Annotated in this window: 45 protein-coding genes and 5 pseudogenes; 27 read left to right on the top strand and 23 right to left on the bottom strand. The window is 39.7% G+C overall.

The features are described from left to right. Positions 1–556: 556 nt before the first annotated feature. Both CDG56_RS11560 and CDG56_RS11555 read right to left on the bottom strand, forming a co-directional pair. Positions 557–1,111 (bottom strand): peptidylprolyl isomerase, encoded by a 555-nt coding sequence (locus tag CDG56_RS11560; protein WP_087547939.1) that lies wholly within the window; start codon positions 1,109–1,111, stop codon positions 557–559. Positions 1,112–1,246: 135 nt separating this feature from the next. Then, on the bottom strand, positions 1,247–2,317 hold the full coding sequence (locus tag CDG56_RS11555; RefSeq protein WP_205666497.1) for an alpha/beta hydrolase: 1,071 nt from the start codon (positions 2,315–2,317) through the stop codon (positions 1,247–1,249). 257 nt (positions 2,318–2,574) lie between these two features. Between CDG56_RS11555 and CDG56_RS11550 the strand changes: the two are divergent. Beyond that, positions 2,575–2,950 (top strand): annotated as a pseudogene (locus CDG56_RS11550) (transposase); the annotation flags it as partial. On the opposite strand, the pseudogene CDG56_RS11545 reads toward CDG56_RS11550, so the two are convergent. Continuing rightward, positions 2,944–3,141, bottom strand: a pseudogene (locus CDG56_RS11545) (sodium-dependent transporter); the annotation flags it as partial. The pseudogenes CDG56_RS11550 and CDG56_RS11545 overlap by 7 nt on opposite strands. On the opposite strand from CDG56_RS11545, the pseudogene CDG56_RS11540 reads away from it, so the two are divergent. The 3 genes and pseudogenes from CDG56_RS11540 to dnaK form a co-directional block, all read left to right on the top strand. After that, positions 3,135–3,787: pseudogene (locus CDG56_RS11540) on the top strand (substrate binding domain-containing protein); the annotation flags it as partial. The pseudogenes CDG56_RS11545 and CDG56_RS11540 overlap by 7 nt on opposite strands. A 159-nt stretch (positions 3,788–3,946) precedes the next feature. Further along, a complete protein-coding gene (grpE, locus tag CDG56_RS11535; protein WP_005158808.1) occupies positions 3,947–4,492 on the top strand; it encodes a nucleotide exchange factor GrpE in 546 nt (181 codons plus the stop codon). A gap of 144 nt (positions 4,493–4,636) precedes the next feature. Next, positions 4,637–6,580 (top strand): molecular chaperone DnaK, encoded by a 1,944-nt coding sequence (gene dnaK / locus CDG56_RS11530; protein ID WP_087547937.1) that lies wholly within the window; start codon positions 4,637–4,639, stop codon positions 6,578–6,580. 47 nt (positions 6,581–6,627) lie between these two features. Here the strand turns inward: dnaK and CDG56_RS11525 are convergent, their stop codons facing one another. Further along, the gene (locus tag CDG56_RS11525; RefSeq protein ID WP_087547936.1) at positions 6,628–7,512 is read right to left on the bottom strand and encodes an MBL fold metallo-hydrolase; all 885 of its coding nucleotides are present in this window, start codon (positions 7,510–7,512) and stop codon (positions 6,628–6,630) included. Positions 7,513–7,688: 176 nt separating this feature from the next. Here CDG56_RS11525 and CDG56_RS11520 point away from each other — a divergent pair, with 176 nt between their 5' ends. The 3 genes and pseudogenes from CDG56_RS11520 to CDG56_RS11510 all read left to right on the top strand — a co-directional run bounded on the left by CDG56_RS11520 (position 7,689) and on the right by CDG56_RS11510 (position 9,473). After that, on the top strand, positions 7,689–8,597 hold the full coding sequence (locus CDG56_RS11520) for a matrixin family metalloprotease (RefSeq protein WP_087547935.1): 909 nt from the start codon (positions 7,689–7,691) through the stop codon (positions 8,595–8,597). 21 nt (positions 8,598–8,618) lie between these two features. Next, positions 8,619–8,969: pseudogene (locus tag CDG56_RS11515) on the top strand (matrixin family metalloprotease); the annotation flags it as partial. Positions 8,970–9,089: 120 nt separating this feature from the next. Continuing rightward, complete coding sequence (locus CDG56_RS11510) at positions 9,090–9,473, top strand: hypothetical protein (protein ID WP_087545560.1); 384 nt, start codon at positions 9,090–9,092, stop codon at positions 9,471–9,473. A gap of 48 nt (positions 9,474–9,521) precedes the next feature. On the opposite strand, the gene CDG56_RS11505 is transcribed toward CDG56_RS11510, so the two are convergent. The 4 genes from CDG56_RS11505 to CDG56_RS11490 all read right to left on the bottom strand — a co-directional run bounded on the left by CDG56_RS11505 (position 9,522) and on the right by CDG56_RS11490 (position 13,527). Then, entirely contained in the window at positions 9,522–10,814 is a 1,293-nt protein-coding gene (locus tag CDG56_RS11505) for a lytic murein transglycosylase (RefSeq protein ID WP_087547934.1), read from the bottom strand. 633 nt (positions 10,815–11,447) lie between these two features. After that, entirely contained in the window at positions 11,448–12,569 is a 1,122-nt protein-coding gene (locus tag CDG56_RS11500) for a 5-(carboxyamino)imidazole ribonucleotide synthase (protein WP_087547933.1), read from the bottom strand. Between the two features lie 11 nt (positions 12,570–12,580). Then, on the bottom strand, positions 12,581–13,093 hold the full coding sequence (gene purE, locus CDG56_RS11495) for a 5-(carboxyamino)imidazole ribonucleotide mutase (protein WP_004660511.1): 513 nt from the start codon (positions 13,091–13,093) through the stop codon (positions 12,581–12,583). A gap of 134 nt (positions 13,094–13,227) precedes the next feature. After that, the gene (locus tag CDG56_RS11490; protein ID WP_249571318.1) at positions 13,228–13,527 is read right to left on the bottom strand and encodes a DMT family protein; all 300 of its coding nucleotides are present in this window, start codon (positions 13,525–13,527) and stop codon (positions 13,228–13,230) included. A 265-nt stretch (positions 13,528–13,792) separates the two neighbouring features. On the opposite strand from CDG56_RS11490, the gene mpl reads away from it, so the two are divergent. Beyond that, complete coding sequence (gene mpl / locus CDG56_RS11485; RefSeq protein WP_087547932.1) at positions 13,793–15,154, top strand: UDP-N-acetylmuramate:L-alanyl-gamma-D-glutamyl-meso-diaminopimelate ligase; 1,362 nt, start codon at positions 13,793–13,795, stop codon at positions 15,152–15,154. Between the two features lie 259 nt (positions 15,155–15,413). On the opposite strand, the gene CDG56_RS11480 is transcribed toward mpl, so the two are convergent. From CDG56_RS11480 to CDG56_RS11465, 4 genes are read right to left on the bottom strand one after another with little or no spacing between them, the layout of a single operon-like run. Next, positions 15,414–16,157 (bottom strand): SDR family oxidoreductase, encoded by a 744-nt coding sequence (locus CDG56_RS11480; RefSeq protein WP_087547931.1) that lies wholly within the window; start codon positions 16,155–16,157, stop codon positions 15,414–15,416. Positions 16,158–16,176: 19 nt separating this feature from the next. Next, on the bottom strand, positions 16,177–16,875 hold the full coding sequence (locus CDG56_RS11475) for a histidine phosphatase family protein (protein WP_087545547.1): 699 nt from the start codon (positions 16,873–16,875) through the stop codon (positions 16,177–16,179). Continuing rightward, positions 16,872–17,993: a phosphotransferase family protein gene (locus CDG56_RS11470; RefSeq protein WP_087547930.1), complete on the bottom strand. Its 1,122-nt coding sequence runs from the start codon at positions 17,991–17,993 to the stop codon at positions 16,872–16,874. The genes CDG56_RS11475 and CDG56_RS11470 overlap by 4 nt, the downstream gene beginning before the upstream one ends. A gap of 15 nt (positions 17,994–18,008) precedes the next feature. Next, entirely contained in the window at positions 18,009–19,238 is a 1,230-nt protein-coding gene (locus CDG56_RS11465; protein WP_171295152.1) for an acyl-CoA dehydrogenase family protein, read from the bottom strand. A gap of 106 nt (positions 19,239–19,344) precedes the next feature. Between CDG56_RS11465 and CDG56_RS11460 the strand changes: the two genes are divergently transcribed. From CDG56_RS11460 to CDG56_RS11445, 4 genes are all read left to right on the top strand, one after another. Continuing rightward, a complete protein-coding gene (locus tag CDG56_RS11460) occupies positions 19,345–20,277 on the top strand; it encodes a LysR family transcriptional regulator (protein WP_087547928.1) in 933 nt (310 codons plus the stop codon). Between the two features lie 288 nt (positions 20,278–20,565). Next, positions 20,566–21,522 (top strand): TerC family protein, encoded by a 957-nt coding sequence (locus CDG56_RS11455; RefSeq protein ID WP_087547927.1) that lies wholly within the window; start codon positions 20,566–20,568, stop codon positions 21,520–21,522. 192 nt (positions 21,523–21,714) lie between these two features. Further along, the gene (locus CDG56_RS11450) at positions 21,715–22,104 is read left to right on the top strand and encodes a hypothetical protein (protein WP_087547926.1); all 390 of its coding nucleotides are present in this window, start codon (positions 21,715–21,717) and stop codon (positions 22,102–22,104) included. A 20-nt stretch (positions 22,105–22,124) separates the two neighbouring features. Then, positions 22,125–23,285, top strand: coding sequence for a glutathionylspermidine synthase family protein (locus CDG56_RS11445; protein WP_087547925.1), 1,161 nt, complete (start codon positions 22,125–22,127; stop codon positions 23,283–23,285). A 244-nt stretch (positions 23,286–23,529) separates the two neighbouring features. Here CDG56_RS11445 and CDG56_RS11440 read toward each other — a convergent pair whose 3' ends face one another. Next, positions 23,530–24,003: a hypothetical protein gene (locus tag CDG56_RS11440; protein ID WP_005219042.1), complete on the bottom strand. Its 474-nt coding sequence runs from the start codon at positions 24,001–24,003 to the stop codon at positions 23,530–23,532. Positions 24,004–24,190: 187 nt separating this feature from the next. Here CDG56_RS11440 and guaD point away from each other — a divergent pair, with 187 nt between their 5' ends. From guaD to CDG56_RS11425, 3 genes are all read left to right on the top strand, one after another. Next, entirely contained in the window at positions 24,191–25,507 is a 1,317-nt protein-coding gene (guaD, locus tag CDG56_RS11435) for a guanine deaminase (protein ID WP_087547924.1), read from the top strand. A gap of 224 nt (positions 25,508–25,731) precedes the next feature. Then, a complete protein-coding gene (gene hpt / locus CDG56_RS11430) occupies positions 25,732–26,259 on the top strand; it encodes a hypoxanthine phosphoribosyltransferase (RefSeq protein ID WP_087547923.1) in 528 nt (175 codons plus the stop codon). A gap of 172 nt (positions 26,260–26,431) precedes the next feature. Further along, entirely contained in the window at positions 26,432–26,683 is a 252-nt protein-coding gene (locus tag CDG56_RS11425) for a GlsB/YeaQ/YmgE family stress response membrane protein (RefSeq protein ID WP_004660536.1), read from the top strand. A 58-nt stretch (positions 26,684–26,741) separates the two neighbouring features. On the opposite strand, the gene CDG56_RS11420 is transcribed toward CDG56_RS11425, so the two are convergent. Continuing rightward, a complete protein-coding gene (locus CDG56_RS11420; RefSeq protein ID WP_087547922.1) occupies positions 26,742–27,440 on the bottom strand; it encodes a DsbC family protein in 699 nt (232 codons plus the stop codon). Between the two features lie 443 nt (positions 27,441–27,883). Here CDG56_RS11420 and CDG56_RS11415 point away from each other — a divergent pair, with 443 nt between their 5' ends. Further along, complete coding sequence (locus CDG56_RS11415; protein ID WP_087547921.1) at positions 27,884–29,065, top strand: PilT/PilU family type 4a pilus ATPase; 1,182 nt, start codon at positions 27,884–27,886, stop codon at positions 29,063–29,065. Positions 29,066–29,139: 74 nt separating this feature from the next. On the opposite strand, the gene CDG56_RS11410 is transcribed toward CDG56_RS11415, so the two are convergent. The 6 genes from CDG56_RS11410 to rpmH all read right to left on the bottom strand — a co-directional run bounded on the left by CDG56_RS11410 (position 29,140) and on the right by rpmH (position 33,847). After that, positions 29,140–29,475, bottom strand: a complete 336-nt coding sequence (locus CDG56_RS11410) for a hypothetical protein (protein WP_227519063.1) — start codon at positions 29,473–29,475, stop codon at positions 29,140–29,142. 248 nt (positions 29,476–29,723) lie between these two features. Further along, positions 29,724–31,079 (bottom strand): tRNA uridine-5-carboxymethylaminomethyl(34) synthesis GTPase MnmE, encoded by a 1,356-nt coding sequence (gene mnmE, locus CDG56_RS11405; protein WP_087547920.1) that lies wholly within the window; start codon positions 31,077–31,079, stop codon positions 29,724–29,726. A 114-nt stretch (positions 31,080–31,193) separates the two neighbouring features. Beyond that, complete coding sequence (gene yidC, locus CDG56_RS11400; protein ID WP_087547919.1) at positions 31,194–32,954, bottom strand: membrane protein insertase YidC; 1,761 nt, start codon at positions 32,952–32,954, stop codon at positions 31,194–31,196. A gap of 5 nt (positions 32,955–32,959) precedes the next feature. Continuing rightward, positions 32,960–33,280, bottom strand: coding sequence for a membrane protein insertion efficiency factor YidD (yidD, locus tag CDG56_RS11395; RefSeq protein WP_087547918.1), 321 nt, complete (start codon positions 33,278–33,280; stop codon positions 32,960–32,962). A gap of 9 nt (positions 33,281–33,289) precedes the next feature. After that, complete coding sequence (gene rnpA, locus CDG56_RS11390) at positions 33,290–33,685, bottom strand: ribonuclease P protein component (protein WP_004675434.1); 396 nt, start codon at positions 33,683–33,685, stop codon at positions 33,290–33,292. Positions 33,686–33,712: 27 nt separating this feature from the next. Next, positions 33,713–33,847, bottom strand: coding sequence for a 50S ribosomal protein L34 (gene rpmH, locus CDG56_RS11385; protein WP_000831329.1), 135 nt, complete (start codon positions 33,845–33,847; stop codon positions 33,713–33,715). A 665-nt stretch (positions 33,848–34,512) separates the two neighbouring features. On the opposite strand from rpmH, the gene dnaA reads away from it, so the two are divergent. The 4 genes from dnaA (at position 34,513) to gyrB (ending at position 40,782) form a co-directional block, all read left to right on the top strand. Then, positions 34,513–35,916 carry a chromosomal replication initiator protein DnaA gene (gene dnaA, locus CDG56_RS11380; protein WP_087537333.1) on the top strand — a complete coding sequence of 468 codons (1,404 nt, stop codon included), beginning with the start codon at positions 34,513–34,515 and terminating at the stop codon, positions 35,914–35,916. Between the two features lie 90 nt (positions 35,917–36,006). Next, positions 36,007–37,155 carry a DNA polymerase III subunit beta gene (gene dnaN / locus CDG56_RS11375; RefSeq protein ID WP_087547917.1) on the top strand — a complete coding sequence of 383 codons (1,149 nt, stop codon included), beginning with the start codon at positions 36,007–36,009 and terminating at the stop codon, positions 37,153–37,155. Between the two features lie 27 nt (positions 37,156–37,182). Beyond that, entirely contained in the window at positions 37,183–38,265 is a 1,083-nt protein-coding gene (gene recF, locus CDG56_RS11370) for a DNA replication/repair protein RecF (protein ID WP_087547916.1), read from the top strand. Positions 38,266–38,313: 48 nt separating this feature from the next. Then, the gene (gene gyrB, locus CDG56_RS11365) at positions 38,314–40,782 is read left to right on the top strand and encodes a DNA topoisomerase (ATP-hydrolyzing) subunit B (protein ID WP_087547915.1); all 2,469 of its coding nucleotides are present in this window, start codon (positions 38,314–38,316) and stop codon (positions 40,780–40,782) included. A 111-nt stretch (positions 40,783–40,893) separates the two neighbouring features. Here the strand turns inward: gyrB and CDG56_RS11360 are convergent, their stop codons facing one another. Both CDG56_RS11360 and CDG56_RS11355 read right to left on the bottom strand, forming a co-directional pair. Next, positions 40,894–41,451, bottom strand: coding sequence for a VTT domain-containing protein (locus tag CDG56_RS11360; RefSeq protein ID WP_087547914.1), 558 nt, complete (start codon positions 41,449–41,451; stop codon positions 40,894–40,896). 311 nt (positions 41,452–41,762) lie between these two features. Beyond that, positions 41,763–43,691 (bottom strand): ATP-binding cassette domain-containing protein, encoded by a 1,929-nt coding sequence (locus CDG56_RS11355; RefSeq protein ID WP_087547913.1) that lies wholly within the window; start codon positions 43,689–43,691, stop codon positions 41,763–41,765. Between the two features lie 210 nt (positions 43,692–43,901). Between CDG56_RS11355 and CDG56_RS11350 the strand changes: the two are divergent. From CDG56_RS11350 to erpA, 6 genes and pseudogenes are all read left to right on the top strand, one after another. Continuing rightward, positions 43,902–44,908: pseudogene (locus tag CDG56_RS11350) on the top strand (putative solute-binding protein). 44 nt (positions 44,909–44,952) lie between these two features. Beyond that, entirely contained in the window at positions 44,953–45,963 is a 1,011-nt protein-coding gene (locus CDG56_RS11345) for a putative solute-binding protein (protein ID WP_087547912.1), read from the top strand. Between the two features lie 217 nt (positions 45,964–46,180). Further along, positions 46,181–47,182, top strand: coding sequence for a putative solute-binding protein (locus tag CDG56_RS11340; protein WP_005158930.1), 1,002 nt, complete (start codon positions 46,181–46,183; stop codon positions 47,180–47,182). A 215-nt stretch (positions 47,183–47,397) separates the two neighbouring features. Then, positions 47,398–48,405: a putative solute-binding protein gene (locus CDG56_RS11335; protein WP_087547940.1), complete on the top strand. Its 1,008-nt coding sequence runs from the start codon at positions 47,398–47,400 to the stop codon at positions 48,403–48,405. A gap of 282 nt (positions 48,406–48,687) precedes the next feature. After that, positions 48,688–49,692: a putative solute-binding protein gene (locus CDG56_RS11330; protein ID WP_087547911.1), complete on the top strand. Its 1,005-nt coding sequence runs from the start codon at positions 48,688–48,690 to the stop codon at positions 49,690–49,692. A gap of 122 nt (positions 49,693–49,814) precedes the next feature. Next, positions 49,815–50,150, top strand: coding sequence for an iron-sulfur cluster insertion protein ErpA (erpA, locus tag CDG56_RS11325; protein WP_005158950.1), 336 nt, complete (start codon positions 49,815–49,817; stop codon positions 50,148–50,150). 49 nt (positions 50,151–50,199) lie between these two features. Here the strand turns inward: erpA and CDG56_RS11320 are convergent, their stop codons facing one another. Continuing rightward, a complete protein-coding gene (locus CDG56_RS11320) occupies positions 50,200–51,327 on the bottom strand; it encodes an anhydro-N-acetylmuramic acid kinase (protein WP_087547910.1) in 1,128 nt (375 codons plus the stop codon). Between the two features lie 61 nt (positions 51,328–51,388). On the opposite strand from CDG56_RS11320, the gene tyrS reads away from it, so the two are divergent. Beyond that, the gene (tyrS, locus tag CDG56_RS11315) at positions 51,389–52,621 is read left to right on the top strand and encodes a tyrosine--tRNA ligase (protein WP_087547909.1); all 1,233 of its coding nucleotides are present in this window, start codon (positions 51,389–51,391) and stop codon (positions 52,619–52,621) included. Positions 52,622–53,075: the final 454 nt, after the last annotated feature.

Raw genomic sequence — 53,075 nt, 5'->3', positions numbered from 1 at the left:
TTCTGACTAAAAATTCGCTCAAATAAACTTCGAGAAATTCTTACCATTCAATCAATGAAATATTTTCGATCGATCAATCAGTAAAAATCCACACAAGTTGTTCTTCTATTCTCTTAATGATCTTCTCGATGATTCGTCATCACCAAGCTAGGTCGGCTATGTTACTCTAATCTAAATTAAAGTCAACAGGTAATTTCGATATTTTTAAAACTTACCAATCAACCCAAGAACCTAACCAATCTAGCCAAATCCTTGTTTCTCAACAAGTTTTTATCTGCATCACCGCCGATGGATGTGCATTCTACACCATTTCAAAACACACGCAAGCACTTTTAGAAAATTTAATAATTCGGTTGTTTTATTTTTAAACCACAACCAACTCAAATTACTGATTTATATCGTTTAAATTTATTTAATTATCTTGATAGATAGTTTTAATGATGTAAGTTCCTGTAATTTAATGAATTAATATGAAATACGGATACAATTCCACCTAATTTTAGATGGTCACATAAATTAAAGCAGAAATATTTTATTCATATCTCTGCTTTGCTTTTTATTTTTTAGTCTTTATCTGAACACTCATAATTTTAATTGGTTGTTTAGGGACATTTTGATGCATTCCATAGTTACCTGTAGGAACACTAACAATTTTATCAACAATATCCATTCCCTTCGTTACTTTACCAAATACGGCATAACCAGCATCCATTTGTGAACGATTTAGGAAAGTGTTGTCAGCAACGTTAATAAAAAATTGACTCGTAGCAGAGTTAGGATCACTAGTGCGTGCCATTGCTAAAGTACCACGTGTATTTTTCAAACCATTATTTGCTTCATTACTAATAGGTGCTTTAGTTGTTTTCTCAATCATATTTACATCTAAACCACCACCTTGAACCATAAAGCCTGGAATAACACGATGAAAGATCGTACCTGCATAGAAGTTACTTTTTACATAGCTTTCAAAATTCTTTGCAGATATAGGGGCTTTATCATCATAAAGCTCTATCTCAATATTCCCCATACTGGTTTTCATATCAACCATCGTATTTGCAAATAAATGGCTGCTGGCTAATAGTAGGCTTGTTGTAATCAACAACTTTTTCATGATTGCTTTTCTCTAATTTAGATGAGTGGTCAGTTGTAAATCATAATATTAAGTTTACAAATTCATTTTTGCTATTTCTTATTTGTTATCTGAAATGAAAACCTATGTTCCACGTGAAACATAGGTTTAATTAAATTAATGGTGCTTATCCCAAAACTTTCTAAAGTTCTTTGCAATCTCAATGGTATTCCGTTTAGCCTTGCTAGAAACAGGCGTTAAATTAATAAACCCATGTGTTTGATCTGGATAATCCACATACTCAACTTTAACACCACTTTGTCTTAACTTATGGCTATAGATCTTTCCTTCATCATGTAACAGGTCATGACCCGCTGTAACCACGAAAGCTGGCGCTAATCTTTTAAGATTACCAAAGGTTGGAGAAACTAATGGATCATCTAAAGCAACTTGATGATGATTTGAATAGTATTTGGTAACGTAGTCCACATCTTTGCTTGTTAGCACTAAACCTTGACCATAGGCGTAGAAAGAAGGGTGTTTACTTTTAAAATCAACAACTGGATAAAAAAGTAATTGTGCTTGTGGTGCATAGGACTTTCCGACAGCATTTTGTGCAACTACGGTACTAATATTCCCCCCTGCACTATCACCTGCAACAGCAATACGGTTTTTATAAATTTTAAGTTGACGGCGATTTTGATATACCCATGCCAACGCATCTTCACAAGATTTAATCAATAACTGTGGTGATGCTTCAGGTGCAAGCGGATAATCCACACTCAGGACTTGTACTTTTGCGTACTTCGCAATGAGTCGACAGGCTTCATCATGCGTATCTAAACCACCAACGACGAAACCACCACCGTGATAGAACACGATCATCGGTAATTTTTTATTAGGTGCAGGATGATAATGCCTTGCGAAAACAGTGCCACTCTGTAAAGGCAGACGTATATCTTCTACCGATTCTATAGAAGTCGATTTATTTAAAATCGCTAACATTTGTGTATCAAATTGACGGCGAGATTCGATCGGATCATCTCCAATAAAACCAACACGCCCTTGTTTAATTTGAACTGCCATTAAGCATTTTGTAAAAGCATCCAAATCTGGATATTGATATGGGTAGCCTAAAACTTTCGCCAATGATTCTTGTACAATCTTAGGCAGCTTATCTAGCACACGTGCAGCAGGACCTTGTCCTTTATCTAAAATCGTTTGAATTTTTTGAGGTAATGCTGACACGTTCTTCCCCTTTTTCGCCCTGTCCATAGTTCTTGTTCATATCGACTATATGCTGTTATAAAGTCGTAGATCAAGATAAAGAATCCAAAATCATGCTGTAACCTAAATGGCTTATCTTAAAAAGTCATTAACCATTTTGCTAATCACTGCTTGCCTTTCATGCCAATAGCCAAGCTCAAGCACAGGTAAAAGAGGTATTTTCTGTTTTTTTAATATTTCTAATGGCTTTGTTGCACAAACCTATCTGAAAGGCTTTTCATCGCGGAAATATTGCCATTTGGTTTGATCCTGCTACGCAATGGTATGCTTCATCAAAAGGCAAACAAGGGCGAAATCAAACCTACTCCGATGCAGCCATCCAATGCTGCTTAATGATTAAATCCTTATTCCGTCTGTCTTTACGTATGGTCACTGGCTTTGTGCAAAGTCTGATTAAACTTTGCAGCTGAACAGCCCCGACTATCAGTGATATTCGTACTCCACACTGTGTAGAATACAAAAGCATATTGATATTGTAATCAGCGACCATAAAAGTAGCGATGGGCTGCCTTGCGCAATATATTTCTCATCGTAGACTCTACAGGCATGAAGTTTCTAGCTGAGGGCGAATGGAAACGCAAGAAACATGAACCTGTTAAATTGGTTTTCGGCTTTAAGTAAGAGGAGTATGTCACCATGATCCCGAAGCCAACAGATAATGAGAAGAAAGTGTGCCCATAAGCAGCTAACCACACTTTATAGTCCATCATCGCAGACCAGTTCGGCGTGAAGAATGCATTTAAGCCTTCAGCCGCACCAGGTAAACGTAATGATTGAAGGTTTAGCCGCCCCTGAACAGCACAGTGGTACGATTCGTTTCAGCTGTGGTCTGTTTCTGTTCCAACTGGGTGTGAATGAATGCATTAAACAATTTAAGAAACACTATCCATAGATCCATTTCGATGTCTATTTAACTGAAAATACGGTCGACCTCATCGATGCTCAGGTTGATCTTGCACTGCGTATTACCCAGAAAGTTACAGATGGGCTGATTGCCCGACCAGTTTGTCAAATCGAATCCATCTTTTGTGCACATCCGCACTATTTACAAGACCACACTCCCCTTTCACACCCAAGCCAATTGATTCAGCATGAATGTATAGCCCACCATATGTATAATCAGTATTGGACTTTGTTTGATACAGATCAACAACCTCAGAATTATCCATTAAATGTTACGTTTAAAAATGATGATGTGATTGCGCTGTATCAAATGTGTCTCAAAGCAGAAGGCATTGCCATGTTACCAACGCTATTGGTGCATCAGGATATTGCACGACAACGTTTGCAACAGGTATTTACAGATTTTTTGCACCCGACCTAACCTTGTGGTTAGTCTATGCATCAAGGCAACATTTACCGAAAATCACACAAGAATTTATTGCTTTTGTCATCGAAAACTTAAATTTTTACTTAAATCAGCAAAATTAAAAGATTTAAATTGACCTGAACGCTTGAATTTTGTCGCCTTGCCCATACTTCATCCCTATCTATGAATGACCAAGATGTGGCAGTTCGGGTTTAACCCTATGAGCATTCACGCCAAAAGGACTGTACATGTTTAAGAACTTTTTTCAACGGAGATCATCAATGGCTAATGAGCAAAATGAGCAAGCTCAAGACATTCAAAATGAGCAACAAACTGAACAAACTCAAGCTGAAGGTGTAGAGCAAGCAAACGAGCTTAGCGTTGAAGATTTACAAGCGCAAATCACCAAACTCGAAGAAAGCTTGAAACTTGAAAAAGCCCGTACCGCAAATGCCGTGTACGAAGCACAAAAGAGTGTTGAACGTATCCAGCGTGAATCTGAAAAACACAAAGATACCGTTCTTGAGAAATTTGCTAAAGAGTTGTTGGATTCAGTCGACAATCTTGAACGTGCGATTCAAGCCGCTGGTGATGAACAAACACCTTTACTTGAAGGTGTAAAACTGACTTTGAAATCGCTACTGACAACACTTGAAAAATTTGGTGTGGTTGAAGCAGATACCCAAAATGGTTTCAACGCAGATCTTCATCAAGCAGTCGGTATCGATCCAAACGCTCAAGCGAACCAAATCGGCACTGTATTACAAAAAGGTTATACCTTAAATGGTCGCCTACTCCGCCCTGCAATGGTCATGGTCGGACAATAAATCCAGTATTTTGAGAGTTTTTCAGTTTTTTTTCATAAAAATGCTTGAAAAAAAACGATTGACTCTCATATCGAATAACAAGCAAATCCCCTTTACCCAAGAGCATATGAGGGGGATTCACAAAATTTTAGAGGAACACAATCAATGGCAAAAATTATTGGTATTGACTTAGGTACAACTAACTCATGTGTTGCTGTACTTGAAGGCGACAAAGTAAAAGTAATCGAAAACGCTGAAGGTGCACGTACAACTCCATCGATCATTGCATACAAAGATGGCGAAATCTTAGTTGGTCAAAGCGCTAAGCGTCAGGCTGTAACAAACCCGAAAAACACTTTATTCGCAATCAAGCGTTTAATCGGTCGTCGTTACGAAGATCAAGCAGTACAAAAAGACATCGGTCTTGTACCATACAAAATCATCAAAGCTGACAATGGTGATGCTTGGGTTGAAGTAAACGACAAGAAACTTGCACCTCAACAAATCTCTGCTGAAATCTTGAAAAAGATGAAAAAAACTGCAGAAGACTATTTAGGTGAAACCGTAACTGAAGCAGTCATCACTGTTCCTGCTTACTTCAACGATGCACAACGTCAAGCAACTAAAGATGCAGGTAAAATTGCAGGTCTTGATGTTAAACGTATCATCAACGAACCAACTGCTGCTGCACTTGCGTTCGGTATGGACAAAAAAGAAGGTGACCGTAAAGTTGCAGTTTACGACTTAGGTGGTGGTACTTTCGACGTATCAATCATTGAAATCGCAGACCTTGATGGCGACCAACAAATCGAAGTGTTATCAACAAATGGTGATACTTTCCTTGGTGGTGAAGACTTTGATAACGCGTTAATTGAATTCTTGGTTGAAGAATTTAAGAAAGAACAAAGTGTGAACTTGAAAAATGATCCACTTGCGTTACAACGTTTGAAAGAAGCTGCTGAAAAAGCAAAAATCGAGCTTTCTTCATCAAATGCAACTGAAATCAACCTTCCATACATCACCGCTGATGCAACAGGTCCTAAGCACTTAGTGATCAATGTAACGCGTGCAAAACTTGAAGGTTTAGTTGCTGATTTAGTTGCTCGTACAATCGAGCCTTGCAAAATCGCGCTTAAAGATGCTGGTCTTTCGACTTCAGACATCTCTGACGTAATTTTAGTTGGTGGTCAGTCTCGTATGCCACTTGTACAACAAAAAGTACAAGAATTCTTTGGTAAAGAGCCACGTAAAGACGTGAACCCTGATGAAGCTGTTGCAATCGGTGCTGCGATTCAAGGTGCTGTATTGTCTGGTGACAAAACTGACGTTCTTTTATTAGACGTAACACCATTAACTTTAGGTATCGAAACCATGGGTGGTGTATTAACACCAATCATTGAGAAGAACACTACGATTCCTGCGAAGAAATCACAAGTGTTCTCTACAGCTGCTGACAACCAGCCTGCTGTAGATATTTCAGTTTACCAAGGTGAACGTAAAATGGCTCAACAAAACAAATTGTTGGGTAACTTCCAATTAGGCGATATCCCACCTGCTCCACGTGGCGTACCGCAAATTGAAGTATCGTTCGACATCAACGCTGACGGTATCTTAAAAGTATCGGCTAAAGATAAGAGCACTGGTAAAGAGCAATCAATCCAGATTAAAGCAAACTCAGGTTTGTCTGATGCTGAAATCGAAGCAATGATCAAAGATGCTGAAGCGAATGCTGAAGAAGACCGTAAGTTTGAAGAGTTAGCGAAAGCACGTAACGAAGCGGATGCTTTAGTCTCTAGCTCGAATAAAGCAGTCAAAGATCTTGGTGATAAAGTCACTGAAGATGAAAAAACTGCGATTGCTACTGCGGTGTCTGAGCTTGAAGCATCGACTAAAGAAAATGATGTTGAAGACATCAAAGCGAAAACTGAAGCTTTACAAAACATCTTGATGCCAATCACCCAACGTGCTTATGAACAAGCACAAGGTGCTGGCGGCGCAGAAGGTTTTGATCCAAACGCATTCCAAGGTGGTGATGCGGGTCAACAACAGAAAGCGGACGATGGCGTTGTAGATGCTGAGTTCACTGAAGTAAAAGATGACAAAAAATAATTTGTCTCTTTAAAAAAGACCGCGCGAAAGCGCGGTTTTTTTTTATTTTAAGATTCATTATTTTGATCGAAATATAGTTCACCCAAAATCGGCATAAATAATGGTTCGACTCCAGAAGCTTTTATTTCTTCTAAAAATTCAGGGATATTCACACCAGGTAATAATTTTGGTGGTTGATCAATAGGTGTGAGCATCGTATCCCAATGACATGGAATAATGTATTTAGGTTTCAGCAAGCGCACGACATCTTTGACATAGTTCGGGCGATATTTGCGTCCAATCGCACATAGACAAACAATATCTGCTTGCCTCCCTTGTAATTCTTGTTCAATAAAATCAGCTGAATCAATGTGTACAACGCGAAGATGCCCCGTATTAATCCACCAATTAAACACTTGACCATGCCGTAGGTGATGAAATTTCGGTGGATAAGGTGGCGGTGTAGTCATATCCCCTGGTAATGGCACCCGACCAAACAATGCTTTGCCATGAATCGACGGCAGCCCAACAACTTGCCATTGACCACAATCTATGATTTCTCTTCCCTTTGTTTCAAGCATTTGCGATTCAGACAAGCCTGCTGAACGTCCATACATTAAAGTCGCTTTGGATCCAATTAACCGTGCCCCCGTTTGTTTACACACTTCTGGCGCATCTAGAATATGATCGTAATGAGCATGCCCAATCAATACATCATCTACATTTGGTATATGTTGTCTGACTAATTCAGGATCACTCAATAAAGGCTGAGTAAACGTTTGGTTTAAGTTTGGACGACTGATAAAAGGATCAAGCACAACTGTACGATGCTGATCAGAAAGAATGAATCCCGCCGTCCCCAAATATTTGATTTTTAAATTTTTAACGTTTGCATCAGCAGGAGAATCTGCTGTCCATGCAGTATCAGGCGCTTTCAGTAAATATTTCAGCATATTGTGCCTTAATGTTTATTGTATTTATTCCTTCAGAATATGCATTAAAGCAGAATGTGATACATGTTGATATATTTTCCAGATATCTCTTATTCTTGTTATAGTTCAATTTATTTAGATCAAAAGTCTCTCTTAAACTGATTCATTTCATTTTCAGAAGAATAGAAAATACAATCATGCGCTTTTTAATTTTTTCAGGGTTAATTATTTTCTTATTAGGGTTAAGTTATCAAACTCAGAAACATCCTCAACTAAAATTCAATTCATTAGCTGACCGTATCACTCATCCAATAGATACTCGCCTGCGTTATCGAATCGCTGAGGTAGATCCTCGTTTTAAACTCAGTATTGAACAAGTACAAGAAATTAGCCAACAAGCAACTCAAATTTGGAAAGATGGTACAGGTCAAGATTATTTTGTTTATGACCCCAATGCCCAACTTGCGATTCACCTCATTTACGATGAACGCCAACAAGAAAGCGAACAACGCCGAGAACATATAACTCAACTCGAAGCGAATCAACAGGTATGGAAAGATAAAAAACAGCAATTAGACCAAATTGAACAAGAAATTATGCGGAGTAAGCAATTTTTAGATTTAAAACAACAACAACTCAATCAACAAATTCAGCAATATAATCAAGAGCAGCTTTCTGCTCAACACAACCAATCTGCATCTGGGAATTCGACATATTTTCAGCAGAAACAACAAGAGCTACAAAGTAATATTGAGTTAGTGCAACAAGAAGTTAATCAATACAATCAAAGAATTACTCAATTAAATCAAAAAATAGATGAACTTAATTCACTGGATCAACAACTAGATGCTTCAGTCAAACAATACAAACAACGCTTTCAACCACATTTATTTCATAAAGGCTTATTTAATGGAAAACAAATTTTAATCTATGAGTTTGAATCAGATAACGATTTACGATTAACACTAGCACATGAACTAGGACACGCCCTTGGTTTACAACATGCAAACAGCCCTCAAGCTTTAATGTACCCTATTATGAAAGATCAAGAGATGGACCATTTCCATCTTACTCAGGCTGACCGTGATTTATTATTAACAAGATAGCCTTTTATGGCTGAATTCGCCCTACAACAAGAGATTCAAGTTCATAATCAAAAAACTCAGCAACTTAATCGAGATATTCAAAAACTCAATCAAAATAATAAGCAACTTGTAGCATCAGCTCATCAATTTAATCAAACATTTCAGCCACGTTTGTTTCACAAAGGGCATTTCAATGGTAAACAGATTTTTATTTATGAATTTTCATCACTGGATGATTTACGCCTCACTCTGGCACATGAGTTTGGACATGCACTAGGTTTAAAGCATACCAAAGATCCAAAATCACTGATGTATCCAAGAATCAAGGAACAAGATGCGAAGAACTTTCAACTCGCAGATGTCGATCTGGAACTACTGGGCTTTTCTCGTTAAGTCTCTGTTATAAGGATATGAGAAATCTATAAGCTGATGTTTTTAAAAAGATCGTAACAATGAGTCGATTCTTTTGATTTATTCATGTTATTGTGGTGTCAAAACATCATCTTAGTCTTAATGGAGATCAGCATGAGTTATTATCATATCCTCATTGAAGTGAATGACCACATCAGTACGATTGAACAGACTCGTGATATTGAAATCTTAGATATTCAGGATCTTAGTCCGTATCTTCATTCTATTTTGATCCCCTATTTCAATGAACATGAATTAGAGTTTGAAGATGAGAATCTTGCTTATAATGAAGTTCTACATCTCGAAGTTAAACAAACGCTCTTGCCAATTGAACACCTGATTGAAGAAGAACAAAAACAACTACCTAGCGATACAGATGTGACCATTACTGCTTACGAGATTTTTAATGATCGTGATTTAAGCCAAGATGTCACTGCGGTAATTTTTGATATTTTAGAAGCCATAAAATTAGATGCTGCACCCTAAATAAAATAAGGTCTGTGTTTAAGCAGACCTTATTTTATTTAAATATACTTATTGCATCATTTGTTTTGCTTGCTCTTGCCTAAATGCACGTAAAATTTGTTGACCAGCACGACCTGTAGGATTCAGGCCTAAGCGCGTTTGCTCTTGGCGAATGGCTTGACGACTTTTGTCTCCAATCAATCCATCCACCACACCAATATCATAACCTCGCTTGACCAAAAACTGCTGAATTTCGCGACGCTCTGCTCGAGAAGTCCCTGCATCATCCGTTGGCCAAGACGTTAAAAATGCTGTACCACCACGTAAACGATCAGATAAATGAGCGATCGCTAAACCATAACTTTCAGCAGCGTTATAGCTATAAATTGCATCAAAGTTTTTAAAGACCAAAAATATTGGACCATTTGCGCCCGCAGGTGAAATCAATCCAGCAGGCGTACTACCCGATAAATTACCTTGAATTAAAGCTGTACCATCCGCACGAGTCACACCCTGTGCAACCCAGCTATTCAGCGACCTTTTATTACGGCGGCTTTCTCCTGCAACTGACATACCTTGTGGAATTGTCACTTCAAATCCCCATGGCATACCTGTTTGCCACCCTGCCCGTTTTAGGAAATTGGCCGTCGAAGCCAAAGCATCTGTAGTACTTGAAACCAGATCACGGCGACCATCTCCATCAAAATCTACTGCTAAGCGCTCGTAGGTCGATGGCATAAACTGGGTATGACCAAAAGCCCCTGCCCATGAGCCATAGAGTTGATCTTGTGTTAAATCTCCACGCTGTAAAACACGCATCGTTGCAAAAAATTCACTACGGAAATAACTTTGACGGCGACCCTCGCAACTGAGCGTTCCCAAAGCCTGCAATAATGGATATTTACCTGAAATATCGCCGTAGTTACTTTCCACACCCCACACCGCCACTACAGTTTCTGCTGGTACACCATAAGCCTGTTCAACTCGATTTAAAACAGCACGATGTTGAGCAAGTTTTTGTTTGCCCACTTGGACACGCTCATCATCAACCAAACCTGATAAATAGTCCCAAATTGGAGTCGAAAATTCAGGCTGGTAATTTAATTTATCAATGACTGAATAATCAGGCGTTAGGTTTTGTGTATAACGATCATAAGTCGCACCAGATACCCCAGATGCAATTGCCTGAGAACGCAAGTTCGCAATACACGACTGGAAATTTGTATTTGGTGAATAGGTACTGTTGGATGGTGCTGTCGTTGTCGCTGACACCGTTGCACCATTAATAATGAGTTCTGCATGCGCTTGATTAAATAAAGCAAATAAGGCAGTGCCCATAAATAAAGAAAAATGATGTTTCATGTCTTAACCAAAGTTTTTAAATTTAAATTTCCTATTCACCTTAACATGCTGTTTGAATATGTATCGTTTGGAAACGTAACTTTGAATTCATTTATTGTCTTTTAAATTTAAAACCTAATTTTTAAATTCATAACTCCACCATCGTTTTAAATTTAAAAGTTACCAACACCCTTCATTTAAATTCAAAAAAAGCATCAATCACTATCTGTATTTTTGAATTTAAAAAATAACTTCATACCAACCATGTTTTTGAATTCAAAAATAGATACTTCATTTAAATTCATTCCAGTTTACTAAAACAGCTCAAACCCACACACTATTACTTACATTTCATAAAATTAAAATCAAAAATAGATATCCACAGCCTCAAAATTTAAATTCAAAACACAGCAACACCTTTGGTTTTAATTTTAAAAAATGCATATTTTTGAATTTAAACCACAACACCCAACAACCCAGCACAATTTAAATTCAAATTTTTCATACTATTTTAAATTCAAAAGCCCAGCTTAAAGTTATCCACAGCACTCCAAAAATGGTATCGCACATTTTTGAATTTAAAACTTTAAATTCAAAAAATCATACGCAATAAAAAAGCGATCCAAAGATCGCTTTTAGATAATGTGGATAAGTTTAGATGTTCATATCATCTGTCAGTGCTAATGGAACTGGTAAAATCTTTGCCAACTGACGACACAAGTCGGTTAAATCATCACGGTCATTCGGCATCAGTGTGATATGGCCCAACTTACGACCAGCACGCTCAGACTTATTATAAAGATGTAAATGCGCACCTTTCAGTGCTAAAACATCTTCTGATTTCGGGTGTTGACCAATGATATTGATCATCACTGTTGGACGCACAATATCGGTTGCTCCTAGCGGCAAGCCTGCTACTGCACGGATATGATTTTCAAACTGCGAGCAAATCGCACCTTCAATCGACCAATGTCCTGAATTATGAACACGACATGCCATTTCATTGGCATAAAGCCCTTGTTCAGTCACGAATAATTCAAGTGTAAGTACACCCACATAATTAAGATGATTCAACAACCGAGTAATATAGTCTTGTGCAACTGGTTGTAAATCTGTGCTATTTGGTGCAGGAACGATTGAGTGTGACAATATGCCATTGTGATGGTGGTTTTCAGCAAGTGCCCAAGTTTTAACATCACCATCCTGTCCACGCACCGCAATAATGGATACTTCACGGCTAAATTTCACAAAACTTTCTGCAATCAAGCTTTTGGCAGGCCCTAATTCAGCCCAAGCTGTATCAATTTGATCTTCAGAACGTAATACGAACTGACCTTTACCATCGTAGCCGCCTGTTACGGTTTTTAATACGATAGGTAATCCAAGTTCAGCCACGGCTTGTTTTAAGCTCTCTAAGCTATCCACAGCACGATACGGTGCAACTGGAATAGCTAACTCATCAAACAAGCCTTTTTCAGCTAAACGGTTCTGAGCAGTCGCCAAAGCAAGACGTGAAGGGTGTAATGTTTTTGTCTGAGTCAGAACATCCACATCAGCTACAGGCGTATTTTCAAATTCAAGACTGAATACATCGGCACTTGCGATGAAATCTTGTAGTGCTTCTGGATTTTTACTTGAAAATACAGGACCTAAAATAGCTGCTGGGCAGTCTGTTTCGGCTTCGAAAAAGCTACATTGAATATTGAGTGGTAAAGCTGCTTGCGCCATCATGCGCCCAAGCTGTCCACCACCAAAAATACCGATGGTTTTATTCATGATTGGCCCCGTTATACTTGACCAGGAATGTTATTGTTCGATACTTTTTCCGTTTGAGCTGTGCGGAAATCAGCCACATTTTTAGCAATATCTGGGCGGGTTAAACCTAGAATTTGCGCTGCAAGAATTGCCGCATTGGTTGCACCTGCCTGACCAATTGCCAGTGTTCCCACAGCAATACCCGCTGGCATTTGTACAATCGAAAGCAATGAGTCAACGCCATTTAAAATTGAAGATTTAACAGGCACGCCAAGCACAGGTAAATCAGTTTTAGCAGCACACATCCCCGGTAAATGCGCCGCGCCACCCGCACCTGCAATAATCACCTGAATACCACGATCACGTGCTGTTTCAGCATATTCAAATAAACGATCTGGCGTACGGTGCGCAGAAACCACCTCAGCTTCAAAAGGAACACCCAATTGTTTGAGCATATTAGCGGTATGTTCAAGTGTTGCCCAATCTGATTGAGAACCCATGATAATCCCGACTAAAGGTTGGCTATCTGTTGCGACCGCATTCATTGGCTTTTCCAAAACATGATAAAAATAGGGAAATGTCTCGACTTACGCCAAGCACAAAGGAATAAACTGGCAAATATTATAGCGGTTTTTTCAGGCATCCCCAACTAAAGAACATTTTTACTGATCCCCCAAAATTAGCTCTGGTTACGGAACACAAAATAGACACAGCCCATTAAGCAAAACATCGCCCAGACATAATCCAACTTGAATGGTTGTTTAAACAGAAAAATCATAAAGGGCACAAACACAATCAGCGTAACAACTTCTTGGGTGATTTTCATTTCGCCCAAACTCCAACCCTGTTGATTTAATAGTTTAGTTGCAGGAATCATAAAACTATATTCCAATAGAGCAATCAACCAACTAAACAAAATCGCTTGCCAAAGCGGCGCATTGTGTAAAATTTTCAGATGCCCATACCACGCCATCGTCATAAAACAGTTAGAAATGATCAACAAACATAATGCTAAAAGTGTAGGGCTCAATCGGATGTCCTTTTATAAAAATAAGGGCTGAATCATTTGCATTTGAATACATCAGAATAACGTTAAAATCACTCAATTTTAAGTTAATAACAACAACGAATTTTGACTATCTTTTCCATGTCAGCCTTGCTATCGTTGCGATTGATTTTTATTGATAACGACAATCATACACACGAGATTAGTGCTGTATGTAAAGCAGTGGAGAAGGCGCATTATGCATCTGCATATTTTGGGTATTTGTGGCACATTTATGGGGTCTTTGGCTCTGTTAGCACGAGATTTAGGACATAAAGTCACAGGTTCAGATGCCAATGTTTATCCACCGATGTCGACTCAACTGGAAAATGCAGGGATTGAATTGATGCAGGGGTATGAGCGTAGCCATTTACAACCGCATCCTGACCTTGTGATCGTCGGTAATGCCATGAAACGTGGTATTGATGCGATTGAATACATGTTAAATGAAGGCCTGCCTTATATTTCTGGCCCACAGTTTTTGGCAGACCATGTCTTGCAAGGCAAACATGTACTCGGTGTCGCAGGGACACATGGCAAAACCACAACCACGACCATGCTGGCCTGGGTGCTGGATCAGGCAGGTTTAAACCCTGGCTTTTTGATTGGTGGCGTACCACTGGGTTTTAGCGAAAGCGCGCGTTTAGGTGGTGGAAAATATTTCTGTGTAGAAGCCGATGAGTATGATTCTGCCTTCTTCGATAAGCGTTCTAAGTTCGTTCACTATCATCCAAAAACGGCAATTTTAAATAACCTTGAATTTGATCATGCCGACATCTTTGATGACCTCGCTGCCATTCAAAAACAGTTTCACCATTTAGTGCGTACCATTCCAAGTGAAGGTCGTATTATTGCGCCGATTACTGAAACCAATATTGATGAAGTGCTAGAACAGGGCTGCTGGACGCCTGTGGTTCGTACCAGTCTTGAGCCAAATGACCAAGCTGCTTTATCTGCGGAGCTGATCAGTGCTGATGGCAGTCATTTTAACGTGCTTGAACACGGTCAAGCGATTGGTGAAGTGAAATGGAACATGACAGGGCAACACAGTGTTGCCAATGCTTTAGCCACCATTGCCGCAGCTCAGCATGTCGGTGTAACGATTGAACAAGCCTGTGAAGCCTTATCCAACTTCGGTGGCGTTAAACGCCGTATGGAGCTGTTAGGAACGGTTCGTGGTATCGAAGTCTATGATGACTTTGCCCATCATCCAACCGCAATTGAAACCACGCTGGACGGCGCACGTAAGCGTTTAGGTGAGCGTAAACTGTGGGCGATCATTGAGCCACGCTCTAACACCATGCGTATGGGCAGCCATAAAGATGGTTTGGCACATTCAGCACGTTTAGCCGATGAAGTGATCTGGTATCAGCCAGAGGGCTTGGACTGGGATTTACAGCCTGTGATTGCCGCTTCATCAAACAAGGCCGAAGTCAGCCGCTCTTTAGATGAGATCATTGCCCGTGTGGTGAATGAAGCAGGTGAAGGCGATGCTGTGGTGATCATGTCCAATGGTGGTTTTGGTGGATTACACCAAAAGTTGATTACGGCTTTGTCGTAATATAGCCTATAGCACACTTTCGTAATTCAATCTTGTCACGGTATTTACTACCGTGACAGGCGGCATAGATGCCGCCTGTTGAGCAGGGGTTACATGGACGTACCCTCTGCTCAACAAAGGATTTTTGTTACCTTGCGGAGTAAACTCCTCGCCCATGAAAAGTAAGGAAATGCCTATACAAAAACAATTAAACCTATTCAGTTTATATGAGGCTGTACAGTCTTTTCCAAATGAAACATATCCAATCCATTTATTGTAATTAACTCAATTTATTTACCAGTTTTAAAGGCAAAATTTTCATTGCAATTCCCATTGGTAACCACGGCCACTGCGGCACATACGCCTTCACGGGTTCCTTCTCAATCGCTTTCACCAAAGCCTTACTTCCAGTTTTCTCATCCACTTCAAACGGTAATTTCTTGGCTCCTTCATTCAATTCAGTGCGAATATAACCTGGGAAAATCGTTGAGACTTTAATTGGAGTATGCAGTAGCTCAGCACGAATCCCTTCAGCCAAATGCGCCACCGCGGCTTTACTCGCGGCATAGGTCGATAAATGCTTTGGTAAACCACGCATTGCACTCATGGAGGAAATCACCACCAAATGCCCTTTATTTTGCGCTCTAAAGATTTCAACCGCGGCTTCACATTGCGCCAATGCCGAAATAAAATTGGTTTCAGCCGTAGCGCGGTTTACATCAAAATGACCCTTACCGATACGGCGACCTTCACCCACACCTGCATTGACAATAATTCGGTCAATCGTTCCAAATTCTTGCTGAAAGGCTTTAAAAACCGTAAACACATCATCGTAATGGGTCACATCCAGCGTCTTAATCCCCACCCGAATCGAAAACTGACGTTGCAACTCCTGTTGTAACACTTCTAGACGCTCTAAACGTCGTGCACACAACGCCAGATTGTAGCCTTTGGCAGCAAACTCTCTTGCCATACCTGCACCTAAACCTGAGCTTGCACCTGTAATTAAAATGGTCTTTGCCATGCCTGCCACCTATTTTTATTTAAATCCATGTTAAAAGTTCAGCATCACGTGCTTTTAAATAATGATGCTCATTAAAGCTGAGTAATTGCAACCGTCCATCTGTCCAACGCAGTGTGGTAATACTGGCATTGGCAATCGACCAATTTAACGCAAAGATCTGCTTTGCATTCAAACCTAATACTTTACCTACCGCCACAGAAATCACGCCACCAGAACTAAATACGACGGCTTGACGATGCTTGGTCATATCAATACTTTCGCAAAGCGATTGCAATGCTTGCTCAACACGTGATTGAAAGCCTAACCATGTTTCATGATATTCATGGTCATATTGCGCTCCAATCCAACGATCAATCGCACCATCAAAGATTTTGGCTAGATAAGCACGTGGATTGGCCATCAATTCAACATCCTGTTTCAGCAATTCAGGCTGATTAAAACGCGGTTCATATTGAGCAAACACATGCTGATGATCAAACTCATTCCAAGCAGACTCTGTTTGCACCACAACGTCTTGAAAATTCTGAGCCAAAGCCAACTGCGCGGTTTGTTGATGACGCTGCATTGACCCAGCAATCACGAGAGGAGTATGTTTTAGGGTTTGTTTAAAAAAATCACCCACAACCTGTGCCTGTTGTTCACCTTTAGCTGAAAGCTGATCGTAGCTCGCTGCACCAAACGACGCTTGCCCATGCCGCACCAAATAAATTGTGCTCATCGTTTTAAAATATCCTGTAGTTTTGCACCATATTCAGCAATCAATGGACGTGCTTCAGTATTGTTTTGCGCAATCAGTTTTAAGGCCCGAATATGCAAGGCATGAATCAAAATCCAGAAATCCTTAAAGGCAGGATTATCAGTTTGCTGATGGTAATAACGATAATAAATCTGTTGCGCAATCACGGCTAAACGGAACAAACCAAACACTTCATAAAAAGCCCAATTCGTTGGTTGCAAACCTGTTTTTTCCAGATAGTAATCCACCACCTGTTGACGTGTCAGCATACCTTTTAAATTGGTCGGTTGACGGCGGCTTGATTTCATCAGCGCATCATCATCCTCTTGAATCCAGTAGGCAAGGGCGCTGCCCAAATCCATCAATGGATCACCGAGTGTTGCCATTTCCCAATCCAGTACACCAATCACCTGAGTCGGTTGTTGTGGATCTAAAATGACATTATCAAAACGCCAGTCATTATGAATCACGCAAGTTTTAGCATCGGCAGGGATATGTTCCAACAACCACTCACGCACAAAAGCAAAATCAGGTACATTTGGCGTGAGTGCTTTGCTATAACGTGCATCCCAACCTTCGACTTGACGGCGACAATAACCTTCACCTTTGCCCAGTTGTTCCAATTCTGTACCTTGATACGGCACTTGATGCAGCTCGATCAATTTATCTAGAACATTCAGGCACAATTGCTGTACCTGTTGCTCATCTAACTGTAATTCTTTCGGTAAATTGGCGCGTGGAATAATGCCCTCGATCCGTTTCATCACATAGAAGTCACAGCCAATTACGCTCTCGTCCTGACACAGTGCCATCATTTCGGGCAGGACAGGGTAGAACGGCGCAAGATGCTTCTGCACATTGTATTCACGTTCCATATCATGTGCTGATTTGGCTTTGGTGCCTTTCGGTGGACGGCGTAAAATTAGATCTGCATTGTCATATTGCAGGCGATAAGTCCAATTCGATGCACCCCCCGAATATTGGGTGACTTGTGCCTGTCCTTGTAGATTTATATCTTGGTCTTTTAACCACGTTTCCACTGCGGAAATATCCAGTTCTTCGCCATGCCGAACCTGACCACCCACATCAATCACTGCCATTTTCTTATATCCTTATCAACGACCATAGCCACGTTTTTTGAGTTCTAGTTTAGCAATCATGCCCTTATGTACTTCGTCTGGTCCATCAGCTAAACGTAAACTGCGTGCTTGATTAAAGAATGCAGTCAGTGGTGTATCACGTGACACACCTTCGCCGCCATGAATCTGAATCGCCATATCCACCACATTTTGCAATACGGTTGGTGCAACCACTTTGATTGCAGAAATTTCGGTGAGTGCCGCCATATTACCTAAAGTGTCCATCTTGTAAGCCGCATACAGCGTTAATAAACGGGCTTGGTCGATTTGCACACGGGCTTCTGCCACACGTTCTAAATTCCCACCCAACTTTAATAATTCTTTACCAAATGCTTTACGGGACATGCCACGATCAATCATCAACTCTAAGGCTTTTTCAGCTGCGCCAATACAACGCATACAATGATGGATTCGTCCAGGCCCTAAACGCCCTTGAGCGATTTCAAAACCTTGCCCAGCGCCGCCAATAAAGCTGCTGACGGGTACACGCACATTGTCAAAACTGACCTGTCCATGCCCATGCGGCGCATCGTAATCACCAAACACAGGCAACATTCTTTCAATCGTCACGCCTTGCGTTTCAATCGGTACTAAGACCATCGAATGTTGATGATGACGGTCTTTGCTCTCGTCAGGGGTATAAGCCATGAAGATAATCACTTTGGCATTTGGATCACCCAAGCCCGATGACCACCATTTACGCCCATTCAGGACGATTTCATCACCATCAATCACTGCCGTGGCTTGCATATTAGTGGCATCACTGGAAGCCACGGCGGGTTCAGTCATACAGAACACTGAACGGATTTCCCCTGCAAGCAAAGGTTGCAACCATTGCTGTTTTTGTGCCTCGCTACCATAGCGCCATAACACTTCCATATTGCCGCTATCAGGTGCATTACAGTTAAATACGGTGGGTGCAAGTAAGCTACGTCCAGTCAGTTCGGCAATATGCGCATATTCCTGAACCGATAAACCAGCACCCAATTCCGCATCGGGCAAAAACATATTCCATAAGCCAGCCGCTTTAGCCTTATCTTTCAATTGTTGTAATTGTTCAGGCCACTGCCACTTGGTCCAGTCACCATCCACATTGAGATGATGGACGTCATCCCAAAATGCCTTTTCGATCGGTTCAATTTCTTGTTGGATAAAGGCTTTGGTTCGTGCAATAAAATCCTGTGCGCGCTCAGATAATGCAAACATCATCATTTCCCTCAAAGTAAAAATTTGGCGAAGCTTGATTCGCTGCTTTACATCACCATAAGCGAAAATTTATTATGAATGAAATGATTTTATTTTATTCAAAACTATGAATCAGATTCATAATACTAGCCCATTGGAAGTGGCTCACTTTCATCGTATTGATATTAATTTATATCCGCTGTTTATTGCGATTTTTGAACAAAAGAGCATTTCTAAAGCTGCCCAATTGTTGTGTATCAGCCAATCTGCTGTCAGTCATGCTTTACAACGTTTACGTGTACAACTTAAAGATGAGCTGTTTGTGCGTAGTGGGCAAAAAATGCTGCCTACGCCTTATGCTGAGCAGATTTATCATCCAATTCAAACAGCGTTATCAACGATTCAAAATATTGCGATTCCACAACACGACTTTGATCCTAGCATGCTGAAAAGCGTGAAAATCGCAATTCATGATGAAATTGAACCCATTATTTTTCCTCAATTAGTTCATCACTTTAGTCAACTCAATCTCGATATTCAGTTTTTGAGTTCTAAACTTGATCGAAAAAATATGCTGGCTGATCTTTCAGCGCAACAAATTGATTTTGTGATTGATCTAGTACAACCCTATCAAGAAAATTTACAGTTTGAAAACTTGATTGAAGATCATTTTGTGGCGTGTACACTTCAAACAGAGATGGATTTATCGCTCTATTTATCCTCACCACATATCGGTGTGTCCTCTCGGCGAACAGGATTATTGCTTGAAGATATTTATCTCAATCGACAGCAACTTTCTCGACAAATTTTTATGCGCTGTCAGCACTATTCAACAGCTTTACAGGTCTTAGCGCAGCACCCAAATGCAATACTGACTATCCCTCAAAGTATTCTAAAACATCTACACTATTCAAAAGATTTACAGATTCATGCACTTCCGATTGAATTACCCAAAATCAATATGGGTATGTATTGGCATGAGCACGTAAAACACAATCCTCGACATCAATTTTTACGCACAGAGATTTTGAAAATTTTTAATCCTGACCTAATTTGCTGAAGATTTGCACATTTGCTAAAAATGTGTAATTCTATACACATATTTGGATGTCACCATCCATACAAAATTCGTTTGACAAGGGGAGTAGCCTCCTCCAAACCTAGGTAGTGTAGTTAAAATACTTAGGTGTCAGAGCTTCGTCATTACACTTTGCAAAAAGTCGGACTCTGAGCATCACAATCGATTTGTGATGTAGGCAAGACCTTGATCATGTTGAAACAGATGTATTTATTCATCTGGCAACTGATCAAGGTTTTTTTATGCCCAGTTGCTAGATATGGAGTTGTGATGGAAACTATCGGTAATCTATGGCTGTATGTCGTATTCTTCGGCCTTGTCACAGTCATGCTTTTGGTCGATTTTTTAGGCTTTAAACAAAAACAAAACCAAGATGTTCCAGTCAAGCAAGCCGCTTACTGGAGTATTGCTTGGGTCACTGTAGCAGTGCTATTTGGTGGGGGCTTGTGGCTCTATCTACAGCAAACAGTAGGACTCACCCTTGCGAATCAAAAAACCATGGAATACTTCGCAGGTTATCTACTGGAAAAATCACTGGCAATTGATAACGTCTTCGTTTGGCTGATGATCTTCGCAGCTTTTGCAATTCCACCTGCATTGCAACGTAAAATCCTGCTGTACGGCGTACTCGGCGCAATTGTCTTAAGAACCATTTTTATCTTTATTGGGGCTTGGTTCGTACAAGAATTTTCTTGGGTACTTTATATTTTCGGTGCGTTCCTTGTTTATACAGGTTTTAAATTCCTGAAAGGTCAAGACGAAGAAACCAATATTGAAGATATTAAATTACTGAAATGGTTACGCAAACACATGCGTATTACCCCTCAACTTGAAGGTAATAAATTTTTCGTCCGTCAAAATGGCGTGTTATGGGCAACACCTTTATTTTTAGTTTTAATCTTAGTTGAAGCATCTGATGTTATTTTCGCGGTTGACTCTATTCCTGCGATTTTCGCTGTAACCAGTGACCCGTTCATTGTATTAACAGCGAACTTAATGGCGATTTTGGGTTTACGTGCAATGTTCTTCCTGTTGGCTGGTGCCGCAACCAAACTGCATTACCTACCGTATGGTCTGGGCATTATCTTACTGTTCATCGGTGCGAAAATGTTATTGCTGGATGTGTTCCACATGCCAATCTGGATTTCATTGAGCTTTATCGTACTGGTACTCAGTATCACCGCTTATCTATCATTACGTCATAATAAAAAGCAGTTGCAATCTTAATCAGTTGAATTCAGGCATTTGATAAATTCAGGTGCCTGAACAGTTAAATCATAAAAATAGACTGTACATTAAAAAAACAGATCAATATCATATGGCGGCTTAAAGCTTTTATCTTTCCTAATCAGAAACATAATAAACAAGACTTGCTCACATATTTATCTCGATCAAGCAAATTAAAATGAGTGGGGTCTCATGCGTTCTAAAAAAATTAATCTTGTGGTGGTGCCATTGCTACTCACTGCATGTAGCCATAATGATGGGCCGCTAGTACAAGATGTTTATAACAATCAATATGATTGTGCAACAGACTGGAATACTGAAACTTGTGAAGAAGAAAATAGCTCAGGGGGTGGAAGTTCTACTGCTGGCGTTCGTTATTATGGTGGCTTTGGTTCTGGGCGTTATTTAGGACCGCAATATTATCAACATAATCGTGAAGTCTCTTTTAAAGGCAACACCTTGAGACCACATACCAATCTCAGTGTGGGACAACCTTCAATTTCAACCACTGCAAAACGCTATTCTGTATCATCACCTATTCGTGGCGGTTTCGGTCGTGGCGGCTCATCATTTGGCGGCTAATTAAAAGACTGAAACTCAAGATGAAAAGAAAAATATTAGCACCCCGCACAGACTGGCAACTCGAACACCAAAAAATTGGTTTTGATTATTTTAATTTACCATCACTTGATGGCTCAATTTATTGGTCAGAGGGCATTGCCTACGAATTTACTCTCAGGCAGATTGAACAGCTTGAAGATGCGGCCAATGAACTGCATCAAATGTGTTTAGCTGTGACAAGTGATTTGATTCAACGCGGTAATTATCCTGATTATTTCCAGATTCCAGTTGCTGCAATTGCACAAATCGAGCAGTCTTGGCGACAAAATGCGCCGATGCTTTATGGACGCTTTGACTTTGCCTATGATGGGCGCAATATCAAAATGCTGGAATACAATGCTGACACTCCCACAGGACTGTTAGAGGCATCAGTAGCACAATGGCTATGGATCGAACAAGTATCTGGGATTTCGAATCGAGATCAGTTTAACAGTATTCACGAAGACTTGATTAAGCGTTGGCGAACCATTCTACCGCGAGGAAGTCACGTGCATTTCGCAGCCTGTCAAGAAGCAGGGCGAGAGGATTGGGGCAATCTAGAATATTTAATGGATACCGCCTTTCAGGCACATCTACAGGTCTCTGAACTCTCAATGGAAAATATTGGCTGGAATGGACAATGTTTTGTTGATCTAAATAATCGACCGATTCAAAACCTATTCAAGTTATATCCTTGGGAATGGATTTGGGAAGAATCATTCTCTCAATATCTGAGTCCGCAATCGAATTGGATCGAACCATGTTGGAAAATGCTGCTCTCTAATAAAGCGATTTTAGTGGAGCTTTGGAAACGCTATCCAAATCACCCACTTTTAGTTGAGACCCATCATTTTGATCCCCAGCAAAAATTCTCTGGCAAATGGGTGAAAAAACCGATCTTAGCAAGGGAAGGGGCGAATATTCGAGTGTTGCAAGATGGTCAAGATCAAGGGGCTGCTTCTGGTAGTTTCTATTTTGATGACTATGATAAATATGGCTATGTGGTACAAAAATGGGTAGAGACTCCATTGTTTGCTGGTCAGTTACCCACGCTGGGTTTATGGATGGTGGGACATCAGTGTGCAGGCATGTCGATTCGTGAGGACTGCTACGACATTATTGGCAATGATGCCCATTTTGCTGCGCATTATTTTGTGGAATAAAGAGTGGAATAAAGAAAGGACAATCTTTATATGTAAAGAAATCATCTACAGTTTTTATTTTTTAAATTTAAGCATCCACAATGTCCTATGGTGCTAAACGGCATAAATACCGCTGGTTTAGCTGTGGTATCAGGCAGGTAATCAGCTAAAGAAAGGATTTTTTTACTTTTTATCCATCAAAAGTAAAGCGTAATTCAATATTCATTCTAATCACTCATACGCTATATCATCATAAAATACAGACTTAAATCCTATGCGCTGCAACCCGTTTCATATAAGACACCAAACGAGTGAAAAATAAAACTTGCAGAAAAATGGTAAAAGCCGAAACACACCATTCGTACCACATTTCAAATGCGGTTTGCGCTAAACCAAAATATTGATAAATTCCCAATAAAACTAGCCCAAAAACAATGCCAAACACAGTATTTTGCATCAAAATAGGAAAGGACAACGCCGTGACCCGATTTAAGAAATGGACACCTTGATCAGCACCATTCGCTTGATAAGTCCGTTGAATCCCAATCAGCATAATCAATAGGGTCAATGCAGCTTCAATCCCAATCACTCGAATATCAGAATAAGGCGAATACATACCGTAATAGTACACCGCACTCACCACCAATGCCGCTGCGAGATAATAGTTTTTATAATGTTGTTTACTTAGAGTATCTTCAGCCAACTCATGCGCTAAAGCTTTGGTATTCCAATAATACATGTGTATTTTTCTCAAGAAGTATCATTATTGCTGACAATTTACGTATTTACACCGAAAAGTAAAGTGAATTGATCCAATCAATTACTCATACCTCGCTCGGCTTTCTATACTTAAATTAGACGAATAATCCAGTAAAACGAGCAAAATCGAGTACAATCAATCGAAAAAAGTAAAATTGTAGGTTGTTATGACTTTGGCTACTCCTATCACTGTTATTCGTGGTCGCTTCTTAGATATTCAAAAAACCGTTTCCCAAGCGAGTGAAATTGCCGATCAAGTCCGTTATCTCGAAGATGGTGTCATCATCACAGAACAAGGCAAAATTCGCTGGTTTGGCACGTGGAACGACGCTCAAGACCATCTACCTGCAAACGTTGATATTCAGCATTATCCAGAGCAACTGATCATCCCAGGCATGATCGATACGCATATTCACTTTCCACAAACGGAAATGGTCGGTGCTTACGGCGAACAGCTTTTGAGCTGGTTAAACACTTATACGTTCCCAACTGAAATCCAGTTTAAAGACAAAGCTTATGCGAGCGAGATCGCCAAGTTTTTTGTGAATGAACTGCTTAAAAATGGCACAACCACTGCACTGGTATTTTGTACGGTTCATCCTGAATCAGTAGATGCTTTATTTGAAGCCGCAGAACAGCATCAGATGCGTCTAATTGCAGGTAAAGTCATGATGGATCGTCATGCCCCTGAAGCTCTGTGTGATAGCGCAGACAGCAGCTATGACGACTCTAAGGCACTCATTGAGAAGTGGCATGGTCAAGGTCGTGCGTTATATGCCATCACACCACGTTTTGCTCCAACCTCTACACCTGAACAACTTGAAAGAGCAGGGCAACTCAAAGCTGAATATCCTGATGTTTATGTACATACACATCTAAGCGAAAATAAAGATGAAATTGCATGGGTTAAAGATTTATTCCCAGCACAAAAGGGTTATTTAGATGTCTATCATCATTATGGCTTAACGGGTCAGCGTTCTGTATTTGCTCACTGCGTTCATTTAGAAGATGCTGAATGGCAATGTATGCATGAGACCGAGTCTGCAATTGCGTTCTGTCCAACCTCAAATTTATTTTTGGGTAGTGGTTTATTTCCGCTGAACAAAACATGGCAGCAGCAAGTTAAAGTTGGATTGGGAACTGACGTTGGGGCAGGAACCTCTTTCAGTTTATTACAAACTGTCAATGAGGCTTACAAAGTTCAACAGCTTCAGGGTGACAAATTATCAGCTTACGAATCGCTGTATCATGCGACCTTAGGCGGCGCAAAAGCGTTAGACTTAGATGACAAGCTAGGCAATTTCAACGTCGGTAAAGAAGCCGATTTTGTGGTGTTAAATATTAAACCAACCGCACTGCAACAATTACGTCAGTCACGTTCCAAATCACTTGAAGATAGTCTATTTGCATTATTTACCATGGGGGATGATCGAAATGTCGAGGCAACCTATATCTATGGACAAAAAGCCTATAGCCAAAGCTAAAGTTTTGAATAAACGAAAAATTGGGTGGATATTATTGGCCATCGGCGGTGCTGTGCTACTGAGACGGGACAGCCATCAGCCGAAAAATGATACATTTTCTGCACCATCAAAAGGTGCATGAAATCTGATTTTGTTTTAAAATTGTCGTATTAGCTCAAGATTTCGAGGTGTTGCAGGTCAACACCTTTTTTATTTTCCCGTTTTTAATTTTTAGGAATCTACCGATGACCATTGCAATGCGCATTATGATTTCGAGCGAAGAGATTCAAGCCAAAGTCAAAGAACTTGGTGAAAAGATCAATGCACACTATGCTCAAAGTGATAAAGAGCTGGTATTGATTGGCTTACTGCGTGGCTCAGTCATTTTTATGGCAGATTTATGCCGTTCAATCGAAAAACCACACGAACTCGATTTTATGACTGTGTCTAGCTATGGTGGCGGGACGGTTTCAAGCCGTGATGTCAAAATTTTAAAAGATCTTGATGGTGAGATTCACGGTAAAGATGTGCTTGTTGTTGAAGATATTATTGATTCAGGGAATACCTTGAGCAAAGTCGTTGAAATGCTCAAAACACGTAATCCAAACTCAATTGAACTTTGTACTTTGGTAAGCAAACCTTCACGCCGTGAGATTGATTTAGAAGTAAAATTCTTAGGTTTTGAAGTCGAAGATCGCTTTATTGTCGGTTACGGTTTAGATTTCGATCAAAAGTATCGTCACTTACCATTTATCGGTGAAATCGGTCTTTGATCAATTATAAAGGCGCTTTAAAGCGCCTTTTTTATTCTAGCTTGTTAATCAAAGCACGATAAAGATTGCACAAAAATACGACATAACTCAGTAATCCACTACAGACAGAGTTAGGCTAAATCGAGCAGGATAGTAACAAACAAATACTATGGTAAAACAAGGAGAAAAGGTCATGTGGTCTCTCATTGTAGCGATTGTGGTCGGTTTTTTTGCAGGTTTAATTGCCCGTGCGTTGCATCCTGGTGAAGATAAAGCAGGATTTATTGTTACCACCTTATTAGGGATTGCAGGTTCATTATTAGCAACCTATGGCGGTCGCTTACTTGGATTATATGGTGAAAACTCAGCGGCTGGCTTTATCGCATCTGTCATTGGTGCCATTATTATTTTGTTCATCTACAACTTGGTCACCAAGAAAAGTTAGAACAAAATAAATTAAAAATGCCCAAATCATTTTATTACAATGCATTGGGCATTTTTATTTATAAACCGAGTTCTTTCCAAATCATCCGAATGTCTTCAGCATTCCGCCCGCCAACCATTTTCAGACCATTCCCGAATATCAGCGTTGGCGTTCCTTCTATACCTAATTTTTTCCCTAATTCTAGATTGCGATCAATCGGATTAGTACAAGTTTTTTCTTTAGGCTGTACATTCTTCTGCAATAAGTTTTTCCACGCATAAGCTGGGTTAGGATCACACCAAATCGATTTTGAGACCGCAATCGATTGTGCTTTTAGTGGGTAGATAAACGTATAAATGGTGACATCATTGAGCTTATCCAGTTCAGCTTCTAATTTCTTACAATAGGGGCAATTCGGATCTGAAAAAATAGCGAGCTGCTGTTTACCATTGCCCTTTACCGTTTTTATTGAATCTTTTAAAGGTAATTGTTTCCAGTCAATTGAATTTTGCTTTAGAACCAAGTCCTTGGTCAGATTCTTTTGATCTTTTAAACGAACCATCGAACCAATAAACATATGTTGGGCATTTTCATCCAAATAAATAATCTGATTGTCTAAATTGGCACTATATAGTCCTGTCATTTCTGTTGCTTGAATATTGCTAACATGAATATTGGGATATTGCTGATTTAAATTACTTTTTAAGGTTTCTACATTTGCAAAAATCGTTGCAGACGTGCAACTCAACAATGAAAATAAAGCGATTCTTTTTAACATGTCTCATACTCAACTCAAAACTAGCGCTATTTTAATCAGGCTTATCCTCATAAATTGCACAGCTTACTCAGTCACAACCAAAAGCCAACCAATCATCGTCATGTTTCACGTGGAACATCTTTTTTTTTAAAAGTGGTTTCAAATAAAAGATAAAAAAGCTCGTTTTGGTAAAAAAATGACAAAAAATCTCACATTGTATTGATCTTCATATAATAAATAAAAATCAAACTAGATCGATTGGTTTATTTTTGGAATAATCCAATCACAATCAGCAAGGCAACTTTTGTAATCTCGTTCAGCGTGAATGAAAAGCCATGAAATGACTTACAGAACTTTTGAAACTTCATTTTAAAGAAACAAGGATATGTTTTCCTTTGCATGATTAGTTTTAACTTCACACCATCTGACTCAATCTAGTCTTGTCTTAAAATTTAGGTACATCCATGTATAACGCGGAATTATTAGAAGAAGCCAAAACGTTTATGTTTCATATGTTGACCAAAGTGGTTGAATATGGCGGCTCAGATTTATTCATTACAGCAGACTTTCCACCGAGTATTAAACTCCAAGGTTTAATGCGTCCTTTAGGTCAGCAAACTTTAACTCCAGAAAAAACTAAGCTATTTGCATATAGCTTAATGAATGAAAAGCAACGCCAAGAATTTGAAAATGAATGGGAATGTAATTTCGCAATTAATATTCCAGAAGTATCACGCTTTCGTGTCAATGTATTTAAGCAACAACTACAAATCGGCATGGTTATCCGAACCATTACGTCAGAAATCCCAACCTTCCAAAAGCTCAAACTCCCAGAATCATTGAAAAATGTCATGATGGAAAAACGTGGCTTAGTATTAGTCGTAGGAAGTACGGGGTCAGGTAAATCTACGTCATTAGCAGCCATGATTGACCATCGTAATGAAAACTCAGCAGGACATATTATTACGGTCGAAGATCCCGTGGAATATGTTCATAAACATAAAAAATCAATGATTACCCACCGAGAAGTAGGTGTAGATTGCCATACTTGGCACCATGCCTTAAAAAATACATTGCGTCAGGCACCTGATGTCATTTTGATTGGTGAAATCCGTGATACTGAAACCATGGAACATGCTATTGCTTTTGCTGAAACTGGGCATTTATGTTTAGGAACTTTACATGCCAACAACGCCAATCAAGCATTAGATCGGATCATGAACTTCTTTCCAGATGAACGCCGTAATCAATTGCTGATGGATCTTTCATCTAATATGAAAGCGATTATTTCTCAACGCTTGGTCCGTACTCAAGATGGTCAAGGTCGTCGTGCAGCCGTAGAGATTCTACTGAATACACCATTAATTGCAGAAAATATCTTAAAAGGTCAATTTCATAATCTTAAAGAAATTATGACCAAGTCTCGTGAATTAGGTATGCAAACTTTTGATCAGGCCTTGTTTGATTTATACAACGAAGGTGCAATTAGCTATGATGAAGCGTTACGTAATGCTGACTCATTGAATGAGTTACGCTTACAAATTAAGCTGAAAAGTACTCGTCAAGAAGGAGTTCCAGCTAGTGCAGCAACTTCTTTAAATATGCTGAAAGAAGACTCTGAAGAGCAAGAAATGCAAGGCATTTAAACAAAAAAAACAGCCTAAATAATAGGAATTATTTAGGCTGTTTTTTTAAAATCTAAAGATTTATATTCAATATTTTAGGAATCAATTGAAAATTTCTTCTTTAAAGCATGCCAATAACGAATCATTTTATTCTTAAAATTTATGATAGTTGCTTTAAAACCAACTTCTTTTTTCGGCTGGTGCTTTAATCTCTCTTGTAAAAGTTTTTCTTTTTCCTGAATTTCAGCAAGTTTACGTTCTTTTGCTTGTTGTTGTTCTTTAACCTTATCAGCTACAGTCTGACCTGTACCTTTGCAAGGTTTGGATTGGAATATAACAGATCCATTCTCTTTACATTGATAAACCTCTGTTTTCGCATAAATAAATGTCGAAAACATACAAAAAAACACAGTCAAAATAAAATAGTTCACGGTATATAACCTAATATTCATTTTAGAATTTAATCAGTTTATCATTACCAATTTTAAAATATATTAATTTATATTCACAAGATAAATTAAAGCTATATAAGCATAAGCAAAATAATGAAACGAATTAATAATTTTTATTAATCTAAAAAATTAATTCTTTAATTAGCATAAAATACACAATAAATTCTACAAAAAAAGCACTAAGAAGATATTCTTAATGCCTATATAAAATTTTCAACTCTTAAAAATTACTTTCCAATACAGAATGAACCAAAAATTTTTCCGAGTAAATCATCAGCACTAAAATCACCCGTGATTTCGCCCAACGCATTTTGAGCCAGTCGCAATGATTCAGCTACAAGTTCACCTGCATTAAACACAACTAACTGCTCACGTGCTTCTGCAAGATAGCGCTGAGTACGCTTCATTGCATCTAAATGACGTGTTCGGGCGATAAAGGTGTCTTCCTCAGGTTGAAAGCCCGCATGCGCTGTAATCGCCTCTATAAGCGCCTGAACACCCATATCTTGTTTTGCGGAGACATTGATATGACGGAAGCCTTGATAATCACTTAATGTGGCATCTTGACCCGTTAAATCGCATTTATTGCCAATCAATAGCAAACGTTTTGGCTCAAGATGCTCTGAAAAATATTCATACGCCAATTGCAATGGCTCATCACCTTGATTCAAATCATACACCAACAGCAGCAAATCGGCTTGTTCGATTTCCTTGATTGCACGACGAATCCCTTCCTGCTCCACAATATCGCCCGTCTCACGTAAACCAGCAGTGTCAGTTAAGGTGATCGGCAAACCATTTAAACTGATCTTTTCATGTAGTACATCACGAGTAGTACCTGCAATATCGGTCACAATGGCACGCTCATGCCCTGCAAGTGCGTTTAACAGACTCGATTTACCCGCATTGGGCTTACCCGCGATCACCACCTGCAAACCTTCACGTAACAGCTGTCCTTGCCGTGCAGATTGCTGTACTGCCTTGACCGAATCCTGTACATCATCCAGCAAAGCTAAAATCTTGCCATCGGCAAGGAAATCAATTTCTTCTTCTGGAAAATCAATCGCGGCTTCAACATGCAAACGCAAGTGAATGAGCTTTTCTAAAACCGTATTAATTTTGGTTGAAAATACACCTTGTAGGGAACGAACTGCCGAACGTGCAGCCGCCTGTGAGGTAGCATCAATCAAATCAGCAATCGCTTCCGCTTGTACTAAATCCATTTTACCATTTTCAAAGGCACGCATGGAAAATTCACCTGCCTTTGCAGCAGTCGCGCCCAAATCGAGCAAACGTGCCAGCAAAGCATTTTGGATGACAGGGCCACCATGCCCCTGTAATTCCACCACATCTTCGCCAGTAAACGAGTGCGGATTTGGAAAACATAACACGATGCCCTCATCCATCACCGAACCATCGGCATCATAGAACTGACGAAAACCAGCCATACGTGCGGTAGGAAGATTTTTCTGGGTTAGTTGCTCTGCTATTGCATAGGCTTTCGGTCCAGAAAGTCGAATCACGCCCACACCACCACGACCTAATGGGGTAGCAATCGCAGCAATTGTGGTTTGATGTTGCATGTTAAATTCACCTAAAAAACACGAGGGTTATGAAACAGGAACCCTAAATACAAACAAAGAAAAATCCGCCTAAGATTACCATCTTAAGCGGATTTATTCAGTAAAAGTTCGAACTTAAGCGCTCGGCTCAACCTTGTTGAGACGGTCTTTTTCGACACCTTTGTTAATAAACCATTGTTGCAAAATAGTAATACTGTTGTTGACGATCCAGTAAAGCACGAGGCCCGCAGGGAAGAACAACATGAATACCGTAAACATGATTGGCATGATACGGAACACTTTTGCCTGCATTGGATCAGTCGGTTGTGGGTTCAACATTTGCTGAACATACATGGTCACACCCATGATCAACGGCAAGATGAACCATGGATCCATTGCGGATAAATCCTGAATCCAGCCTAACCACGGTGCATGACGAAGTTCAACGGATTCCATCAACACCCAGTACAAGGCTAAGAAAATCGGCATTTGTAGCAATAACGGCAAGCAACCAGACAATGGATTGACTTGTTCACGCTTATATAAGGCCATCATTTCTTGCGAGAAACGCATGCGGTCTTCACCAAATTCTTCTTTCATGCGTTGCATTTCTGGTGCAATCACACGCATTTTCGCCATCGAACGATAACTTTTTGAAGAAAGTGGCCATAAAATCAACTTCACCAAGATCGTCAATAAGATAATTGACCATCCCCAGTTACCAACAAGATTATGGAAGAATTGCAAGCCCAAGAACAATAACTTGGCAATTGGCCATAACCAACCGTAATCTACAGTTTGGTTTAAACCAGCAGCTAAATCTTTGAGTTCAGACTGAATTTTTGGGCCAGAATAAAGTTGTGCATCCACTTCCATTGACGTACCCGCAGGTACATTGATCACTGGAGAGGTGAAGCCCATGATATTCATACCATCAGTAGACTGGCGTGATTCTAATTTTGCAGTATAAGGCTGACCATCAGCCTGAGTCAGTTTTAAATTCCCAGGAATCCAGGCACTGACAAAATAATGCTGAACCATGGCCACCCAGCCACCTTTGGCTTCGACATTTAATTTTTCATCATTGAAATTCGCAAATTTCAACTTGTTATAATGCTCCTCTGGCGTGCCCCATGCACCCCCAAGATAAGTTCCCAAAGTAAAGATACCTTGAGAAGATTTACCTGGATCATCAGAATTGTCACGCTTTAACTGACCAAACATTTGGCCTTGCCAGTTTTGCTGACTACGGTTAACAACCTGATGTTTCACTGTAATTGGGTAATCACCTTGCGTGAAGGTGAACGACTTAATCACTTCCACACCTTCAGGTGTTTTAAATACCAATGGCACAGTCAACACTTGATGTGTCTTACCATCTTTTGCTGCAACGCTCTTCGCATCTGCCAAAGTATACGCTGTTTTTTCAACATCATACATTGGACGGCCGCTACGGCTGCTATCTGGTCCATTTAAACCAATTAAACCAGATTGAGCGACATAAGTACGTTTCGCATCACTTTCCAGCATGACAAACGGCTTATCGCTGTCTTTGCTTTCATCATGGCTTAACAATTCAATACGGACAATATCACCACCTTTTGGATTGATCCACAGGTGATAAAGATCAGTTTGTACTGAAATCAGTTGCTGACTCACAGATGTATTATGCTCTGTGGTTTGTGATGCAGTCACATTTGCTTGTGGCAAGTCTGAAGCCGCTGTTGCATTTTGAGCGTTTGGCAAATCTGCAGATACTTCATGTGCAGTCACAGCCGCCGCTTGTTGTTGCGGTGCCGGTGCAGCATGACCATAATCTTTTTGCCAAGCCAAAATAAGCAAATATGCGGTAACAAACATGGCTCCAAGAATTGCAAATCTGGCCCATTGTTGCATATCTATTATCCCAAATGATTAGAGAGATTTTGCTTGAATAAACGATCACGAAAGGGTACAGCAACGTGATACATTTGAGAATCTATTTGATGAAACGAAATAAAACGAAGTGCTTTGCGTGGTACTGGATCGTAGCCTGAGCCGCCCCAAGGATGACAACGGCAAATTCGTTTAGTCGATAACCAGACACCTTTGACCGCCCCATTTGTTTGCAATGCTTCAATCGCATATTGCGAGCAAGTAGGAATATAGCGACAACGAGGACCCAATAATGGACTAATAGCAATCTGGTAACATCTTATCAACCAATGTAGTAATCGTACCATTGGAGATCTCTAATTTTGTGAGGATGTTATAACAGCTTTTGAATGCTTTTTTGCTAAGCGTTGTAATTTTTGCCAAGCAAACTCTAATTGTTGATGTAATTCTTGATTTGCGATTGCTTCTATACCAACTTTAGGCATCACCACAATATCGATATCAGCATTAAATTGCACTTTGTGTAAGCGAAAGCTCTCCCGAGCAAGACGCTTTATTCGATTTCGTTCATGAGCACGACGTACTTTCTTTTTAGCAACGACAATACCCAAACGGCTATTTGGCTGTTCGGTTAATTTTGCTAAAAAAAGGAAATGGGGCTGGTGCACTTTAAAAAGTGCACCATCAAATACACTTTTGTAATCAGCGGCACAACGAATACGAGATTCAATGCCGAAACTGTAAAGTGCCATCACCCAAATCTGGTCAGCTTAACAGTATTAAACAGTTAAGCTATGACGACCTTTTGCACGACGACGAGCTAAAACTTGACGACCTGCTTTAGTAGCCATACGAGCGCGGAAACCATGAACGCGTTTACGCTTTAATTCAGATGGTTGGAAAGTACGTTTCATATCGAAACTCCCAAAATGATCTTTCTATAAAGGTCCGCGATTTTATTGTGCAATGTTTACGCTGTCAATGGAAAATCAAAAACTTTACATTTTGTTTGTTCTGTTTTGGAGCAATAAAACACCTAGCAAATATCTCGCATGATGGAAAAAAAAATATACACAAGCTATCCCTTTATATTATATCAATATTCAACTATATTCACAGCTTACATACAGGCTTATCAACAACCAAGATTCTAGTTTAAATTTAATTCTTGGATTTTGAATTTAAATTTCGATATGCTCAGTTATCCACAACCCAACCCGATCTTATAAGTAAATTCAAATTTTAAAATTTAAATTTATTCTTATTAGTATGCAATTTTTCTGTGGAAATTGATGTTTTTATATGTTTAAACAAGGGTTTACTTTGTGGATAACCATGTTTTTATTAATTTTATAAATTGTGGATAACTTTAGCACTAAAACTATCCACAACTTGTGCAAAAAGTTATACACAAGTGGTTTTAAATTTAAATTTATAATCAAATGCTTTCTTTTTCCGCAAAAGTCTCATAAATTTGCCTGACAGATGTGGATAACTTGGTTAGAATGGCGACCCCTTCGAAAGATGGGATTGGTGGTTTCTTTATTTTTGAATTTAAAATGGATATTAGGGGATGCACATGCTCTGGACAGACTGCTTAACTCGCTTGCGACAAGAGCTCTCTGACAACGTCTTTGCGATGTGGATTCGTCCTTTGGTTGCTGAAGAAGTTGACGGTGTGATGCGTTTATATGCACCTAACCCATATTGGACACGTTATATTCAAGACAACCATTTAGAGTTAATTTCAATTCTTGCTGAGCAATTGTCGGAAGGTCGAGTACGTCAGGTTGAAATCTTGGTTGATTCGCGTCCAGGTACTATTTTGTCTTCTCATGAGCAACCTGCAACCACGACCGCGGCTTTAGGTAACACTTCAACCACTCCAATCGTTCCTATTAAAGCTAAGAAAGAAACTGATTTGGTGCAACCAAGTCAAAATGTCGCGAAAATACCAAAGAAAAGACAACTCAACCCATTATTTACATTCTCTTTATTTGTTGAAGGTCGTTCTAACCAAATGGCTGCTGAGACTTGCCGTAAAGTATTAACCCAATTAGGCGCATCTCAGCACAATCCTTTATTTTTATATGGTCCAACAGGTTTGGGTAAAACACACTTGATGCAAGCCGTAGGGAATGCACTTTTACAAGCCAAACCGAATGCACGTGTCATGTATATGACCTCGGAAAGTTTTGTACAAGACTTTGTCAGTTCATTGCAGAAAGGTAAGGTTGAAGAGTTTAAGAAAAATTGTCGTTCTTTAGATTTATTGTTGGTTGATGATATTCATTTGCTTGCTGGTAAAGAAGCAAGCCTTGTTGAATTCTTTTATACATTCAATGCTTTACTGGATGAATCTAAACAAATTATTTTAACTTCAGACCGTTATCCAAAAGAACTCACGGAATTGGATCCGCGTTTGGTTTCTCGATTCTCTTGGGGATTATCTGTTGGTGTTGAGCCACCAGATATTGAAACACGTATCGAAATTTTGCTAAAAAAAGCTGAAAATAGTGGGGTAGATTTGCCAAGAAATTGTGCTTTATTCATTGCACAACAAGTGGTCGCAAACGTTCGTGAACTTGAAGGTGCTCTCAATAAGGTGGTGGCTATCTCACGTTTTAAAGGCACTGCGATTGATTTGGATGTGGTGCGTGAGTCATTAAAAGATGTTTTAGCGATTCGTGCACGCACCATTAGTGTGGAAAATATTCAGCGCGTCGTCAGTGAATATTTCCGTATCCCATTAAAAGAATTAATTGGACCTAAGCGCACCCGTATTTATGCACGTCCACGCCAATTAGCGATGGGGCTAGCCCGAGAGCTGACAGGGGATAGTTTTCCTGAGATTGGAATGGCATTTGGTGGCCGTGATCATAGTACCGTGATGCATGCCTGCGAAAAAGTGGTCAGCTTGCGCGAACAAGATCCAATTTTTAATGAAGATTATAAAAACTTACTTCGTCTGTTACAAAGTTAATCTATTTTTCAGAGTTGCAAACTACTTTTAAGTGCAGCATAGTACACTGCTAACATTCATATCAGCTTCTGTTGTAAGAGGAATAAAATCGTGCGTTTGAAAATCGCTAAAGAAAGTTTAGTCAATGTTTTATCACATGTGGTGGGGGCTGTTGAGCGTCGCCATACTTTGAATATTCTTTCAAATGTCAAAATTCAAACCACTCAACAGGCCTTAACGATTACGGGTTCTGATTTAGAAGTTGAATTAGTCGCAAGCACAACTTTATCTGAAGGTGCTTGTTTAGAGGTGGGTGAAACAACTGTTCCTGCACGTAAACTCGTTGAAATCTGTAAATCCCTTCCGACAGCAGCCTTGATTGATTTGCAAATAACAGAAGACCAACGCTGTATTTTAAAATCAGGCAATAGCCGTTTCGTATTAGGTACCCTTCCAGCAGAAGATTATCCATTACTCACGACGGACAATAGTCAAGGTACTCAGGTTCAAGTCACTCAGCGTGAATTAAAACGTTTATTTGAAAAAACAGCCTTTGCGATGGCAGTTCAAGATGTACGTTTTTACTTAACTGGTACTTTGTTGGAAATTGATCAAAATCAATTGCGTACAGTAACAACAGATGGTCATCGTTTAGCTTTGTGTGAAGTTGCTGCTTCATCAACTGCATCGGCACCGATTCAAGCGATCGTACCTCGTAAAGCGGTTGGAGAGTTACAACGTTTACTGAGTATTGAAGATGAACAATTGACTGTGTTGATTGGACGTGAATTGTTGAATGTCACCATCAATACGCCAAGCCGTGATAAAGAGCAGGGCGATATTACCGTGCGTTTTACGACTAAGTTGATTGATGGTAAATTCCCTGACTATCGCCGTGTGATTCCTCGTGGTGGTGACAAACATGTGTTGATTGCACATGATGTATTTAAGCAATCGCTACAACGCGTTGCAATTTTAAGTAATGAGAAATTACGTGGTGTTTTCTTGAATTTTAGCCAAGATACATTGCAATTACGCGCCAATAACCCTGAACAGGACGAGGCGAGTGAAGATTTAGTAATCCAATATCAAGATGCACCTTTAGAAATGTCATTTAATGCGCAATATATCCTTGAAGTACTTGGTGTGTTGGATGGTGATGACGTGAAAATGAGCATGAGTGAAGCCAATCAGTCGGTGCTTGTTCAAGATCCAGCGCATCCTGATCAAACTTATGTCGTGATGCCAATGCGAGTTTAATGACGATTGATGTTTGAGTTTTAAAGCATGCAAATCACGCGTTTAAATATCGAACGTGTACGTAATTTAAAGACGGTTGCACTCCACGAGTTGCAACCGTTTAATATTTTTTACGGCGCAAATGGTTCTGGAAAAACGGCAGTTCTAGAGGCTATTCATTTACTGGCAACAGGGCGTTCATTTCGCACCCATATTCCAAAACATTACATTCAATATGAAGCAGGGGATGCGATTGTTTTTGCGCAATCTGCCACTGAACGTATTGGCATGCAAAAGCTGGCTTCGGGCGAACAGGTGATTAAGGTCAATGGCGATACCATTGCGACTCAAGGTCAGCTGGCAAAATTATTACCTTTACAGCATATCGATCCACAAAGTACCGATATTATTGATCATGGCGCAAAGCCAAGACGACAGTTATTAGACTGGTTAATGTTCCACGTGGAACCTGAGTTCTATTTTGCATGGCAGTATTATTCTCGCGCACTCAAACAACGGAATAGTTTGCTCAAGACACGGCGCAATCTGACTTTGGCTGATTTAGAGCCTTGGAATAAAATGCTCAGTGATTATGGTGAAATGTTGCATTCACAGCGGGTCAGTATTGTTGAGCAATGGAACCAATTTTTCCATGAAGATTTAAAAATACTGCTACCTAATCTTGAGATAGAACTGGAATACAATCCTGGTTTTCATACTGAGCAAGGTCTATTGCAAGACTTGGTTCAGCAGCATCAAAAAGATCTAGATCGGCGTTATACGGAGTATGGTCCGCATCGTGCTGATTTACGGTTAAAAACACCTTTTGGCAATGCGGATGATGTACTCTCTCGTGGGCAAAAAAAGTTGTTAATCATGGCATTAAAACTGTCACAAATTGCAATGCTGCATGCGAGTAATAAGGAAACTGTGGTATTATTAGATGATCTGACAGCAGAGTTAGATGAGACCGCACAACAAAGGTTAATTGAGCGATTGAGTCAGTTAGGAAGTCAAGTTTTTATGACCACCTTAGACCATGCGTCGGTATTAAAACACTTACAGGATTTGTCGATTTCTTTTCAATTATTCCACGTTGTTCACGGTCAAGTCAGTCTTGCTGCACCATAATTTTATTTCCTCATTTTTGGATAGATTAATATTTACTAGGGAGTAACCATGAGTTCAGAGTCTCAATCAGTCTCTCAAACAGAACAATCAAATGAAAAAGCTTATGATTCCTCTAGTATCAAAGTTTTACGTGGATTAGACGCGGTTCGTAAACGTCCTGGTATGTATATCGGTGACACTGATGACGGTACAGGTTTACACCATATGGTGTTTGAGGTGGTGGATAATGCCATCGATGAAGCTTTAGCAGGACATTGTGATGAAATTTTAGTCACGATCCATGAGGATGAGTCGGTCAGCGTATCCGATAATGGTCGTGGTATTCCAACAGATATTCACCCAGAAGAGGGGATATCTGCGGCAGAAGTGATTTTGACCATTCTGCATGCGGGTGGTAAGTTTGATGATAATAGCTATAAGGTGTCAGGCGGTTTACACGGTGTAGGCGTTTCAGTTGTAAATGCTTTATCAAAAAAATTACAACTTACAATTTATCGTGCTGGACAGATTCACGAGCAAGAATATCAGCATGGTGATTCACAATATCCATTACGTGTGATTGGTGAAACAGATAAATCGGGTACAACGGTTCGTTTTTGGCCAAGTGAGCTAACGTTTAGCCAAACCATTTTTAGTGTCGATATTTTGGCACGTCGTTTAAGAGAGCTATCTTTCTTGAATGCAGGTGTTCGAATCGTTTTACGTGATGAGCGTGTCAATCTTGAGCATGTTTATGACTATGAAGGCGGTTTATCTGAATTCGTTAAATATATTAACGAAGGTAAACACCATTTGAATGATATTTTTCATTTTACCGTTGCTGCTGACAATGGTATTGGGGTTGAAGTTGCGTTGCAGTGGAATGATAGTTATCAGGAAAATGTACGTTGCTTTACCAATAATATTCCGCAAAAAGATGGTGGTACACACCTTGCAGGTTTCCGTGCAGCATTGACTCGTGGCTTAAACAGCTACATGGAAAATGAAAGTTTATTGAAAAAAGAAAAAGTTGCTGTCACAGGTGACGATGCACGTGAAGGTTTAACTGCAATTATTTCAGTGAAAGTACCTGACCCTAAATTCTCTTCACAAACCAAAGAAAAATTGGTTTCGAGTGAAGTAAAACCTGCGGTAGAGCAGGCCATGAACAAAGAGTTTTCAGCTTATTTACTGGAAAATCCACAAGCAGCGAAATCGATTGCAGGTAAGATTATTGATGCAGCGCGTGCGCGTGATGCAGCGCGTAAAGCGCGCGAAATGACTCGTCGTAAGAGCGCATTAGATATTGCTGGTTTACCAGGTAAATTGGCAGACTGTCAGGAAAAAGACCCAGCATTGTCTGAATTGTATTTAGTCGAGGGTGACTCTGCGGGCGGTAGTGCGAAACAAGGTCGTAACCGTAAAATGCAGGCGATTTTGCCGTTGAAAGGTAAAATCTTGAACGTTGAACGTGCGCGCTTTGATAAGATGATTTCAAGTCAAGAAGTTGGTACGCTCATCACTGCTTTAGGTTGTGGGATTGGGCGTGAAGAATACAATCCAGACAAATTGCGTTATCACAAAATCATTATCATGACCGATGCGGACGTGGATGGTTCACATATTCGTACCTTGTTATTGACCTTCTTCTTCCGTCAAATGCCAGAATTGGTTGAGCGTGGATATATTTATATTGCACAGCCACCATTGTATAAGTTGAAGAAAGGTAAGCAAGAACAGTACATCAAAGATAATGATGCACTTGAAACTTACCTAATTTCTAATGCGATTGATGAACTTGCATTACATGTCAGCGCTGAAGCACCAGCGATTAATGGTGCAGCATTAGCGAGTGTGATTGCGGATTATCAGGTGTCACAGAAGAGCTTACAACGCCTCACTCAACGCTATCCTGCAAGTTTATTGGATGGTTTACTTGAGCTAGATGCATTTAAAACAGATCACAATCATGAACGTGACTATGTTGAATCATGGGCTGAGCAATTACGTGTTGCAATTGAAAAGTTACAACCAAGCTTACGTGCTGAGATTACATTAGAAACGTTTGAACGTGAAAATGCACAAGGTGAGAAATCAGCACATTATTGGCCACGTGTCACTGTCTATGTACATAACTTACCGCATTCGTATTTACTCGATGCTGGTCTGTTAAATTCTGCTGAATATGCGCGTTTATTGAAGAATTCGAAGAGCTGGTTTAAGTTACTTGAAGAAGGAGCTTATCTGCAAAAAGGCGAGCGTCGTATTCAGGTAAGTAATTTCCATCAAGTATGGCAACATATTTTACAAGACTCGCGCCGTGGCATGATGATCCAACGCTATAAAGGTTTGGGTGAGATGAATGCCGAGCAGCTTTGGGAAACGACGATGGATCCTGAAAATCGAAATATGTTGCAAGTGACCATTGATGATGCCATTGAAGCAGATCGTATGTTCTCTTGTCTGATGGGTGATGATGTAGAACCACGTCGTGCCTTCATCGAAGAAAATGCACTAAATGCGGATATTGATGCTTAATTAAATTAATGTGAGATTTAGTTTGTATTATCTCTCGTATATAAGAAAAAGGCGATGCTTGATACATCGCCTTTTTCTTATATGAAGGTTTCACGTGGAACATTCCGTTGATTAGGTTTCAACTAAATTGCTGACTTGAATGAGTGCATGTCCAAATAAATAACCAGCAGTAACCAGCACACTAATCCATAATAGTGCGCCTAAGATATTATAAATTACGAAATGGGTATAATTCATAGCACTAGAACCAGCGGCTAAAGGCGCAAAAGAACGTGCAAATGGGATAAAACGAGCCAATAGAATAGTTTTCCCGCCATGTTTTAAGAAAAATGTATTAGTTTTCTTTAGATATTCTTGTTTGATAAATCGAGATTCCATATTAAAAATTCGGTCACCAAAATGACGACCAATGTGATAATTCACCATGTAGCCTAAAGATGCGGCTATAAAAAGTAAGCTAATCATATAACCCAAATGCATAAATTCAATAACTGAACATAAAGCGCCTACGGTGAGTAAAAGACTATCGCCTGGTAAAAAGAACATAAACACAAAGGCGGTTTCTGAAAAGATAATCAAAAATAGGATCGCATAAATCCATAAGCCATATTCTTGAATTAAAATGGGAAGAATATGTTCAAAGTTAAAAATAAAATCTAAAGAATTCATTCAGTTTGTATGATCCAAAATCGAGTACTCACCAAATTGAAGTACAAAAATATAAAATGAACTTAGTTCTCGATGTGCATTTAAAAGTAATAACTTTAAAATGATAAGGTTGAGTATATCTAGCCTGAACCTAAAGCTCAATTTTATGAGAAAATTCTAATTTAGACCTGATCTGAAATGATTGGCAGAATCATGACACTTTTATCGGTATTCTTATTATTTTTTAGTCTCTAAGCAAATCGTAATGTCGTTATTTATTCTTCTATGATTAGAAAAAGCCTAATTCCCAAAAAGAGAATTAGGCATTTATTTTAAACTTCAAAAGAACTTTCTAACTCTTCAAGCTCCATCATCAACTCTAACAGTTGTTCTTCGTACTGTCCCAGCTTAGATTTTAGCTCAGTTTGTTCATTCATTAGCTTGATTAAATCATCTTTACGATGAGCTTCATACAGAGTGCTGTCTGCTAATGCATTTTCAATTGTAGCTAAGCGTGGCTGAATCTTTTCAATTTGAGTTTCAGCTTTCTCAATATTTTTTCGAATAGGACGAGTTATTTCACGACGACGAGCCGCTTCTTTACGTTGCGCTTCTTTGTCAACTTTAGCTGCTGTATTTTGAGACGCTACTGTTTGTTGCTGTACTGCATTCTGTGAATTAATGAGCTGTTGGCGCGCTTCACGTAACCACTTGGCATAGTCTTGTAAATCACCCTCAAACTCCGTACATTTTCCTGCATGCACTAAAAGTAGATCATCACAGACACTGGCGATCAGTTGACGTTCATGTGAAACTAAGACCACTGCACCATCGAAATCTTGTAGAGCCATACTTAAAGCATGGCGCATATCTAAGTCTAAATGGTTGGTCGGTTCATCTAGAATTAAAACATTTGGGCGCTGCCATACGATCAGCGCCAAAGCTAAGCGAGCACGTTCGCCACCTGAAAAGCTTTCACACGGCGTATCCATACGTTCGCCACTAAAGCCAAATCCACCTAAAAAAGCACGCAATGCGGCTTCACTGATCTTTTTGTCAGCAATACGAGCCAATTGCAGCATTGGACTGGCATTGGCATCTAAAGCATCCATCTGGTGCTGAGCAAAATATCCAATATTGAGTAATTCTGAGGCTTTACGTTCGCCAGCAAGTAATGGTAAATCACCCACTAAAGTTTTGATCAGCGTTGATTTACCCGCACCGTTCATCCCGAGTAAACCAATACGAGAACTTGGAGTAATTTGCAGACGAATTTTTTCGGCAATGATTTTATCGCCATAACCAATTGTTGCCGCATCTAAACTCAGCAAGGGTGAACTCATTTTGGTGGGTTCACGGAAGCTAAAGGTAAATGGTGTATCGACATGGGCAGGCGCAAGTTGTTGCATGCGTTCCAACTGTTTGATACGGCTTTGCGCTTGGCGAGCCTTAGTTGCTTTGGCTTTAAAGCGATCAATAAATTTTTGCAGATGGGCGCGTGTTTCTTGTTGCTTTTCAAAAGCCTGTTGTTGTTGTGCTAAGCGCTCGCTACGTGTCGTTTCAAAGGTAGAGTAGTTGCCTGTATATAAGGTTAACTCTTGATTTTCAATATGAAGAATATGATCCGTAATTGCATCGAGAAAATCACGGTCATGCGAAATCAGGACCAGTGTTCCTTCATAGGCTTTAAGCCAATCTTCTAGCCATAAGATGGCGTCTAAGTCCAAATGGTTCGTTGGTTCATCTAATAACAGTAAGTCTGAACGACTCATTAAGGTGCGTGCTAAGTTTAAACGCATCCGCCAACCACCAGAGAAGCTTGCGACATTTAAACGGATTTGATGGTCAAGAAATCCTAAACCTGCCATTAATTGGGCTGCTTTCGCAGGTGCTGCATAACCATGAATTTCATCAAATCGACCATGTAATTTGGCTAAATCATCATTACTCAGTTGATCTGGATGCGCTAATTTTTCTTGAATGTCCCAATATTCTTCGTCACCAGACAAAACAAAATCAATTGCTGGCATTTCTAAGGCTTTAATTTCCTGAGCCATGTGTGCCACAGTCCAAACCGCTGGACGAGTTAGATTCCCTTCATCTGCAACCAAGTCACCTAAGAAAGCAGCAAATAGTGTTGATTTGCCTGCGCCATTCACGCCAGTAAGACCAATTTTCCAGCCAGGATGAAGCTGCATCGATGCTTTTTGAAATAGAACTCGCCCACCACGGCGTAATGAAACTTGGTCAAATTGAATCATGAGTATGCAAAATAGCGAAGAGATAGCTGCATTTTAAGGTGATCGCCCATGAATGCAAATTTTTATATTACAGATCAAACTGATCGAATTAAATCATTCTACCAATAAAAATAGAGCAAAAGCTCTATTTTTGTGATGCAAATCAGATTATTATTTAGTTTATATGAAAAAATAAGTAACAAGACTAGAAATATAGAAACAGGATTATGAATGAAGAATGGAATTCTTGCATTAGGGGCGATGCTACTTTTGGGTTTAAATACTCAGGTAAATGCCTCAACCACAATTTGTGTTTTCGATTTATTGGGTAAGTCTGGTGAAGCCTACAAAGCCATGGAGGAATGGGCTTTGGCGGCCAAAACATGGCGCAGTGACATCACTTTACTGGGTTATCAAAATGAAGCTCAGGCCCAGAATGATTTCGAGCAGGGCAAATGTGATGGTGTGTACATGACATCTATGCGTGCGCGGAGTTATAACAAATTTGCAGGTTCTGTCGATGCGATTGGTGCTGTACCGAGTTATGCAATTGCACAAAAAGCCATTAGTTTTGCCTTAGATAAGCGTAATCAACGTCGTCTGACCAGTAGTATAGGTAATCAGGTCTACGAAGTTGTCGGTATATCACAAATTGGTCTGGCTTATATTTTCGTTAAAGATAAAAAATGGATACCATTGAGCACATCAAAGGTAAAAAATTTGCTGTTCTCGGCTATGATGAAGCACAAAAAATCGTTGTTAAAAGCTTGGGTGGGCAAGCGGTCCTTTCGGACATTTCCGATATCGCTAAAAAATTTAACAATGGCCAAGCCGATATTATGACCGCACCAGCTTATGCCTATAAACCATTAGAACTCTTTAAAGGTTTGGGACATGAGGGGGCAATTATTACTTTTCCAGCTGTCAACATGACCATGGACCTGATCATTCGTCCTGAAAAATTCTCCAGTGGTTTTGGCCAACATTCGAGGGCCTGGTTCATTAACCGCCTCAATACCAACTTTGCCCTGATTCAGCGGATTGAAGCGGAATTACCCGCCAAATATAAAATGAATCTGAGCAATGAGGACAGGACGCGTTATCAGCAAATCCTACGTGAGGCACGTATTGGCTTGACCTCACGAGGTATTTATGATGCCACCATGATGAACGTGCTCAAGCGTGCGCGCTGTACGGTGGATCGGACCAGTTTTGAATGTTCACTGGGTGGTGAATAGATTTTAAATTTTTGATGATTAAATAATTCTATAGGGAGAATGTAATGAATAAAGGATTATTCGCTTTAGCTGCTGCAACATTGTTCAGCGTTGCGGGTCAAACTCAGGCAAAACAAAAAATTTGTGTGTTTGATCCGATGGGAAAAGCGGGAGAAGTGTATAAAGTCGCGGAGGAATGGGCGCTGGCTGCACAGGTTTGGCAAGCCAAGATTCAGTTGGTTCCCTATAAGGACGAAGCCAAGGCACAGAATGATTTTGAAGCTGGTGAGTGTGAGGGAGTATATATGACCTCCATGCGCGCCCGTAAATACAATAAGTTTGCAGGTTCAATAGATGCAATTGGTGGTGTGATCAATAATCAGGTGGCAAAAAAAGCGATCCATTTTGCGTTGGATAAGCGTAATAAACGCCGTCTGATCACAACAATAGATGGAGATACCTTTGAGGTTGCAGGGATTTCCCAGTTTGGTCTGGCCTATATTTTTGTACATGATAAAAGTATCAACTCGCTTGCTAAAGCCAAAGGCAAAAAATTTGCTTATCTGAAACATGATGATGCACAAAGGAAAATTCTTGAAGCAATCGGAATGGTTGGGTTGCCATCAGACGTTTCTGATTTTGCCAAAAAATTTAATGCCAATCAGGCCGATGTGATTGCATCGCCTGCCTATGCCTATAAAGCTCTGGAAATTGAGAAAGGACTGGGAACAATAGGGGCAATGTTTGACAACGTTCCTGTTGTGAATATTACGATTGAGTTGATTATTCGCCCAAATTCTTTTCCCGCAGGTTTCTCTCTGAATTCACGGGAATGGTTTATACAACAAATTCCAACAAGTTTTGCCATGATTAAACGGCTTGAGGATGCCATTCCAACAAAATATAAATATTCGCTTTCTAAGCAAGAAGTTGAGAATTATGAAAAACTTTTCAGGGAGCAACGAATCCGTTTTACCAAAGATGGTATTTATGACCCAGTGATGATGGGCGTGTTGAAACGGGCACGTTGTTCAGTGGAAAGAACCCGTTTTGAATGTTCATTGGGAGATGAATAAAAATCTGAATCCAGATTGAATTGTGTGGTGATTTGAACAAATCATTTGATAGGGAAAATAGATATTTTATCAATGAGTAAAATGTGATGAGTGCTATTAAAAATCAGTAAAACCCGATGTATGTAAATAAAAGGACTAGGCTTTTAGTCAAGATCTGACTATATTCGTCTCTCGGTGGTGGAAAAATATGCAAAAACAGCAAATAAGGGAAAACAAAATGAAAAAAGGACTTTTGGCATTGAGTGCTGCGACTCTATTTGTCATGACTACTCCTGTACAGGCAAAACAAGAAATTTGTGTATTTGATCTATTGGGAAAAGCTGGCGAGTCTTACAAACTTGTTGAAGAGTGGAAGCTTGCCTCAAAAACATGGCAAGCTGATGTTGAGCTGATCCCTTATCAGGACGAAGAGAAAGCAGAAAAAGATTTTGATGCGGGCAAATGTGACGGGGTTTATATGACCTCTATGCGTGCTCGTAAATATAATAAATTTGCAGGATCTGTTGATGCTATAGGTGCGGTGACTAGCAATGCGATTGCACAGAAAGCAATTACTTATGTGCTTGATAAGCGTAACCAACACCGTTTAACTGCAACAACCAATGGTGAGAAATACGAAGTTGTTGGTATTATTCAAGTTGGCTTAGCCTATACTTTCGTACGTGATAAAAATATAGATACGATTGAAAAGGCCAAAGGCAAAAAATTTGCGTATTTACATTATGATCAAGCGCAAAAAACGATTGTTGAAAGCATAAATCTTGTTGCTGTGCCCTCTGATATTTCAGATTTTGTGAAGAAGTTTAACAGTGGTCAGGTTGATGTAATTGCTGCACCAGCATATGCATATAAACCTTTAGAGATTAATAAAGGTTTAGCAAATGGTGCATTATTTAATTTTCCAGTTGTGAACATCACGGGGGATTTAATTATTCGCCCTGGGCAATTCCCAAGTGGTTTTGGTACCCAATCTCGACAATGGTTCGTGAACAAATTGCCAAGTAACTTCGCAATGGTAAAGCGTTTAGAAGCGGGTATGAATGCGAAAAGAATTACATTGTCTAGTGAAGATAAAATTCGCTATCAAAAAATGTTGCGTGATGGACGAATGAACTTGACCAGACAAGGGGTCTACGATGCCAGCATGATGAACGTCCTCAAACGAGCACGTTGTACGGTTGAACGCACTAACTTTGAATGTTCTTTGAGTGCCGAATAGTTATAGTTTTGTTCCTGAATTTATAAATTGATTAACGAAAGTCATCACTTATCACAAATATGTTTATGAAAATAAGTGAATGAGATAAAACAGGACAAAAAGTAAACATTATTGACATAAAAATAGAGCACAAGCTCTATTTTTTTTTGAAAAACATGATTAATATTTGCTTCGAACAAGGAGACAAACATAAAGTTTGTGGAAGGATGAAAAATATGAAAAAAATTGCGTTAGCTATTGCAGCAACTTCGATCTTAGGTGTATCTGCTTCTACTCAAGCAGCAATTGATGTGTGTGTATTCGACTTATTAGGAAAGTCAGGTGAATCATACAAAATGATGCAGGACTGGGCACTTGCAGCAAAAGGCTGGGGCGCTGATGTAAACCTTCTTGCAATCACAGATGAACAAGTCGCTGATAATAACTTTAAAGCGGGTAAATGTGCTGCTGTAGCAATGACAGCAATGCGTGCTCGTCCATATAACAAGTTTGCGGGTTCTATTGACTCTTTAGGTGGTGCGCCAAGTAATGAAATCGCTCAACGTGCGATTACTTATGTTCTAGATCAACGTAATGCAGCAAAAATGGTAACTAACCTTGGTGGTAATAAATACGAAGTTGGTGGTATTGCTCCATTAGGTGCGGCTTATATTTTCGTGCGTGATAAGAGCATTAACTCAATCGAAAAAGCAGCGGGTAAAAAATTCGCAGTATTGGGTTATGATGACGCGCAAAAAATTATGGTACAACGCGTAGGTGCACAAGCTGTACTTTCTGATATTTCTAACTTTGCTGCTAAATTTAACAATGGCCAAGTAGATATGGTAGGTGCTCCTGCTTATGCATATAAGCCATTAGAGTTGAGCAAAGGCTTAGGTGCTAACGGTGCGATGTTTAACTTCCCAGTGTTACAAGTGACTGCGGATCTTGTGTTACGCCCAGAAAAATTCCCAGCTGGTTTTGGCCAAAAATCTCGTGATTATTTTGTGAAGCAACTTCCAAAAGCTTTCGCAATGATCAAGCGTTATGAAGCTGAAATTCCAGCAAAATACAAAATGAACTTAACTCCTGAAGACAAGTTAAAATATCAAAAATTAATGCGTGATGGTCGTTTAGATATGACTAAACGTGGTATTTATGATGCTAGTATGATGTCAGTATTGAAGAAAGCACGTTGTTCAGTAGACAAAGCGAACTTTGAATGTGCATTACCTGGTGAATAATCATCAAATGCTATAAAAGTAACTTAAAGCCTAGATTTTTCTAGGCTTTTTGTTTTTAAGTGCTTGTCATTTAAGTCATTGTCTTTATATAGAAATATCGCAATCATAACCATATAAAAACAAATGAAATCGAGAAGATTTAAAATATGTTTTAATCGGGAAGATTAAGAACGACTGTATTTAAACATATATTCATTTGAAGACCTTATTAGGATAGAACGTTGCTCTTCATATACGTAAATGTTGCGCAACAAAACAATATTGATGCAAAGGAAAAATAATATGCAATGGTTTAAGCCTTTACTACTTGCGACAGGCATAGCAGCTGTCTCTGTTGCAGCTCAAGCAAAACAAACAATGTGTGTATTTGATATCGTAGGTAAAAGCGGTGATGTGTACGCATTAATGAAAGATTATCAGCTTGCAGCTAAAACTTGGGGTGCAGATATTGAGCTTAAAGTTGGAACCAATGAAGCGGTCATTGCAGAAGATTTTAAAGCAGGGAAATGTGATGGCGTCAGTATCACAGGTATGCGAGGCCGACAATTCAATTCATTTACAGGCTCATTAGATGCAATTGGTGCTATCACCGACCTTAAGCTTGCTGTCAAAGTGATGCAAGGTTTAGCGAGTCCAACTTTTGCCAAAGCGATGGTGAATGGTAAATATGAAGTGGCTGGTGTGATTCCGATTGGTGATGCATATTTATTAGTAAATGACCGTAATATCAATACCGTTGCAAAAGCTGCAGGTAAAAAAATTGCGGTTTTAGACTATGATGAAGCACAAAAAATTATGGCTTCACAAGTGGGTGCTCAAGCTGTAAGTTCAGATATCACTAATTTTGGTGCTAAATTTAATAATGGTCAGGTTGACATCATAGGTGCACCTGCTGCCGCGTTTAAACCATTAGAACTTTACAAAGGTTTAGGTACTAAAGGTGCGATTGTCAATTACCCAATCTTGCAGGTGACAGGCAACCTGATTATCCATCCTGATAAATTCCCTGCTGGTTTTGGTCAAAAATCAAGGGAATGGGTGAAGGCACAGTTACCACGTGCTTTTGGTATCTTGGGTAAAATGAAAGCGGATATTCCACAAAAATACTGGATGGAAGTACCTCCTGCTGATAAACCTGGCTATCAAAAATTAATGCGTGAGGCACGTATTAACCTGACAGCAAAAGGAATTTACGATAAGCGTATGATGAAGTTGTTATGGCAATTCCGTTGTCGCGAAGATGCCAAAAATTTTGAATGTGCTTTGCAGGAAGAGAATTATAAATAATCTGTTAAAAAGTCCTTAATCGCACTTTAAACTTCAAATACAGACCCGATATTGAGTATGCTATACTGAATATCGGGTCTTTTATTTATGAAAGACGAATTGAAGTCTGAGGAATATCTACCATGAATGCCCAAGCTCTTGAATTGTCAGATAATGCTGCCAACAAAGTTCGCCAATTACGCGAAAGTGAAGGGAATAACGACTTGATGTTACGTGTTTATGTAACGGGTGGTGGATGCTCAGGCTTTTCTTATGGTTTTAATTTCGCTGAAAGTGTTAATGAAGATGATGCTGAATTTACCAATGGCGACGTTAAAATGTTAGTTGATTCACTTAGCTATCAATACTTGGTTGGCTCAGTGGTTGATTATCTTGAAGGACTGGAAGGTTCTCGCTTTGTGGTGCAAAACCCGAATGCAACGACAACTTGCGGTTGCGGATCATCTTTCTCGATTTAATAGATTCTAAAGAATAAAAAGCTTCTCAATTTGAGAAGCTTTTTATTCTTTATACCATCGTAATCGTACCTAAAATACGATCACCCGATGCACCTGTTACAGCGGGTAAATTTCCACTCAGTTGTTCAACGAAACGCATGGCTAACCATGCAAACGCCGTCGCTTCGACCCATGTCGGTGCTAAGCCAAGGGCATCCGTGGTTTGTACTGACCAATTGTGTTTGCGTAAGCGCCAACGTAATTGTTCCAATAAATAAGAATTATAAGCACCGCCGCCACAAACGTAGAGTTCGCCTGTTTCCATGCTAGAACGATAGACTGCTTTTTGAATTGCTCTTACGGTAAGTTTCAGTAAGGTCGCTTGAATATTTTCAGGCGTATCTTCGAGTTCGTCATAGGTTAAATCATTGCGCCAATCGATCAGTTGATCATCTAACCAATCAATATTAAAGTCTTCGCGACCTGTACTTTTTGGAGGTTCTTTCGAAAAGTATTCGTGTGAGTGCAATCGATCTAATAGGGAACGTATTGGATGGCCATAAGCAGCCCAGTCGCCATTTTCATCGTATGGATGCCCAGTATGACGATGACACCATGCATCCATTAAGATATTTGCAGGGCCTGTATCAAAGCCATAAACACCGTCAAGGTCATTTGCAGGCAACATACTGACATTGGCAATACCGCCTAAATTCAAAATGACACGATGGATACTGTCATGCTGAAACAAAGCTTGATGGAAAGCTGGTACTAAAGGAGCACCTTGCCCTCCTGCGGCCATATCACGACGCCGAAAATCAGAAACGACAGGGAGTTGAGTAATTTCAGTGATGATATTTGGATCACCAATTTGCAGGGTAAAGCCATGTTCAGGGCGATGGCGAATGGTCTGCCCATGTGAACCGATGACCTTAATTTGGCTACGATCTAAATTATTCTTTTCAATCAGTTCATTAATGCCATGTCCAATCATTTGTGCCAAAGCGACATCGGCTTTACCCATACGATCAATTTCATTGTCGTCAGGAAGCGTTAAAGCCATTAATTCATCGCGTAATTCAGGCTCAAAAGGCACAGTCAGTGTGGCATGTAGTGTTAAAGGGTCAAATGAACTTGCAACAATATCAACACCATCCATGCTCGTGCCTGTCATTACACCAATATAGATCGCGCTCATATACAACTTATCCTGCAAGATGCTGAAAAAATGTTAGTATATCGCACAAATTGAATAACTGATGTGTTTAGGTTTTGTGATGTCAAATTTCTTGCCAGCCGAAGAACAACTTGCTCTCATTCAACGAGGCACGCACGAGATTATCTCTGATGAAGATTTATTGAAAAAACTGAAAGAGAATCGTCCACTCCGTGTAAAAGCAGGCTTTGACCCAACGGCTCCTGATTTACACTTAGGACATACGGTTCTAATCAATAAATTAAAAACCTTCCAAGATTTGGGACATGAGGTTACTTTCTTGATTGGTGATTATACCGCAATGATCGGTGATCCAACAGGCAAAAGTGCAACACGTCCGCCGTTGTCGCAAGAGCAAGTACTTGCCAATGCCAAGACTTATCAAGAACAAGTTTTTAAAATTTTAGATCCAAATAAAACCAAAGTTCGTTTTAACTCAGAATGGTTTAGCCAAAAAACTGCAGCTGATTTAATTCAATTGGCAAGTCAGCAAACTGTATCACGTATGCTGGAACGTGATGACTTTACCAAGCGCTATAACAACCACCAGCCAATCGCGATCCATGAGTTCCTCTATCCATTGGTACAAGGCTATGACTCGATTGCGCTTGAAGCAGATGTTGAGTTAGGTGGAACAGACCAAACTTTTAACTTGCTCATGGGACGTACTTTACAAGGTCGTTACGGTCAAGAATCACAAGTCTGCATCACTGTACCGATTCTTGAAGGTTTAGATGGCGTCAATAAGATGTCTAAATCTTTAGGCAACTATATTGGTGTATTTGATACCCCAGGCGCAATGTACCAAAAAATCCTGTCAATGCCAGATAGGTTGATTGAACGCTACTTTGATTTACTCAGCTTTAAGTCACTTGATGAAATCAAAGTCTTGCTGGATGAAATGGCTGCGGGTCGCAATCCACAAGAAATCAAACGTATCTTGGCACTTGAGCTGGTGGAGCGTTTCCATGATGCAGAAGCGGCTGAAAATGCACACAAGAGCGCAGGCAATCGTGTAACCGAAGGCGAAGTACCTGAAGATACACCAGAAGTGACAATTTCTCGTGGTGAGTTTGGTGGTGAGTTATTTATTGCCACAATTCTTCGTGTTGCTGGTTTAAACCCAAATGCAGCTGCTGCAAAAGATGCCGTGGGTCGTGGTGCGGTTAAAGTTGACTGGAATGTGGTTGATATGAGCTTCTCTGTAAAAGAGAATGTCACTTTAATCATCCAATCGGGTAAAAAGGCGATTGCTCGTGTGACTTTTACTGATTAAATCACAATGGAAAAAATAAAGAGCAGGCCATTAGCCTGCTTTTTATACGTAAATAGCTGATAAAAACAACGAAAACACTAATATTGTAGAAAAAAGAAACATGCAAAAGAAAATAATAAAAAAGGGGGTTGTGTTGGGGGAGGAATGGTGTAGAATGCACATCCATCGGCGGTGATGCAGATAAAAACTTGTTGAGAAACAAGGATTTGGCTAGATTGGTTAGGTTCTTGGGTTGATTGGTAAGTTTTAAAAATATCGAAATTACCTGTTGACTTTAATTTAGATTAGAGTAACATAGCCGACCTAGCTTGGTGATGACGAATCATCGAGAAGATCATTAAGAGAATAGAAGAACAACTTGTGTGGATTTTTACTGATTGATCGATCGAAAATATTTCATTGATTGAATGGTAAGAATTTCTCGAAGTTTATTTGAGCGAATTTTTAGTCAGAA

Origin of the sequence: Acinetobacter sp. WCHA39 (assembly GCF_002165385.1) — a bacterium.
In the GTDB taxonomy this organism is placed as follows: Bacteria; Pseudomonadota; Gammaproteobacteria; order Pseudomonadales; family Moraxellaceae; genus Acinetobacter.
Note: the sequence above shows the minus strand (reverse complement) of the source record. Positions and strands in the feature narration are given on the sequence as shown.

Bases quoted from the DNA above. Each gene is read 5' to 3' on its own strand.
- CDG56_RS11480 (WP_087547931.1), bottom strand. From the start codon at position 16,157: ATGGCAAAGACCATTTTAATTACAGGTGCAAGCTCAGGTTTAGGTGCA.
- mnmE (WP_087547920.1), bottom strand. From the start codon at position 31,079: ATGCAACATCAAACCACAATTGCTGCGATTGCTACCCCATTAGGTCGT.
- erpA (WP_005158950.1), top strand. From the start codon at position 49,815: ATGAATGCCCAAGCTCTTGAATTGTCAGATAATGCTGCCAACAAAGTT.
- CDG56_RS11460 (WP_087547928.1), top strand. From the start codon at position 19,345: ATGAATCAGATTCATAATACTAGCCCATTGGAAGTGGCTCACTTTCAT.
- CDG56_RS11510 (WP_087545560.1), top strand. From the start codon at position 9,090: ATGGAGATCAGCATGAGTTATTATCATATCCTCATTGAAGTGAATGAC.
- CDG56_RS11360 (WP_087547914.1), bottom strand. From the start codon at position 41,451: ATGAATTCTTTAGATTTTATTTTTAACTTTGAACATATTCTTCCCATT.
- hpt (WP_087547923.1), top strand. From the start codon at position 25,732: ATGACCATTGCAATGCGCATTATGATTTCGAGCGAAGAGATTCAAGCC.
- CDG56_RS11500 (WP_087547933.1), bottom strand. From the start codon at position 12,569: ATGAATAAAACCATCGGTATTTTTGGTGGTGGACAGCTTGGGCGCATG.
- mpl (WP_087547932.1), top strand. From the start codon at position 13,793: ATGCATCTGCATATTTTGGGTATTTGTGGCACATTTATGGGGTCTTTG.
- yidD (WP_087547918.1), bottom strand. From the start codon at position 33,280: ATGGTACGATTACTACATTGGTTGATAAGATGTTACCAGATTGCTATT.
- CDG56_RS11560 (WP_087547939.1), bottom strand. From the start codon at position 1,111: ATGAAAAAGTTGTTGATTACAACAAGCCTACTATTAGCCAGCAGCCAT.
- CDG56_RS11340 (WP_005158930.1), top strand. From the start codon at position 46,181: ATGAAAAAAGGACTTTTGGCATTGAGTGCTGCGACTCTATTTGTCATG.
- CDG56_RS11465 (WP_171295152.1), bottom strand. From the start codon at position 19,238: ATGTTTGCATTATCTGAGCGCGCACAGGATTTTATTGCACGAACCAAA.
- CDG56_RS11345 (WP_087547912.1), top strand. From the start codon at position 44,953: ATGAATAAAGGATTATTCGCTTTAGCTGCTGCAACATTGTTCAGCGTT.
- CDG56_RS11520 (WP_087547935.1), top strand. From the start codon at position 7,689: ATGCGCTTTTTAATTTTTTCAGGGTTAATTATTTTCTTATTAGGGTTA.
- yidC (WP_087547919.1), bottom strand. From the start codon at position 32,954: ATGCAACAATGGGCCAGATTTGCAATTCTTGGAGCCATGTTTGTTACC.
- CDG56_RS11420 (WP_087547922.1), bottom strand. From the start codon at position 27,440: ATGTTAAAAAGAATCGCTTTATTTTCATTGTTGAGTTGCACGTCTGCA.
- grpE (WP_005158808.1), top strand. From the start codon at position 3,947: ATGGCTAATGAGCAAAATGAGCAAGCTCAAGACATTCAAAATGAGCAA.
- CDG56_RS11355 (WP_087547913.1), bottom strand. From the start codon at position 43,691: ATGATTCAATTTGACCAAGTTTCATTACGCCGTGGTGGGCGAGTTCTA.
- CDG56_RS11475 (WP_087545547.1), bottom strand. From the start codon at position 16,875: ATGAGCACAATTTATTTGGTGCGGCATGGGCAAGCGTCGTTTGGTGCA.
- CDG56_RS11440 (WP_005219042.1), bottom strand. From the start codon at position 24,003: ATGTATTATTGGAATACCAAAGCTTTAGCGCATGAGTTGGCTGAAGAT.
- CDG56_RS11525 (WP_087547936.1), bottom strand. From the start codon at position 7,512: ATGCTGAAATATTTACTGAAAGCGCCTGATACTGCATGGACAGCAGAT.
- purE (WP_004660511.1), bottom strand. From the start codon at position 13,093: ATGAATGCGGTCGCAACAGATAGCCAACCTTTAGTCGGGATTATCATG.
- CDG56_RS11335 (WP_087547940.1), top strand. From the start codon at position 47,398: ATGAAAAAAATTGCGTTAGCTATTGCAGCAACTTCGATCTTAGGTGTA.
- CDG56_RS11455 (WP_087547927.1), top strand. From the start codon at position 20,566: ATGGAAACTATCGGTAATCTATGGCTGTATGTCGTATTCTTCGGCCTT.
- CDG56_RS11470 (WP_087547930.1), bottom strand. From the start codon at position 17,993: ATGGCAGTGATTGATGTGGGTGGTCAGGTTCGGCATGGCGAAGAACTG.
- CDG56_RS11490 (WP_249571318.1), bottom strand. From the start codon at position 13,527: ATGACGATGGCGTGGTATGGGCATCTGAAAATTTTACACAATGCGCCG.
- recF (WP_087547916.1), top strand. From the start codon at position 37,183: ATGCAAATCACGCGTTTAAATATCGAACGTGTACGTAATTTAAAGACG.
- dnaK (WP_087547937.1), top strand. From the start codon at position 4,637: ATGGCAAAAATTATTGGTATTGACTTAGGTACAACTAACTCATGTGTT.
- CDG56_RS11445 (WP_087547925.1), top strand. From the start codon at position 22,125: ATGAAAAGAAAAATATTAGCACCCCGCACAGACTGGCAACTCGAACAC.
- CDG56_RS11505 (WP_087547934.1), bottom strand. From the start codon at position 10,814: ATGAAACATCATTTTTCTTTATTTATGGGCACTGCCTTATTTGCTTTA.
- CDG56_RS11320 (WP_087547910.1), bottom strand. From the start codon at position 51,327: ATGAGCGCGATCTATATTGGTGTAATGACAGGCACGAGCATGGATGGT.
- gyrB (WP_087547915.1), top strand. From the start codon at position 38,314: ATGAGTTCAGAGTCTCAATCAGTCTCTCAAACAGAACAATCAAATGAA.
- dnaA (WP_087537333.1), top strand. From the start codon at position 34,513: ATGCTCTGGACAGACTGCTTAACTCGCTTGCGACAAGAGCTCTCTGAC.
- rpmH (WP_000831329.1), bottom strand. From the start codon at position 33,847: ATGAAACGTACTTTCCAACCATCTGAATTAAAGCGTAAACGCGTTCAT.
- CDG56_RS11415 (WP_087547921.1), top strand. From the start codon at position 27,884: ATGTATAACGCGGAATTATTAGAAGAAGCCAAAACGTTTATGTTTCAT.
- CDG56_RS11330 (WP_087547911.1), top strand. From the start codon at position 48,688: ATGCAATGGTTTAAGCCTTTACTACTTGCGACAGGCATAGCAGCTGTC.
- tyrS (WP_087547909.1), top strand. From the start codon at position 51,389: ATGTGTTTAGGTTTTGTGATGTCAAATTTCTTGCCAGCCGAAGAACAA.
- CDG56_RS11425 (WP_004660536.1), top strand. From the start codon at position 26,432: ATGTGGTCTCTCATTGTAGCGATTGTGGTCGGTTTTTTTGCAGGTTTA.
- guaD (WP_087547924.1), top strand. From the start codon at position 24,191: ATGACTTTGGCTACTCCTATCACTGTTATTCGTGGTCGCTTCTTAGAT.
- CDG56_RS11450 (WP_087547926.1), top strand. From the start codon at position 21,715: ATGCGTTCTAAAAAAATTAATCTTGTGGTGGTGCCATTGCTACTCACT.
- rnpA (WP_004675434.1), bottom strand. From the start codon at position 33,685: ATGGCACTTTACAGTTTCGGCATTGAATCTCGTATTCGTTGTGCCGCT.